The sequence below is a fragment of the Streptomyces sp. NPDC051018 genome (assembly GCF_044456085.1).
Taxonomy (GTDB): domain Bacteria; phylum Actinomycetota; class Actinomycetes; order Streptomycetales; family Streptomycetaceae; genus Streptomyces.
The window spans coordinates 57,672-115,342 of the sequence record NZ_JBITFN010000022.1 but is presented as its reverse complement, the minus strand read 5'-3'; the positions used below and the strand labels follow the sequence as shown (position 1 = coordinate 115,342).

Annotated in this window: 49 protein-coding genes, 2 pseudogenes and 1 riboswitch (2 of these 52 cut by a window edge); of the genes and pseudogenes, 40 read left to right on the top strand and 11 right to left on the bottom strand. The window is 71.2% G+C overall.

Annotation, left to right across the window (positions count from 1 at the left end; translation table 11 throughout):
- The 14 genes from rimM to ACIBCM_RS29385 form a co-directional block, all read left to right on the top strand.
- Nucleotides 1-6, top strand: the end of a protein-coding gene (rimM, locus tag ACIBCM_RS29450; RefSeq protein WP_399248432.1) for a ribosome maturation factor RimM. 633 nt of this gene lie to the left of the window's left edge; the window shows 6 of its 639 coding nt (coding positions 634-639); its start codon lies beyond the left edge, outside the window; the stop codon is at nt 4-6.
- Entirely contained in the window at nt 6-827 is an 822-nt protein-coding gene (gene trmD, locus ACIBCM_RS29445; RefSeq protein WP_399248430.1) for a tRNA (guanosine(37)-N1)-methyltransferase TrmD, read from the top strand. The genes rimM and trmD overlap by 1 nt, the downstream gene beginning before the upstream one ends.
- A gap of 131 nt (nt 828-958) precedes the next feature.
- Nucleotides 959-1,309, top strand: a complete 351-nt coding sequence (gene rplS / locus ACIBCM_RS29440) for a 50S ribosomal protein L19 (RefSeq protein ID WP_399248428.1) — start codon at nt 959-961, stop codon at nt 1,307-1,309.
- A gap of 99 nt (nt 1,310-1,408) precedes the next feature.
- On the top strand, nt 1,409-2,239 hold the full coding sequence (gene lepB, locus ACIBCM_RS29435) for a signal peptidase I (protein WP_399248426.1): 831 nt from the start codon (nt 1,409-1,411) through the stop codon (nt 2,237-2,239).
- A complete protein-coding gene (gene lepB / locus ACIBCM_RS29430) occupies nt 2,232-3,212 on the top strand; it encodes a signal peptidase I (RefSeq protein WP_399248424.1) in 981 nt (326 codons plus the stop codon). Before lepB (ACIBCM_RS29435) ends, lepB (ACIBCM_RS29430) begins: the two co-directional genes overlap by 8 nt.
- Nucleotides 3,213-3,221: 9 nt before the next feature.
- Nucleotides 3,222-4,229 (top strand): signal peptidase I, encoded by a 1,008-nt coding sequence (gene lepB / locus ACIBCM_RS29425; protein ID WP_399248422.1) that lies wholly within the window; start codon nt 3,222-3,224, stop codon nt 4,227-4,229.
- Nucleotides 4,230-4,301: 72 nt separating this feature from the next.
- Entirely contained in the window at nt 4,302-5,045 is a 744-nt protein-coding gene (gene lepB, locus ACIBCM_RS29420; protein WP_399248420.1) for a signal peptidase I, read from the top strand.
- Nucleotides 5,035-5,652 (top strand): NUDIX hydrolase, encoded by a 618-nt coding sequence (locus ACIBCM_RS29415; protein WP_399248418.1) that lies wholly within the window; start codon nt 5,035-5,037, stop codon nt 5,650-5,652. The genes lepB (ACIBCM_RS29420) and ACIBCM_RS29415 overlap by 11 nt, the downstream gene beginning before the upstream one ends.
- 55 nt (nt 5,653-5,707) lie before the next feature.
- A complete protein-coding gene (locus ACIBCM_RS29410) occupies nt 5,708-6,016 on the top strand; it encodes a DUF2469 domain-containing protein (RefSeq protein ID WP_003965949.1) in 309 nt (102 codons plus the stop codon).
- An 85-nt stretch (nt 6,017-6,101) separates the two neighbouring features.
- Complete coding sequence (locus ACIBCM_RS29405) at nt 6,102-6,464, top strand: YraN family protein (protein ID WP_399248416.1); 363 nt, start codon at nt 6,102-6,104, stop codon at nt 6,462-6,464.
- A complete protein-coding gene (locus tag ACIBCM_RS29400) occupies nt 6,464-8,095 on the top strand; it encodes a YifB family Mg chelatase-like AAA ATPase (RefSeq protein ID WP_399248414.1) in 1,632 nt (543 codons plus the stop codon). The genes ACIBCM_RS29405 and ACIBCM_RS29400 overlap by 1 nt, the downstream gene beginning before the upstream one ends.
- Nucleotides 8,088-9,299, top strand: coding sequence for a DNA-processing protein DprA (gene dprA, locus ACIBCM_RS29395; RefSeq protein ID WP_399248412.1), 1,212 nt, complete (start codon nt 8,088-8,090; stop codon nt 9,297-9,299). Before ACIBCM_RS29400 ends, dprA begins: the two co-directional genes overlap by 8 nt.
- 264 nt (nt 9,300-9,563) lie before the next feature.
- Nucleotides 9,564-10,400 carry an RNA polymerase sigma factor WhiG gene (whiG, locus tag ACIBCM_RS29390; RefSeq protein WP_399248410.1) on the top strand — a complete coding sequence of 279 codons (837 nt, stop codon included), beginning with the start codon at nt 9,564-9,566 and terminating at the stop codon, nt 10,398-10,400.
- A 70-nt stretch (nt 10,401-10,470) separates the two neighbouring features.
- Nucleotides 10,471-11,028 carry a TetR/AcrR family transcriptional regulator gene (locus tag ACIBCM_RS29385; RefSeq protein WP_399248461.1) on the top strand — a complete coding sequence of 186 codons (558 nt, stop codon included), beginning with the start codon at nt 10,471-10,473 and terminating at the stop codon, nt 11,026-11,028.
- Between the two features lie 328 nt (nt 11,029-11,356).
- Here the strand turns inward: ACIBCM_RS29385 and ACIBCM_RS29380 are convergent.
- A pseudogene (locus ACIBCM_RS29380) lies at nt 11,357-11,872 on the bottom strand (peptidoglycan DD-metalloendopeptidase family protein); the annotation flags it as partial.
- A 1,160-nt stretch (nt 11,873-13,032) separates the two neighbouring features.
- On the opposite strand from ACIBCM_RS29380, the gene rpsB reads away from it, so the two are divergent.
- The 9 genes from rpsB (at nt 13,033) to ACIBCM_RS29335 (ending at nt 23,409) form a co-directional block, all read left to right on the top strand.
- Entirely contained in the window at nt 13,033-13,950 is a 918-nt protein-coding gene (gene rpsB, locus ACIBCM_RS29375; RefSeq protein WP_399248408.1) for a 30S ribosomal protein S2, read from the top strand.
- A 136-nt stretch (nt 13,951-14,086) separates the two neighbouring features.
- Complete coding sequence (gene tsf / locus ACIBCM_RS29370; RefSeq protein ID WP_399248406.1) at nt 14,087-14,932, top strand: translation elongation factor Ts; 846 nt, start codon at nt 14,087-14,089, stop codon at nt 14,930-14,932.
- Between the two features lie 268 nt (nt 14,933-15,200).
- Complete coding sequence (gene pyrH, locus ACIBCM_RS29365; protein WP_399248404.1) at nt 15,201-15,995, top strand: UMP kinase; 795 nt, start codon at nt 15,201-15,203, stop codon at nt 15,993-15,995.
- Between the two features lie 161 nt (nt 15,996-16,156).
- Nucleotides 16,157-16,714: a ribosome recycling factor gene (gene frr, locus ACIBCM_RS29360; protein ID WP_399248402.1), complete on the top strand. Its 558-nt coding sequence runs from the start codon at nt 16,157-16,159 to the stop codon at nt 16,712-16,714.
- Complete coding sequence (locus tag ACIBCM_RS29355) at nt 16,714-17,895, top strand: phosphatidate cytidylyltransferase (protein ID WP_399248400.1); 1,182 nt, start codon at nt 16,714-16,716, stop codon at nt 17,893-17,895. Before frr ends, ACIBCM_RS29355 begins: the two co-directional genes overlap by 1 nt.
- 173 nt (nt 17,896-18,068) lie before the next feature.
- Nucleotides 18,069-19,178, top strand: coding sequence for a 23S rRNA (adenine(2503)-C(2))-methyltransferase RlmN (gene rlmN / locus ACIBCM_RS29350; RefSeq protein WP_399248398.1), 1,110 nt, complete (start codon nt 18,069-18,071; stop codon nt 19,176-19,178).
- A 236-nt stretch (nt 19,179-19,414) separates the two neighbouring features.
- Nucleotides 19,415-19,525, top strand: a riboswitch (TPP riboswitch).
- Nucleotides 19,526-19,607: 82 nt separating this feature from the next.
- Complete coding sequence (locus ACIBCM_RS29345) at nt 19,608-20,708, top strand: thiamine ABC transporter substrate binding subunit (protein ID WP_399248396.1); 1,101 nt, start codon at nt 19,608-19,610, stop codon at nt 20,706-20,708.
- A 44-nt stretch (nt 20,709-20,752) separates the two neighbouring features.
- On the top strand, nt 20,753-22,387 hold the full coding sequence (locus tag ACIBCM_RS29340; RefSeq protein ID WP_399248460.1) for an ABC transporter permease: 1,635 nt from the start codon (nt 20,753-20,755) through the stop codon (nt 22,385-22,387).
- The gene (locus ACIBCM_RS29335) at nt 22,387-23,409 is read left to right on the top strand and encodes an ABC transporter ATP-binding protein (protein ID WP_399248394.1); all 1,023 of its coding nucleotides are present in this window, start codon (nt 22,387-22,389) and stop codon (nt 23,407-23,409) included. Before ACIBCM_RS29340 ends, ACIBCM_RS29335 begins: the two co-directional genes overlap by 1 nt.
- Before the next feature lie 191 nt (nt 23,410-23,600).
- Here ACIBCM_RS29335 and ACIBCM_RS29330 read toward each other — a convergent pair whose 3' ends face one another.
- The 5 genes from ACIBCM_RS29330 to ACIBCM_RS29310 form a co-directional block, all read right to left on the bottom strand.
- Entirely contained in the window at nt 23,601-24,101 is a 501-nt protein-coding gene (locus ACIBCM_RS29330) for a nuclear transport factor 2 family protein (protein ID WP_399248392.1), read from the bottom strand.
- A gap of 101 nt (nt 24,102-24,202) precedes the next feature.
- Nucleotides 24,203-25,363 carry a hypothetical protein gene (locus ACIBCM_RS29325; RefSeq protein WP_399248390.1) on the bottom strand — a complete coding sequence of 387 codons (1,161 nt, stop codon included), beginning with the start codon at nt 25,361-25,363 and terminating at the stop codon, nt 24,203-24,205.
- Nucleotides 25,345-26,073, bottom strand: a complete 729-nt coding sequence (locus ACIBCM_RS29320) for an ABC transporter ATP-binding protein (RefSeq protein ID WP_399248388.1) — start codon at nt 26,071-26,073, stop codon at nt 25,345-25,347. The genes ACIBCM_RS29325 and ACIBCM_RS29320 overlap by 19 nt, the downstream gene beginning before the upstream one ends.
- A gap of 241 nt (nt 26,074-26,314) precedes the next feature.
- Nucleotides 26,315-27,703 (bottom strand): aspartate aminotransferase family protein, encoded by a 1,389-nt coding sequence (locus tag ACIBCM_RS29315; RefSeq protein WP_399248386.1) that lies wholly within the window; start codon nt 27,701-27,703, stop codon nt 26,315-26,317.
- Nucleotides 27,688-28,203, bottom strand: a complete 516-nt coding sequence (locus tag ACIBCM_RS29310; protein WP_399248384.1) for an Lrp/AsnC family transcriptional regulator — start codon at nt 28,201-28,203, stop codon at nt 27,688-27,690. Before ACIBCM_RS29310 ends, ACIBCM_RS29315 begins: the two co-directional genes overlap by 16 nt.
- Before the next feature lie 175 nt (nt 28,204-28,378).
- Here ACIBCM_RS29310 and ACIBCM_RS29305 point away from each other — a divergent pair, with 175 nt between their 5' ends.
- Nucleotides 28,379-29,818 (top strand): gamma-aminobutyraldehyde dehydrogenase, encoded by a 1,440-nt coding sequence (locus ACIBCM_RS29305; RefSeq protein ID WP_399248382.1) that lies wholly within the window; start codon nt 28,379-28,381, stop codon nt 29,816-29,818.
- 191 nt (nt 29,819-30,009) lie between these two features.
- Here ACIBCM_RS29305 and ACIBCM_RS29300 read toward each other — a convergent pair whose 3' ends face one another.
- The gene (locus ACIBCM_RS29300; protein WP_399248380.1) at nt 30,010-30,735 is read right to left on the bottom strand and encodes a glycerophosphodiester phosphodiesterase; all 726 of its coding nucleotides are present in this window, start codon (nt 30,733-30,735) and stop codon (nt 30,010-30,012) included.
- 95 nt (nt 30,736-30,830) lie between these two features.
- A complete protein-coding gene (locus ACIBCM_RS29295) occupies nt 30,831-31,856 on the bottom strand; it encodes an adenosine deaminase (RefSeq protein ID WP_399248458.1) in 1,026 nt (341 codons plus the stop codon).
- Nucleotides 31,857-31,965: 109 nt separating this feature from the next.
- Here ACIBCM_RS29295 and ACIBCM_RS29290 point away from each other — a divergent pair, with 109 nt between their 5' ends.
- Entirely contained in the window at nt 31,966-32,754 is a 789-nt protein-coding gene (locus tag ACIBCM_RS29290; protein ID WP_399248377.1) for a hypothetical protein, read from the top strand.
- A 182-nt stretch (nt 32,755-32,936) separates the two neighbouring features.
- Here the strand turns inward: ACIBCM_RS29290 and ACIBCM_RS29285 are convergent.
- Nucleotides 32,937-33,499, bottom strand: a pseudogene (locus tag ACIBCM_RS29285) (NADAR family protein).
- Between the two features lie 222 nt (nt 33,500-33,721).
- Between ACIBCM_RS29285 and ACIBCM_RS29280 the strand changes: the two are divergent.
- From ACIBCM_RS29280 to ACIBCM_RS29245, 8 genes are all read left to right on the top strand, one after another.
- Nucleotides 33,722-35,227, top strand: a complete 1,506-nt coding sequence (locus ACIBCM_RS29280) for a gamma-aminobutyraldehyde dehydrogenase (RefSeq protein WP_399248374.1) — start codon at nt 33,722-33,724, stop codon at nt 35,225-35,227.
- 42 nt (nt 35,228-35,269) lie between these two features.
- Nucleotides 35,270-36,517, top strand: coding sequence for a spermidine/putrescine ABC transporter substrate-binding protein (locus ACIBCM_RS29275; RefSeq protein ID WP_399248372.1), 1,248 nt, complete (start codon nt 35,270-35,272; stop codon nt 36,515-36,517).
- A 104-nt stretch (nt 36,518-36,621) separates the two neighbouring features.
- Nucleotides 36,622-37,791, top strand: coding sequence for an ABC transporter ATP-binding protein (locus ACIBCM_RS29270; RefSeq protein ID WP_399248370.1), 1,170 nt, complete (start codon nt 36,622-36,624; stop codon nt 37,789-37,791).
- Complete coding sequence (locus tag ACIBCM_RS29265) at nt 37,788-38,717, top strand: ABC transporter permease (protein ID WP_399248367.1); 930 nt, start codon at nt 37,788-37,790, stop codon at nt 38,715-38,717. Before ACIBCM_RS29270 ends, ACIBCM_RS29265 begins: the two co-directional genes overlap by 4 nt.
- On the top strand, nt 38,717-39,523 hold the full coding sequence (locus tag ACIBCM_RS29260; protein ID WP_399248365.1) for an ABC transporter permease: 807 nt from the start codon (nt 38,717-38,719) through the stop codon (nt 39,521-39,523). Before ACIBCM_RS29265 ends, ACIBCM_RS29260 begins: the two co-directional genes overlap by 1 nt.
- 44 nt (nt 39,524-39,567) lie before the next feature.
- Nucleotides 39,568-40,980, top strand: coding sequence for an NAD(P)/FAD-dependent oxidoreductase (locus ACIBCM_RS29255; protein WP_399248363.1), 1,413 nt, complete (start codon nt 39,568-39,570; stop codon nt 40,978-40,980).
- 316 nt (nt 40,981-41,296) lie between these two features.
- Nucleotides 41,297-41,758, top strand: coding sequence for a hypothetical protein (locus ACIBCM_RS29250; RefSeq protein ID WP_399248361.1), 462 nt, complete (start codon nt 41,297-41,299; stop codon nt 41,756-41,758).
- Nucleotides 41,759-41,884: 126 nt separating this feature from the next.
- Nucleotides 41,885-43,720, top strand: coding sequence for a chitinase (locus tag ACIBCM_RS29245; RefSeq protein ID WP_399248359.1), 1,836 nt, complete (start codon nt 41,885-41,887; stop codon nt 43,718-43,720).
- Here the strand turns inward: ACIBCM_RS29245 and ACIBCM_RS29240 are convergent.
- Both ACIBCM_RS29240 and gabT read right to left on the bottom strand, forming a co-directional pair.
- Complete coding sequence (locus ACIBCM_RS29240; protein ID WP_399248357.1) at nt 43,656-44,318, bottom strand: phosphatase PAP2 family protein; 663 nt, start codon at nt 44,316-44,318, stop codon at nt 43,656-43,658. The genes ACIBCM_RS29245 and ACIBCM_RS29240 overlap by 65 nt on opposite strands.
- Before the next feature lie 639 nt (nt 44,319-44,957).
- Entirely contained in the window at nt 44,958-46,292 is a 1,335-nt protein-coding gene (gene gabT / locus ACIBCM_RS29235; RefSeq protein ID WP_399248355.1) for a 4-aminobutyrate--2-oxoglutarate transaminase, read from the bottom strand.
- 410 nt (nt 46,293-46,702) lie between these two features.
- On the opposite strand from gabT, the gene ACIBCM_RS29230 reads away from it, so the two are divergent.
- The 7 genes from ACIBCM_RS29230 to ACIBCM_RS29200 form a co-directional block, all read left to right on the top strand.
- Nucleotides 46,703-49,036: an ATP/GTP-binding protein gene (locus tag ACIBCM_RS29230; RefSeq protein WP_399248353.1), complete on the top strand. Its 2,334-nt coding sequence runs from the start codon at nt 46,703-46,705 to the stop codon at nt 49,034-49,036.
- Nucleotides 49,037-49,250: 214 nt separating this feature from the next.
- On the top strand, nt 49,251-50,813 hold the full coding sequence (locus tag ACIBCM_RS29225) for a PucR family transcriptional regulator (protein WP_399248351.1): 1,563 nt from the start codon (nt 49,251-49,253) through the stop codon (nt 50,811-50,813).
- A gap of 150 nt (nt 50,814-50,963) precedes the next feature.
- Nucleotides 50,964-52,079: an EamA family transporter gene (locus ACIBCM_RS29220; protein WP_399248349.1), complete on the top strand. Its 1,116-nt coding sequence runs from the start codon at nt 50,964-50,966 to the stop codon at nt 52,077-52,079.
- A gap of 213 nt (nt 52,080-52,292) precedes the next feature.
- A complete protein-coding gene (locus ACIBCM_RS29215; RefSeq protein WP_399248347.1) occupies nt 52,293-53,741 on the top strand; it encodes an aldehyde dehydrogenase family protein in 1,449 nt (482 codons plus the stop codon).
- A gap of 245 nt (nt 53,742-53,986) precedes the next feature.
- Nucleotides 53,987-55,936 carry an acyl-CoA dehydrogenase family protein gene (locus tag ACIBCM_RS29210; protein ID WP_399248345.1) on the top strand — a complete coding sequence of 650 codons (1,950 nt, stop codon included), beginning with the start codon at nt 53,987-53,989 and terminating at the stop codon, nt 55,934-55,936.
- A gap of 43 nt (nt 55,937-55,979) precedes the next feature.
- Complete coding sequence (gene dxr, locus ACIBCM_RS29205) at nt 55,980-57,236, top strand: 1-deoxy-D-xylulose-5-phosphate reductoisomerase (RefSeq protein WP_399248343.1); 1,257 nt, start codon at nt 55,980-55,982, stop codon at nt 57,234-57,236.
- On the top strand, nt 57,233-57,671 hold the start of the coding sequence (locus ACIBCM_RS29200; RefSeq protein WP_399248341.1) for a M50 family metallopeptidase. The gene runs 863 nt beyond the window's last position; 439 of the gene's 1,302 nt are visible here — the first part of the coding sequence; it begins with the start codon at nt 57,233-57,235; its stop codon lies off the right edge, out of view. Before dxr ends, ACIBCM_RS29200 begins: the two co-directional genes overlap by 4 nt.

Here is a 57,671-nt window from a genome sequence, read left to right as displayed (position 1 = left end):
GCCTGATGCGGCTCGACGTCGTCACGATCTTCCCCGAGTATCTGGAACCGCTGAACGTCTCCCTCGTCGGCAAGGCCCGGGCCCATGGCACGCTCGATGTCCATGTCCATGACCTGCGGCACTGGACGTACGACCGTCACCACACGGTCGACGACACCCCTTACGGCGGCGGCCCCGGCATGGTCATGAAGACCGAGCCCTGGGGGGAGGCGCTCGACGACGCCCTCGCGAGCGGTTACGAGGCCGGGACCCATGACCCCGTCCTGGTCGTGCCGACGCCCAGCGGCCGCCCCTTCACCCAGGAGATCGCCGTCGAACTGTCCCGGCGCCCCTGGCTGATCTTCACCCCCGCCCGCTACGAGGGCATCGACCGCCGTGTCATGGACGAGTACGCGACGCGGATGCCGGTGTACGAGGTGTCCATCGGCGACTACGTCCTGGCCGGCGGCGAGGCGGCCGTCCTGGTGATCACCGAGGCCGTGGCCCGGCTGCTGCCCGGCGTCCTCGGCAACGCCGAGTCGCACCGTGACGACTCCTTCGCGCCCGGCGCGATGGAGAACCTGCTGGAAGGCCCCGTCTACACCAAGCCCCCGGCATGGCGGGGACGTGCCGTTCCGGAGGTGCTGACCAGCGGGCACCACGGGAAGGTGGCCCGGTGGCGCAGGGACGAGGCCCTGCGGCGTACGGCCCTCAACCGGCCCGACCTGATAGAGCGGTGCGATCCCGCCGCCTTCGACAAGAAGGACCGGGAGGTCCTGTCCATCCTGGGCTGGGCGCCCGAGCCCGGGGGCCGATTTTGGCGCAGGCCCGGGGACGTGGAAGAATAGGCCGCTGCCGTCCGTCCGGCGTGCGCCCCTGCCACAGGGGGACACGACGCCCGCTCCGATGCGGCGGCCTCCTGAATCTCATCCACGCTCCCGCGGATGACCTGTGGCATCCGCGAAGAAAGCAGACACACATGTCGCACGTGCTCGACGCCGTCAACGCCGCCTCGCTGCGGTCCGACGTTCCCTCGTTCCGTCCCGGTGACACCGTGAACGTCCACGTTCGCGTCATCGAGGGCAACCGCTCCCGTATCCAGCAGTTCAAGGGCGTCGTCATCCGCCGCCAGGGCGCCGGCGTGAGCGAGACGTTCACGGTCCGCAAGGTCTCCTTCTCCGTCGGCGTCGAGCGCACCTTCCCGGTGCACAGCCCGATCTTCGAGAAGATCGAGCTGGTCACCCGTGGTGACGTCCGCCGTGCGAAGCTGTACTACCTCCGTGACCTGCGCGGCAAGGCCGCGAAGATCAAGGAGAAGCGCGACAACTGAGCCCACGGCGCCTTCGGGACGCTCCGGGCGAGTGCGCCGGTGAGCTCCGGCTCACACGGCGCCCGGGTCCACGGCGACGCCGGATAGGCTTCGCTTCCGATGGACACGACAGCCGGAAACACCGAGCGCGACCGCTCTTCCACCCCCGGACCGGGGGTCCCCGGAGCAGGGGAGACGGGAGAGGGGTCGCGTTCCGTGCGTTCCGGGGACTCCTCGGGGGTATCGATTCTCCTGGGAGCCCTGCGCCCCTCCGGGTTGTCCTGGCGGCGGGTGCTGCTCCTGGGCGTGGTCTGCACGGGCCTCGTCCTGCTGTTCAGCCGGTTTGTGGTGCAGCCGTTCCAGATCCCCAGCGGCTCCATGGAGCCCACGCTGCGTATCGGGGACCGGGTGCTGGTGAACAAGCTGGCGTACCGTTTCGGTGAGGAGCCCGCACGGGGGGATCTGATCGTCTTCGACGGCGCGGGATCCTTTGTGCCCGAGGGGGCGGAGGGGAATCCGGTCGGAGCGGCGGCACGGGGAGTGCTCGCGGCACTGGGGCTGGCCGAGCCCGCGGAGACGGACTTCGTGAAGCGGGTGGTGGGCGTGGGCGGTGACCGGGTGGTCTGCTGTGACAAGGGGGGCAGGATCGCTGTGAACGGTGTAGCGGTCGACGAGGGATATCTGCATCCCGGTGATGAGCCGTCCGAGGTGCCCTTCGACATCGTCGTTCCCGACGGCACCCTGTGGGTGCTGGGGGACCACCGGAGCAATTCGCGCGACTCCCGCGACCACCTCGGCTCGCCCGGCGGGGGCATGGTCCCCGTGGAGCGGGTCATCGGTCGAGCGGACTGGATCGGCTGGCCCCTCGGCCGCTGGGCCTCTCTGGAGCGTACGGACGCCTTCTCCCGCGTCCCGCAAGCGCCGTCGGCGGCGGGCGGGCCGCATGGGTAACCGCGGGCGTCACGCGAGCCACCGGGGCGGCGACACCCGGCTGCCCACCGGCACCAGGCCGACGGACGGCGGCCGGCTGCTGCCGGGCCGGGCCGAACGGCGCAGACTCGCCAAGAAGGTCAAACGCAAACGGCGCAGGTCCGCCATCAAGGAGATCCCCCTCCTGATCACGGTGGCCCTGCTGATCGCCCTCGTCCTCAAGACCTTCCTCGTACAGGCGTTCGTCATCCCGTCCGGTTCGATGGAGCAGACCATCCGGATCCAGGACCGGGTGCTGGTGGACAAGCTCACACCGTGGTTCGGCTCGACGCCGGAGCGCGGTGACGTGGTCGTCTTCAAGGACCCCGGCGGCTGGCTCCAGGACGAGCCCACCGAGCAGAAGGACGACCCGGTCGTCGTCAAGCAGATCAAACAGGGCCTGACGTTCATCGGGCTGCTGCCGTCGGCCGACGAGCAGGACCTGATCAAACGCGTGGTCGCGGTGGGCGGCGACAAGGTGAAGTGCTGCGACCAGGACGGCCGTATCACCGTCAACGGTGTCCCGCTCATCGAGTCCTATCTCAACCCCGGAAACGTTCCTTCTGCCCAGCGGTTCGAGGTCGACGTCCCGCCGGGCCGGATCTTCGTCCTCGGTGATCACCGGGCGAATTCGGCTGATTCCCGTTCCCATCTCGACGAGGAGGGCCAGGGCACGGTCTCCGTCGACGAGGTGGTGGGGCGGGCCGTGGTGATCGCCTGGCCGGTCAAGCACTGGAGCGGGCTGGGTGAGCGTGAGACGTTCGCATCTGTCCCGAACCCGCGTGCCGGGTCGACCACCCCGGTGGACTCGTCGAATAGGCTGTCCTCCCAGGACCAGAAGGGAATGGTCCTCCTCCCGAGTCCTGCGGAACTCCCGCTCGTTATGGGAGTGGTGGGTCTGCTCGTCGTCCGGGGTATCCGGAGATCGAGGAGCGGACGTTTTCGCACGGAGTGAGGAGTGGATGTGGGGGACGTGGCGGTCGGCGCGCGGTCCGGGCACGAGCAGCCGGAGGACAGGCCGGAGGGTCCGACCGGGGCCGAGCCATCCTCCGCGTCCATGACGGGCGGTCCGGGACGGCCCGCGGGAGAGGACGACGGCCGGTCCGGCGCCTCCGGGCCCGCCGCCGGTGACGGCGACGCCTCGGCGGGGTCCGGGGAGGGTGACGTGACGCCCGGTGACGACGACGCAGCACGGCGCAAGAAAAGCCAGCGGTCGTTCTGGAAGGAACTGCCGATTCTGGTCGGAATCGCCCTGATCCTCGCCCTGCTGATCAAGACCTTCCTGGTGCAGGCGTTTTCCATCCCCTCGGACTCGATGCAGAACACCCTGCAGCGCGGGGACCGGGTGCTGGTCGACAAGCTCACTCCCTGGTTCGGCTCCGAACCCGAGCGCGGCGAGGTCGTCGTCTTCCACGATCCGGGCGGCTGGCTCGCGGGCGAGCCCACGCCCGAGCCGAATATCGCGCAGAAGTTCCTCAGCTTCATCGGCCTGATGCCCTCCGCGGAGGAGAAGGACCTGATCAAGCGGACGATCGCGGTCGGCGGGGACACGGTGGAGTGCAAGGCGGGCGGCCCGGTCAAGGTCAACGGGAAGGCGCTCGACGAGCCGTACATCTTCCCCGGCAACACTCCCTGCGACGACCGGCCCTTCACCGCGCGCAAGGTGCCCGAGGGCAAGATCTGGGTGATGGGCGACCACCGGCAGAACTCTCGTGACTCCCGGTATCACACCAGGGACGTGAACCAGGGGTTCGTCCCGGTCGACAAGGTCGTCGGGCGGGCCGTCGTGGTCGCGTGGCCGGTCAACCGCTGGTCGACCCTGCCGGTGCCCTCGACCTTCGACCAGCCCGGCATCAACACCGCGGCCGCTCTCGTCACCTCCGCCGCTCCGCCGGCGATGGGGGTCACGGGCGCGCTGGCCATCGTGCTGTGGCGGCGGAAGAGGCTGACCACCGGGGATACCGCCCGGTAGGGTGCCGTCCCAGATCGCGGATTCGCGGATCGCCGCTGATGGGCGGCGATCCCCGGGGCAGGGGGCGCTGGGATGGCAACAGGACGTACGGGCGACGGCCGCGGCCGGCTCGGCAGCGCGCTGTCGGGTCTGGCCGTGGCCGCCGGCTGTGTGCTCTTCCTCGGTGGCTTCGTCTGGGGCGCGGCGGTCTACCGGCCGTACACGGTGCCGACCGACTCCATGTCGCCCACCGTGGCCGCGGGCGACCGGGTCCTGGGTGAGCGCATCGACGGCGACGAGGTGCGGCGCGGGGACATCGTGGTGTTCCGGGAGTCGCAGTGGGGCGATCTTCCGATGGTCAAGCGGGTGGTCGGCGTCGGCGGTGACACGATCGCCTGCTGCGGCGACGGCGGACGGCTCACGGTCAACGGTACGGAGGTGGAAGAACCGTATCTGCGCGGCGCCGGGGGACCGGCCTCGCCGAACACCTTCACGGCCACCGTGCCGCGAGGGCAGCTCTTCCTTCTCGGCGACGAGCGGATGGGCTCCCTGGACTCCCGTACGCGTCTCCAGGACCCGGGACAGGGCTCGGTGCCCCGCTCGGCCGTGGAGGCGCGTCTGGATGCCGTGGCCTGGCCGCTGAGCGGCGGTCTGCTGGAGCGGCCCGGGGGGTTCGCGGAGCTTCCCGGTGGCATCTCCCGGCTCGGACCGGTCAAGCTGATCCTCGGGGTGGTGGCGGCGGGCGCGCTGCTGATCTTCGGCGGGGCGGCGTACGGGCCGGTGGCGCGGCGGCTGTCGCGCGGGAGCCGAGGGAAGGTGACGGCGGATGCCGGATGAGGAGCGGGTGGTGGGTGCTGGGGGCGGGTTCGGCGGAGGTCCGGATGCCGGTCCGGGCGGTGCCCCCGAGGGGCGCGGGAGTGATTCCGGAGACCTCGGCGGGCGTTCCGGGAGCGGCCCCGGGGGCGGGCTGAGGAAGGTCGCGCGGGTCGTGCTGCTCGATCCGCGGGACCGCATCCTGCTGATGCACGGGTACGAGCCGGCGAATCCCGCCGACTCCTGGTGGTTCACCCCCGGGGGCGGCCTGGAGGGCGCCGAGACCCGCGAGGAGGCCGCGCTGCGGGAGCTGGCCGAGGAGACCGGTATCACCGATGTCGAGCTGGGGCCGGTCCTCTGGCGGCGGACCTGCTCCTTTCCCTTCGACGGGCGCCGCTGGGAGCAGGACGAGTGGTACTTCCTCGCCCGTACCGAGCAGACCGGAACGGCTCCGCTCGGGCTGACGGAACTGGAGCGGCGCAGTATCACGGGCCTGAGGTGGTGGACCTCCGCCGAACTCTCCTCGGCGCGTGAGACGGTGTACCCGACCAGGCTCGCCGAGCTGCTGCGCACATTGCTCGACGAGGGTCCCCCGCCTGCGCCGGTGGTCCTGGCCCCGGAAATCGCCTAGGGGCCGGAGAGCCTGGCGCACAATGGGGGGACGCACGGCTGAAGGGGAACATGCCATGAGCGCCGAGGACCTCGAGAAGTACGAGACCGAGATGGAGCTGAAGCTCTACCGGGAGTATCGGGACGTCGTCGGGCTGTTCAAATACGTGATCGAGACCGAGCGCCGCTTCTATCTCACCAATGACTACGAGATGCAGGTCCACTCGGTCCAGGGCGAGGTCTTCTTCGAGGTGTCGATGGCGGACGCCTGGGTCTGGGACATGTACCGGCCGGCCAGGTTCGTCAAGCAGGTGCGCGTACTCACATTCAAGGACGTGAACATCGAGGAGCTGAACAAGAGCGATCTCGAACTTCCGGGTGGCTGAGTTATCCACAACGGACGGGTTGTCCACCAAGATCCACAGGTGAGCGGGGGACGCGTCAGAGTCGGTGCCAGGAGGTGGTGCCGATATGAACGCGACGGGGGCACTGGGGCGGTACGGCGAGGAGTTGGCGGCGCGGCTGCTGACCGAGGCCGGAATGACGGTTCTCGCGAGGAACTGGCGCTACGGACGGGCCGGTGAGATCGACATCGTCGCCCGCGACGGCGACACGGTGGTGATCTGCGAGGTCAAGACCCGCAGGGCGGGCACGTTCGAGCACCCGATGGAGGCGGTCACCCCGGCCAAGGCCGAGCGGCTGAGACACCTCGCCGGGGGCTGGCTGGAGCGGCACGGCGGGGTGCCGTCCGGCGGGGTGCGCATCGATCTGGTGGGCGTCGTGGTTCCCGCGCGGGGCGCGCCCCTGGTCGAGCATGTGCGGGGGGTGGCGTGATGGGGTTCGCGCGGGCCTGCTCGGTGGCGCTGGTGGGTGTCGAGGGCGTGGTGGTGGAGGTCCAGGCGGACCTGGAGCCCGGAGTGGCGGCGTTCACCCTGGTGGGGCTGCCCGACAAGAGCCTGGTCGAGAGCCGTGACCGGGTCAGGGCGGCGGTGGTGAACTCGGGGGCGGAGTGGCCGCAGAAGAAGCTCACGGTGGGGCTGAGCCCGGCGTCCGTGCCGAAGGGCGGAAGCGGTTTCGATCTGGCCGTGGCGAGCGCCGTGCTCGGGGCGTCCGAGCGCATCGATCCCCGGGCCATCGCCGATCTGGTGCTGATCGGGGAGCTGGGGCTGGACGGCAGGGTACGGCCGGTGCGCGGGGTGCTCCCCGCCGTGCTCGCGGCGGCCGAGGCCGGGTACCGGCAGGTGGTCGTCCCCGAGCAGTGCGCCGGTGAGGCTTCCCTCGTACCGGGAGTCTCGGTGCTCGGTGTACGGAGCCTGCGGCAGCTGATTGCCGTGCTCAGCGATGAGCCGGTCCCGCATGAGGAGCCGGTCTCCGGCGGGCCGGACCCCATGCTGGCCGGGCTGATGGTGCCGGGGGCCGGAGTGGGTACGGGGCTGGCGACGGCGGCGGGGGACGGGCCCGATCTCGCCGATGTGGCGGGGCAGTATCTGGCGCGCCGGGCGCTGGAGGTCGCCGCCGCCGGAGGACACCATCTGATGCTCTCCGGGCCACCGGGTGCGGGGAAGACCATGCTGGCGGAACGGCTGCCCGGGGTGCTGCCGCCCCTCAGCCGCAAGGAGTCCCTGGAGGTCACGGCCGTGCACTCGGTGGCGGGCATCCTGCCGCCCGGCGAGCCTCTGGTGCGTACGCCGCCCTACTGCGCGCCGCACCACTCGGCCACCATGCCCTCGCTCGTCGGCGGCGGGAACGGGCTGCCGAGACCGGGAGCGGTGTCCCTGGCCCACCGTGGAGTGCTCTTTCTGGACGAGGCGCCGGAATTCTCGGGCAAGGTCCTGGACTCCCTGAGGCAGCCGCTGGAGTCGGGATATGTGGTGGTCGCGCGGAGCGGAGGCGTGGTCCGGCTGCCGGCGCGCTTTCTGATGGTGCTCGCGGCGAATCCCTGCCCCTGCGGTCGGCACACGCTGCACGGCGCGGGATGCGAGTGCCCGCCGTCGGTGATCCGGCGCTACCAGGCGCGGCTGTCCGGGCCCCTGCGCGACCGGGTCGATCTGCGGGTGCAGGTGGAGCCGGTCAACAGGGGTGATCTGCTCAGCACGGGCGGCCGGGGCGAGACGACCGCCGTGGTCGCGGCCCGTGTCCAGGAGGCCCGGCAGCGCGCGGCGGCCCGGCTCCAGGACACGCCGTGGAACCTCAACAGCGCAGTGCCGGGCCATGAACTGCGTACGCGCTGGCCCGTCGCCCCGGGGGCCCTCGCGGCGGCGGAGCGGGACATGGAACGGGGGCTCCTCACGGCACGCGGCCTTGACCGGGTGCTGAGGGTGGCCTGGACCGTCGCCGACCTCGCCGGACGGGACCGGCCCGGGGAGTGTGATGTGGAGATGGCCCTGGAGCTGCGCACCGGCGTATCGCGCGGTGCGCCCGCGACGGTCGGCAGCGCCGCGGGCGGGGAGGCGACCGATGGGTGACGGGCCGGGACAGCGGGACACGGCCGGTGCCCCGGGCCGGAGTGCGACGGTCGGTGAGGCGGAGCGTTTCGCCCGAGCGGCGCTCACGAGGGTGCTGGAGCCGGGTGACGAGCGGGGCGGACGATGGCTCGGTGAGTTCGGGGCCCAGGAGCTGCTGGCGCGCCTCACCGCACCCGACCCCGACGCCACCGGCCTCCCCGGAGCCGGCCCACGGCGGTTCGAGAGCTACCGGACACGGGCAGCCGCCGCCGACCCCCACCGCGATCTGACCGCGATCGCGGCCGCCGGAGGCCGCTTCATCTGCCCGGGGGACGGTGAGTGGCCCACCCAGCTCGATGACCTCGGAGCCGCCAGACCTGTCGGGCTGTGGGTCAGAGGCCGATCGGACCTGCGGAAGTGGGCACTGCGTTCCGTGGCCGTCGTCGGCGCGCGGGCATGTACCCCGTACGGAGCGCATATGGCGGCCGCTCTCGGCAGCGGCCTCGCCGAGCGGGGGTGGGTGGTGGTCTCCGGGGCCGCCTTCGGCATCGACGGGGCGGTGCACCGGGGCGCGCTCGCCGCGGGTGGTGCCACCGTCGCCGTGCTCGCCTGCGGTGTGGATGTCGTCTATCCCCGCGGTCATGCGGAGTTGATCGGACGCATCGTGGAACAGGGACTGGTCATCGGGGAGTTGCCGCCGGGCGACCACCCCACACGCAGCAGATTCGTCCTCAGGAACCGGGTGATCGCCGCCCTCACCAGGGGCACGGTGGTCGTCGAGGCCGAATACCGCAGTGGGTCACTGGTCACCGCGCGGGCCGCGCTCAGGCTGGGCCGGTACACCATGGGGGTGCCCGGACCGGCGACCAGCGGGCTCTCGGCGGGCGTACACGAACTGCTCCGGGGCGAGGGGGTGCTGGTCACCGATGCCGACGAAGTGGCGGAACTGATCGGGGAGATCGGCGACCTGGCACCGGCCCGCCGGGGCCCCGTCCTGCCACGGGACCTCCTGGACCCCGTCAGCAAACTGCTCCTCGAAGCGCTCCCGGCACGCGGGGCGGTCGACAGCGGGCACCTCGCCCGCGGCGCGGGAACCACCACCGACGAGGCTCTCGGCAGGCTCTATGAACTGCACGCGCTGGGGTTCGTCGAACGGTTGGGGGACGGTTGGCAGCTGACGCGTCAAGCGAATCGCGGGACGAAGGCACGGCGAGGCGGTTCTTGATTTGGAGCATTCGGGTGAAAAAGTGATGGGGGTGACCTTTGCGGTGCTGCCGGAGACACCGGGAGGGCCGGTGTGTGCCGTGTCGGCGCCGGTTCACAGGACCGGCCGACGACCGGAATCCCACACGGGGTCACCGCCCGTCCTTCGCACACCGCATCCACGCAGTCACGCTACGCTCACCACTTCCGGCCACGATGCTCGCCAGCTTCCCCGAGTTCCTCCCGCACCGAGTACCCCTCACAGCAGAACGGCTCAAGGCAACGCATGCCCCAGCACACCTCCGGGTCTGATCGCGCGGCAGTGCCCCCCGCTGCCCGTGGCGCCGCGCGGCCCCCCGCTCCCTCGTCGCTAGAGGAGTTGTGGCAGTCGTACAAGACCACGGGGGACGAGCGGCTGCGTGAGCAGCTGATCCTGCACTACTCACCACTGGTGAAGTATGTGGCCGGCCGGGTCAGTGTCGGGCTGCCGTCCAATGTGGAGCAGGCGGACTTCGTCTCGTCCGGGGTGTTCGGACTCATCGACGCCATCGAGAAGTTCGACATCGAGCGCTCCATCAAGTTCGAGACCTATGCCATCACCCGGATCCGCGGGGCGATGATCGACGAACTGCGCGCGCTCGACTGGATCCCGCGCTCCGTCCGCCAGAAGGCCAGGAATGTGGAGCGCGCCTACGCCACACTCGAAGCCAAGTTGCGGCGTACCCCCTCCGAAGGGGAGGTGGCCTCCGAGATGGGCATCGGGATCGACGAACTGCATGCGGTCTTCAGCCAGTTGTCCCTGGCGAACGTTGTCGCGCTGGAGGAACTGCTCCATGTCGGGGGTGAGGGCGGCGACCGGCTCAGCCTGATGGACACCCTGGAGGACACCGCCGCCGACAACCCGGTCGAGGTCGCCGAGGACCGGGAGCTGCGGCGGTTGCTCGCCCGTGCGATCAACACTCTCCCGGAGCGTGAGAAGACCGTCGTCACCCTCTACTACTACGAGGGGCTGACCCTCGCGGAGATCGGGAACGTCCTCGGGGTCACGGAGAGCCGGGTCAGCCAGATCCACACGAAATCGGTGCTCCAGCTGCGGGCGAAGCTCGCCGACGTGGGCCGCTGACCTCCGTTCCGGCCTGCCTCTTGCGCGGCATCCGTAAAGTGGAGACGTGCCCAGGATTCGAGCGGCCTCCGTGGCCGAGCACCGGACCATGCAGCGCGACGCCCTGCTCGACGCCGCGCGTTCCCTCCTGTCCGAGGGCGGTACGGAGGCGCTGACCTTCCCCGCCCTCGCCGAGCGCACGGGCCTGGCCAGGTCCTCCGTATACGAGTACTTCCGTTCCCGGGCGGCGGTCGTCGAGGAACTGTGCGCCGTCGACTTCCCCGTCTGGGCGGCGGAGGTCGAGGCCGCGATGGAGCCCGCCACGACGCCCGAGGGCAAGGTCGAAGCGTATGTGCGCCGGCAGCTGGACCTCGTGGGTGACCGGCGGCACCGGGCCGTCGTAGCCATCTCCGCCGGTGAGCTGGACGACCGGGCGAGGGAGAAGATCCGTGCCGCGCACGGCGGGCTCATTGCCATGATCGTCGAGGCGCTTGGCGAGCTGGGTCATGAGCAGCCCCGTCTGGCGGCGATGCTCCTCCAGGGAGTGGTGGACGCCGCGGTGCGCCGTATCGAACTCGGCGCGGCGGAGGAGCCGGATGTGATCGCGGAGGCGGCCGTCGCCATGGCCCTCCGGGGCGTCGGCTCCTGATTCCGGGCCCGGCGCCCATGGGGGCGGGGCCTCCGGGCGCGTCCGGGGCCATGGCTGCCCGGGACGCCCGCCGCACGCCGGAACGGGTCACCCAGGCCGCCGTCAGCAGCAGGGCCGTATGGAGCGCGTGGGGCGTTGCCGCCCGGCCGGAGGCGGAGGCGGCGGGCCGTAGATCGCCGCGCGAGCCGTCCTGGAGCGGGGGAGTGCCCGTCACCGGAAGCAGCCGGGACGGCGGACGGCGCAGGAGCACCGGTGGCAGCAGCGACAGCGGGTCCAGATACTCGGTGCCGCGCAGCAGTCCCCAGTGCAGACAGCCCCTGGCGCAGTGCGACGGCCCGCGCTCGACGCGGGCCACCGGCCGGCCCGCCTCCACGTCCGTACCCACCGGGAGCAGTGCCACGACCGGTTCATAGGTGACGCGCAACGGCGGGTCACCCGGGCCGGTGAGCGCGATCGTGAGCACCCCTCGCCCCCCGACCGGGCCGGCGAACACGATCCGGCCCGCCGCCACCGCGCGCACGTCCGTGCCCGGTGGCGCCGCCAGGTCCACACCCCGGTGCCCGGGGCCGTACGGCGACGAGGGAGCCTCCCAGCCGCGCACGATGGCAGGGCGTGGCGGGCCCACGGGCCAGCTCCGTCCCCCGGTGGTGCCGTCCCCCGAGGCGGGATCCTCGCGTCCCCGGGTGTCCGCGCGTGGAGTCTGACTCTCCCGTACCGCTGCTTCTTGCCGCGTTGCAGGATCCTTCTGGCCCGCCTCGTCCCGCCTTGCCGCAGGATCCACCCGTGGTGTGTGATCCTCCCGCGTCAACGGGGGGCCGTCAGCTCCGCCGCCCACCCGGTCCATGCCGCGATGCCCGGCAGACCGGTCCCAGGGGCCCGACCCGGGCGGGCCGTGGGAGGCCGCTGCGGGCCCGGGCGCGGCCGGTGATCCGGCCACAGCGCCCGCCACGCCCAGCAGGACGACCAGGACTCCCGCCAGGACAGCGCTCAGAAGCCTGCCCGGGGTGACGGCCCTGTGCACGGCCGGGTACGTGGGTGGGGTGGGCACCTTCCGTACCGCCGGGCCCCTGCGCACTTCCCGGCTCCTGCGACCGGCGGGGTCCCTGTGTACGGCCAGGCTCCTGCGCGGGACCGGGGTCCTGCGCGTGGCGGCGTCCCTGCGCGGCTCCGGGATCCCGCACCCGGCCGAGAACGGGCGGGCCGGGGCCCTGCGCGCTGCGGGGACCTTCCGCACCTCCGTGATCCCGCACACCGCGGGGAGCTCCCGAGCTTCCGGGACCCCTTGCCGGGCCGGGAGCCTGTGCCTCATCGGCGGGGTCCGGCGCAGGGGCCGTACCGTGCCCGGGGTGACGGGCCCGCGAGGCGGCGACGCCCGGACCGGGACCGTGTCCATGACCTGGCTCCTGCGCTCGGCTGGGTCCCCTTGCCTGGCGGGGACCTGCCGCACCTCCGGGATCTCGCACACCGCGGGGAGCTCCCGAGCTTTCGGGACCCTTTGCCGGGCCCGGAGTCTGTGCCTCATCGGGGCGGTTCGGCGCAGGGGCCGTACCGTGCCCGCGGTGACGGGCCCGCACGGCGACGCCCGGACCGGGACCGGGATCCCCCACCCCAACGGGACCCCCCACCCCAACAGGATCCCGCACCCAGGCGGGGCCCCGCACTCCGGCGGGGGTGGGCCCGGGGGCTCGCAGGCGAGCTGGGGCCGGGAGGGGAGCGGGGCGGGTGGGAGTCGGAGAGCGTTGCGGTACATGCACCGACCGTCCCGCAGGGCGGCGAACCGAGTGGATCATGCTCCGGATCTGTGGAGTACCCACCGGTTGTGGACAACGCCGTCACCCGCCGCCGCCAGGGTCCCGTACACTTCTTCTGGCGATCCGGGTCACCGGGTCGACTTCGCACGCCCCGCCACCGCACACCTCTCAGGTCGGTGGCCGCGCCCCTCGGTCCCTTGTGGCAGGCGCGTCGGGGCGTCAGGACAAACCGAGAATCCAAGGAGATACGGCCATGGCCGTCGTCACGATGCGGGAGCTGCTGGAAAGCGGCGTCCACTTCGGTCACCAGACCCGTCGTTGGAACCCGAAGATGAAGCGCTTCATCTTCACGGAGCGCAACGGCATCTACATCATCGACCTGCTCCAGTCGCTGTCGTACATCGACCGCGCCTACGAGTTCGTCAAGGAGACCGTCGCCCACGGCGGTTCCATCATGTTCGTCGGCACCAAGAAGCAGGCCCAGGAGGCGATCGCCGAGCAGGCGACCCGCGTGGGCATGCCGTATGTCAACCAGCGCTGGCTCGGCGGCATGCTGACCAACTTCTCCACCGTCTACAAGCGTCTGCAGCGCCTCAAGGAGCTTGAGCAGATCGACTTCGAGGATGTGGCCGCCTCCGGCCTCACCAAGAAGGAGCTGCTCGTCCTCTCCCGCGAGAAGGCCAAGCTGGAGAAGACCCTCGGCGGTATCCGCGAGATGCAGAAGGTGCCGAGCGCCGTCTGGATCGTGGACACCAAGAAGGAGCACATCGCCGTCGGTGAGGCGCGCAAGCTCCACATCCCGGTCGTCGCGATCCTCGACACCAACTGCGACCCCGACGAGGTCGACTACAAGATCCCCGGCAACGACGACGCGATCCGCTCCGTCACCCTGCTCACCCGGGTGATCGCCGACGCCGTCGCCGAGGGCCTGATCGCCCGTTCCGGCGTCGCCACCGGCGACTCCAAGCCGGGCGAGAAGGCGGCCGGTGAGCCGCTCGCCGAGTGGGAGCGCGACCTCCTCGAGGGCGACAAGAAGGCGGACACCGAGAAGGCTGAGAACGCCGCGGAGGCCGCGCCGGCCGCCGAGAAGCCGGCCGAGGCCCCGGCCGCCGAGGCGCCCGCTGCCGAGGCCGAGGCGGAGAAGCCCGCCGCGGACGCCGAGCAGGGCTGAGGCCGTACAGCTCCGGTAGGTGAGGACGGCGGGGGACGGTGCCACGAGCACCGGCCCCCGCCGCTCACCCGTAGGTCGGCCAAGGATCTCCGGCGGACCTTCGACTTTCGACCGTTTCGAGAAGAGACTCAAGGACATGGCGAACTACACCGCCGCTGACGTCAAGAAGCTCCGTGAGCTGACCGGCGCCGGCATGATGGACTGCAAGAAGGCGCTGGACGAGGCCGACGGGAATGTCGACAAGGCCGTCGAGCTGCTGCGCGTCAAGGGCCAGAAGGGCGTGGCCAAGCGCGAGGGCCGCAACGCCGAGAACGGCGCCGTCATCTCCCTCATCGCCGAGGACAAGACCTCCGGCGTACTGCTGGAGCTGAAGTGCGAGACGGACTTCGTCGCCAAGGGCGAGAAGTTCCAGGCCGTCGCCAGCACGCTCGCCCAGCACGTCGCCGCGACCTCCCCGGCCGACCTCGACGCCCTGCTCGCCTCGGAGATCGAGGCCGGGAAGACCGTACAGGCGTACGTCGACGAGGCCAACGCCAACCTCGGCGAGAAGATCGTCCTCGACCGCTTCGCGCAGTTCTCCGGCGCGTACGTCGGCGTCTACATGCACCGCACCATGCCCGACCTCCCGCCGCAGGTCGGCGTTCTGGTCGAGCTGGACAAGGGCGGCGACGAGGCCGCCGCCATCGCCAAGGACGTCGCCCAGCACATCGCCGCCTTCGCGCCGAAGTACCTCACCCGTGAGGACGTCCCGGCCGAGGTCGTCGAGCAGGAGCGCCGGGTCGCCGAGGCCACCTCCCGCGAGGAGGGCAAGCCCGAGGCCGCCCTCCCGAAGATCGTCGAGGGTCGCGTCAACGGCTTCTTCAAGGAGGTCACCCTCCTCGACCAGCCGTTCGCCAAGGACAACAAGAAGTCCGTCAAGAAGGTCCTGGACGAGGCCGGTGTCACGCTGAAGCGCTTCGCGCGCATCCGCGTCGGCGCCTGAGCGGACGCGCCAGGTACGCGTAGAACACCGGAAAGCGACGTGCCGGGTACACGGAGTACCCGGGCGGGGGCGCGAGTACGGCGAGTACGCGATCGATCCGGGAGCCCGATAGGGTTTCTCACGCAGTCATCGGCCGCGTGAGCCCCAAGGCGGCACAACTGCCTTGAAGCGCCGGACGACCGCAGATCTGACGAGGAGGCCATTGCCGACAGGGACACCAGCACCCAACCGGCAATGGCCTTCCTCGTATGTGCACGAGGAGATCTCCATGAACAAGGGCGCGGACGCCAACCAGGCTGCCGGCGACAACAGCGACCACGACGGGAAGCACGACGTGAAGAGTGCCGGACGCTTCATGCTGAAGCTCTCCGGTGAGGCGTTCTCCGGAGGCGGGGGACTGGGTGTCGACCCCGATGTCGTCCACGCCATCGCCCGTGAGATCGCGGCGGTCGTACGCAGCGGCGCCCAGATCGCGGTCGTCATCGGTGGCGGCAACTTCTTCCGCGGCGCGGAGCTCCAGGTGCGCGGAATGGACCGGGCCCGGTCCGACTACATGGGCATGCTCGGCACCGTCATGAACTGCCTCGCCCTCCAGGACTTCCTGGAGAAGGAGGGCATCGACTCCCGCGTCCAGACGGCCATCACCATGGGCCAGGTCGCGGAGCCGTACATTCCGTTGCGGGCCGTGCGCCATCTGGAGAAGGGCCGTGTGGTCATCTTCGGCGCCGGAATGGGCATGCCCTACTTCTCCACCGACACCACCGCCGCCCAGCGGGCCCTGGAGATCGACGCCGAGGCGCTGCTGATGGGCAAGAACGGTGTCGACGGGGTCTACGACTCCGACCCCAAGACCAACCCCGACGCGGTGAAGTTCGACGCCCTGGAGTACGGCGAGGTACTGGCCAGGGACCTCAAGGTCGCCGACGCCACCGCGATCACCCTCTGCCGTGACAACGCCCTCCCGATCCTTGTCTTCGAACTCCTCACCGAGGGCAATATCGCGCGAGCGGTACGGGGTGAGAAGATCGGCACGCTCGTGAGCGACCAGGGCACCCGGGCCTGAACTCCGGGGGGTGTCCGAGGGCGTCCGGGGACGGACGCGCGAGGATGTCCGGGATAGACAAAGTCCTGCCGGTCGGACACCGTGCAGGAAAGACGCGACACAGGTTCCGCCCGACCGGATAGTTGCATGCCGGGCCTACTCAAGACACGCAGGAGCAAGTGGTGATCGAAGAGACCCTCCTCGAGGCCGAGGAGAAAATGGAGAAGGCCGTCCTGGTCGCCAAGGATGATTTCGCCGCGATCCGCACCGGACGTGCGCACCCGGCGATGTTCAACAAGATCGTGGCCGACTACTACGGTGCGCTGACCCCGATCAACCAGCTGGCCTCGTTCTCGGTGCCGGAGCCGCGCATGGCGGTGGTGACCCCGTTCGACAAGACCGCGCTGCGCAATATCGAGCAGGCGATCCGCGACTCGGACCTCGGCGTCAACCCGAGCAACGACGGCAACATCATCCGGGTGGTGTTCCCCGAACTGACCGAGGAGCGCCGCCGGGAGTACATCAAGGTCGCCAAGGGCAAGGCCGAGGACTCGAAGATCTCGATCCGCGCCGTGCGCCGCAAGGCCAAGGAGACCATCGACAAGTTCATCAAGGACGGCGAGGTCGGCGAGGACGAGGGCCGCCGTGCGGAGAAGGAGCTCGACGACACCACCGCGAAGTACGTGGCTCAGGTCGACGAGCTGCTCAAGCACAAGGAAGCCGAGCTGCTCGAAGTCTGATGAACGACTCTTCCTGGGGGGCCCCGAGGAGGGCCGACTACGTCGGAGGCGGGGGCCCGCCGGAGCAGAGCCTCCTTTCGGCGGGTCCCGCGTACGATCAGCATGACGCACAGCAGACTCGGCCCATGCCCATCGTGCCGGACTTCCCCGACGCAGGTAGAGACGCCGAAGACCATGGGGGCCGCGACCAGCGCGGCCGCCGTCAGGTCCGTGACGATCGTGACAGCGACCAGGGGGCCGCTCGGCTGAGCGGCCCCCTGTTCCGCGACGAGAATCCGCAGGAGCCCATGCCCAGCCCGCAGCCGGCCCCCGAGCCGGAGCCGCCGAAGAGGAAGCGGGCCGGCGGTGGGACCGGCCATGACAGAAAGCGGGCAGGCCGTGATCTGCGGGCGGCCATAGGGGTCGGCGCCGGTCTCGGCGTGGTGATCATCGCCTCGCTCTTCGTCGTCAAGGCACTGTTCGTGGGCGTCATAGCGGTCGCCGTTGTCGTCGGGCTGTGGGAACTCACCTCACGGCTCCAGGAGCGCAAGCAGATCAAGGCCCCTCTGGTGCCGCTCGCCGTGGGCGGCGCGGCGATGGTGGTGGCCGGGTACGCGCGCGGGGCGGAGGGCGCGTGGGTCGCCATGGCCCTGACGTCGCTCGCCGTGCTGATCTGGCGGATGACCGAACCGCCCGAGGGCTATCTCAAGGACGTCACCGCGGGGATCTTCGCCGCGTTCTACGTACCCTTCCTCGCGACCTTCGTCGCGATGATGCTCACGGCGGACGACGGCCCGCAGCGGGTGCTCACCTTCCTGCTGCTCACCGTGGTCAGCGACACGGGCGCGTACGCGGTGGGCTGGCGCTTCGGCAAGCGGAAGCTCGCACCCCGTATCAGCCCCGGGAAGACCCGGGAGGGGCTGCTCGGTGCCGTCGGCTTCGCGATGGCCGTGGGCGCGCTGTGTATGCAGTTCCTCATCGACGACGGCACCTGGTGGCAGGGACTGCTGCTCGGTCTCGCGGTCGCGGCCAGCGCCACCCTCGGCGACCTCGGTGAGTCGATGATCAAGCGGGACCTCGGGATCAAGGACATGGGCACGCTGCTGCCCGGCCACGGCGGCATCATGGACCGGCTGGACTCGCTGCTGCCGACCGCCCCGGTGGTCTGGCTGCTGCTGGTGATCTTCGTCGGAAGCGGCTGACCGGGCCGCCGCGCGGACCCGGTACTCTGGAAGGGCGTGTCGCCGGACGGCGGCGCGCCCTTTCCGACCCGCGGCCGCGGGGGTGGTCCGGTGAGTTTCCCGGGCTTCGGCAGTACACCGGGTGTTCCGCGTCGGCGCGGGGCGCCGGCACCGTTCACGAGGAGTTTTGGCTCATGGCCCCCGCCCCGGGAGAGCTCACGTTCATCGCGCCCCGCGGAGCGAAGAAGCCACCGCGTCACCTCGCCGATCTCACCCCCGCCGAGCGCAGGGAAGCCGTCGCGGCGATCGGCGAGAAGCCCTTCCGGGCGAAGCAGCTCTCCCAGCACTACTTCGCGCGGTACGCGCACGACCCCGAGCAGTGGACGGACATCCCGGCCGCCGCCCGGCACAGGCTCGCCTCCGAGCTGCTGCCGGACCTGATGTCGGTCGTACGCCATATCTCCTGCGACGACGACACCACCCGTAAGACGCTGTGGCGGCTGCACGACGGCACCCTCGTCGAGTCCGTGCTGATGCGGTACCCGGACCGGGTCACGATGTGTATCTCGTCCCAGGCGGGCTGCGGGATGAACTGCCCGTTCTGCGCCACGGGACAGGCGGGCCTCGACCGCAATCTGTCCACCGCCGAGATCGTGCACCAGATCGTCGACGGGATGCGCGCGCTGCGTGACGGCGAGGTCCCCGGCGGCCCGGCGCGGCTGTCGAACATCGTGTTCATGGGGATGGGCGAGCCCCTCGCCAACTACAAGCGGGTCGTGGGCGCGATCCGGCGGCTCACCGATCCAGAGCCGGACGGGCTCGGTATCTCACAGCGCGGGATCACCGTCTCGACGGTCGGTCTGGTGCCCGCGATGCTGCGCTTCGCCGACGAGGGCTTCAAGTGCCGGCTCGCCGTGTCGCTGCACGCGCCGGACGACGAGCTGCGCGACACCCTCGTCCCGGTCAACACCCGCTGGAAGGTACGGGAGGTCCTGGACGCGGCCTGGGAGTACGCGGAGAAGTCCGGCCGCCGGGTCTCCATCGAGTACGCGCTGATCCGCGACATCAACGATCAGGCCTGGCGCGGTGATCTGCTGGGCCGGCTGCTCAAGGGCAAGCGGGTCCATGTCAATCTGATCCCGCTCAATCCGACGCCCGGCTCCAAGTGGACGGCGTCGCGGCCCGAGGACGAGAAGGCGTTCGTCGAGGCGATCGCGGCCCATGGGGTACCGGTGACCGTGCGGGACACCCGGGGGCAGGAGATCGACGGGGCGTGCGGACAGCTCGCCGCGACGGAGCGCTGAGCCCGGCCCGGGGCCGGGAGAACCGGCTCGTACCGGGCGCGGGAACGACCCGTACCGACTGGACGTAAGGGCCGTACCGACCGGCCGCAGGTGCGCTCCGCACCACCGTCCATACGACCCGTACCCGCGGACGGCCCGCAACCACCATCCGTGGCCGTCCCCTCCCGGACGGGACGAATGACCCGCACCTGACATCCCACGCGTCCGACCTTGTACTCTGGGCTCGAACACATGCATACATCCGACAGGGGAGCGCCACAGCGCTGAGAGTGCGGTACCCATCAGACCGCAGACCCTCTGAACCTCGCCCAGGTCATTCTGGGTAGGAAGTTCGGTCGTAACTCAAGCTGTTGCGCCCTGCCCGGATCCTTCGCTGAGGACCGGGCAGGGCCGCGTCTCTTCCTGGCCACCCCCAGGAGGAATGATCCAGTGAGCACCACCAGGAAGATCACGGTCGCCGCGCTGGCCGCCGCGCTCGGAGTCGGTACCCTCGCCGCCTGCGGCGGGGAGACGGACGACTCGCCGTCCGGCGGCGCCGGCGGATCGAAGCCGAAGACCGTCACGCTGGTGACGCACGACTCGTTCGCCGCGTCCGCATCCGTGCTCAAGGAGTTCACCGAGGAGACCGGCTACACCGTCAAGGTGCTCAAGAGTGGTGACGCCGGAGAGGCCCTCAACAAGGAGATCCTCACCAAGGGCTCCCCGCAGGGCGATGTCTTTTTCGGCGTCGACAACACCCTCCTCTCGCGCGCCCTCGACAGCGGCCTGTTCACCCCGTACGAGGCCAAGGGGCTGGCGGCGATTCCGCAGGCGGTGAAACTCGACGGCGACAAGCACCGGGTGACGCCCGTCGACACCGGCGACATCTGCGTCAACTACGACAAGAAGTACTTCGCCGACCGGAAACTGGCGCCGCCTCAGACCTTCGACGATCTGCTCAAGCCCGCGTACAAGAACCTGCTCGTCACCGAGAACGCCGCCACCTCGTCCCCCGGACTCGGCTTTGTACTCGGCACGGTGGCGCGGTACGGCGACGAGGGCTGGCAGGACTACTGGAAGAAGCTCAAGGCGAACGGCGTCAAGGTCGTCAGCGGCTGGGAGCAGGCGTACAACGAGGAGTTCTCCGGCTCTGCGGGCGGCAGGAAGGCCGACGGCGACCGCCCGCTGGTCGTCTCGTACGCCTCCAGCCCGCCGGTGGAGGTCCTCTTCTCGGAGCCGCGGCCCGCCGAGGCGCCGACCGGGGTCGCCACCGGCACCTGCTTCCGTCAGATCGAGTTCGCCGGACTGCTGAAGGGCGCGAAGAACGAGGGCGGCGGCAAGGCGCTGCTGGACTTCCTGGTCTCGGAGAAGTTCCAGGAGGACATGCCGCTGAACATGTTCGTCAACCCGGTGGTGGAGGGGGCGAAGCTGCCCGAGCTGTTCACCCGCTTCGGGGCCGTGGCCGACAAGCCCGGCACCCTCGCACCCGACCGGATCGCCGACAACCGGGAGCAGTGGATTCAGTCGTGGTCCTCGCTCGTCGTGAAGTAGCGGCGGCGGAGCCCGGCCCCGTCCGGGACATCCGCGGCGGCGCGGTGCGGCTCGGCCTGATGGCCGTGCCCGCCGTGTTCTTCGCCGTGTTCTTCGCCTACCCCGTCGTCTCCATCGTCGGCCGCGGCCTGGAGACCGGCGGGGGCTCGCGGTTCGGCCGGATCGGCGAGGTGCTCGGCCGCGCCGACATCCAGGGCGTGCTCTGGTTCACCACCTGGCAGGCGCTCGCCTCGACCGTGCTCACCCTGCTGATCGCGCTGCCCGGCGCCTATGTGTTCGCCCGTTACGAGTTCCCCGGCAAGAAGCTGCTGCGGGCGGCGCTGACGGTGCCGTTCGTCCTGCCGACCGTCGTCGTCGGCACCGCGTTCCTGGCCCTGCTGGGGCGCGGCGGACTGCTCGACGACCTGTGGGGCGTCCGTCTCGACACCACCGTGTGGGCGATCCTGCTCGCGCACGTCTTCTTCAACTACGCCGTCGTCGTACGGACCGTGGGCGGACTGTGGTCCCAGCTCGACCCGCGGCAGGAGGAGGCCGCGCGGGTCCTCGGCGCCGGGCGGTTCACGGCCTGGCGGAAGGTCATCCTTCCGGCGCTCGCGCCCTCTGTGGCGGCGGCCGCGCTGATGGTCTTCCTGTTCACCTTCACCTCCTTCGGGGTCGTGCAGATCCTCGGCGGGCCCTCGTACGCCACGCTGGAGGTGGAGATCTACCGGCAGACCGCGCAGTTGCTGGATCTGCCGACGGCCGCCGTCCTGACCATGGTCCAGTTCGCGGCCGTCGGGGGCGTACTCGCGGTGCACGCGTGGACCGTACGGCGACGGGAGACCGCGCTGAGACTGGTGGACCCGGCGGGAACCTCCCGGCGGCCGCGCGGTGGGCGCCAGTGGGCCCTGCTCGGCGCGGTGCTCGGCACGATCGCGCTGCTGCTGCTGGTCCCGCTCGGCGTCCTGGCCGAACGGTCGCTCAGCACCTCCGGCGGCTACGGGTTCGACCACTACCGTGCCCTCGCCACGATCGACGAGGGCGGCGGAGTCTTTCTCGTACCGCCCCTGGACGCCGTCGGGAACTCCTTGCGGTACGCGCTCGTCGCGACGCTCATCGCGCTGGTCGTGGGCGGGCTGGCCGCGGCCGCCCTGACCCGTCGCGCCGGGCGGCTGGTGAGGGGCTTCGACGCGCTGCTGATGCTGCCGCTCGGAGTGTCGGCCGTCACGGTCGGGTTCGGCTTTCTGATCACCCTGGACAAGCCCCCGCTGGATCTGCGGTCGTCCTGGATCCTGGTGCCGCTCGCCCAGGCCCTGGTCGGGGTGCCCTTCGTGATACGGACGATGCTGCCCGTCCTGCGGGCGGTGGACGGACGGCTGCGCGAGGCCGCGGCCGTGCTCGGGGCCTCACCGCTGCGCGTATGGCGGGAGGTCGATCTGCCGCTGGTGCGGCGGGCGCTGCTGATCGCCGCGGGCTTCGCGTTCGCCGTGTCGCTCGGTGAGTTCGGCGCGACCGTGTTCATCGCCCGCCCCGACCATCCGACGCTCCCGGTGGCGGTGGCACGGCTGCTGGGACGGCCGGGGGAACTCAACTACGGGCAGGCGATGGCCCTGAGCACGATACTGATGGCGGTGTGCGCGGGGGCGCTGCTGCTGCTGGAGAGAGTCCGCGTCCGCACCACCTCAGCCGGGGAGTTCTGATGGCCCTGCTCCAACTCGACGATGTGACCGTACGGTTCGGGGCGCGGACGGCGCTCGACGGGGTCGATCTGGAGGTCGCCGAGCACGAGATCGTCTGTGTGCTGGGGCCCAGCGGCAGCGGCAAGTCCACCCTGCTGCGGGTCGTGGCCGGGCTCCGGCGCGCGGACCGGGGCCGGGTGCTGCTCGCGGGGGCCGACCAGTCGGGGGTGCCGGTGCACCGGCGGGGTGTCGGACTGATGTTCCAGGACCATCAGCTCTTCCCGCAGCACGACGTCGGCGGCAATGTCGGCTTCGGGCTGCGTATGCGCGGTACGGGGCGGGCCGAACGGGAGCGCCGTGTCGCCGATGTACTGGAACTGGTGGGGCTGCCGGGCGCCGGACGACGCGCGGTCGCCGCACTCTCGGGCGGGGAGCAGCAGCGGGTGGCGCTGGCGCGGGCGCTCGCTCCACAGCCCCGGCTGCTGATGCTGGACGAGCCGCTCGGCCAGCTGGACCGGGGCCTGCGGGAGCGGCTGGTCGTCGAACTGCGGGACCTGTTCGGCCGGCTGGGCACGACCGTGCTCGCCGTCACCCACGACCAGGGCGAGGCCTTCGCGCTCGCCGACCGGGTCGTCGTGATGCGGGACGGCCGGATCGCCCAGGCGGGCGCGCCCCTGGAGGTCTGGCAGCGGCCCGCCGACGAGTTCGTGGCGCGTTTCCTCGGTTTCGACAATGTGGTGGCCGCGACGGTCAGCGGGACGGCCGCGGACACGGTGTGGGGGAAGATCCCCGTACCGGACGGCACCCCTGACGGGGAGTGCCGGCTGCTGGTCCGGCCCGCGGGCGTGGGGCTGACGGAGGTGTCGGAGGGGCTGCGCTGCACGGTCGAGGGGCGTACGTTCCGGGGGCACCACGTGGCCCTGCGGCTCAGGCCCTCCGGCGGGCCGCCCCTGGAGGCGGCGGCCGGGCTGCGGGACGCGCCCGAGGAGGGGGCCGAGGTGGGGGTGGTCTTCGCCGCGGAGGACGTGGTGGTGCTGGGCTGACGACGGTGCCGGGCGGTGCCGGTCCCGGTGCAGGGTCGGTCCGGCGCCACGCCCGGGCCCGGCGCCACGCTCCGGTCCTGCGCCGGGGATCCCCGGTCGGGCGCCGGGGGTCCGGTCCGGCACCCGGGAACGGGATGTGTGAACCCGGGGGCTCCGGACGGCGGGGGACCGTGCCAAGAGGACGGCGTACCTCAGTCCCTCGTGCACGCCGCCGCGATCGCCAGGCTGTCCTCGACGATCAGATAGCGGGTGATCAGACCGCCCCGGACTGTCACCCACATCACGAACGGCGAGCGGAAGACCTTGCCCGTCGTGGTGACCGTGCCCATGAGCCATCCGCTGATCATCGCGTCCTCGCCGTCCACGACGACCGCGTCGACCGAGCACCCCTCCGGGACGGGCACCTGGCCCTCGGCCAGCTCGCGGAAGTGGGCGGCGACATCGGCCCGGGCCGAGCGCGGGCGGATCCAGGGGACGGCCGGGTTCTCGGCGATGTGCCAGTCGACCTTCTCCGCGAACAGGTCGGCCACACGCTCGGGCGAGCCCTCCTGGAGCCGGGCCAGCAGCTCCTCGACGGTGGCACGGGTGGACGCGGTGGCGGTGGCCGCGTGCGCCGTGGTGCGGCTGTCCGCGGTGATCCGGCCGGGGCGGGTGGTCCCGGCGGTGGGCGTGGTGTCCGGTGCGGTGGTCATCGTCTCGTCCCCTTCGAGCGGCGGCTACGGGGACGATCCTGCGCCCGCAGGGGTACGGCGGTCGATTACCCACGGGGTAATCGACCGCCGTACCGGACTCCTCAGCCCTTCAGCGGGACCGCCGCCAGCGTCGCCACCCCCCAGGTCAGCGGGGTGAGGACCAGCAGCAGGACCCCCGCCCGCAGCGCGGCGGCCGAGCGCAGCGTTCCGGCGGAGGCACCGAGGCGCCGCAGGTCCTGGACGGTGGCCGCCCTGGCCGCCCGGGCCTCCAGCGCGGAGGTCAGCAGCGTGGCCGTCGTACACGCGACGACCAGGGACGCGCCCAGGCCGGTCAGCGGGCCGAAGGGGCGGGGGCCCTCGTCGTACAGCGTCCAGGCCGCGATCAGGGCGGAGGCGACCGCGCACACCACGCCCAGCGGGCGGCCGATCCTGCGGGACTCCTCCATCAGGATGCGTCCCGCCAGCAGCCGGAGGGCGCCGGGCCGGAACATCTGGAGGAGCCGGCCGCAGAAGTGCGTCAGCGCGGGGCCCGCGATCGCGAGGCCCACGGCGGTGAGTGCCCAGCCGACCAGGACGCCCACGGGGTTCCCGTCGATCTCACCCGGCAGGGGCAGCGGGTCGCCGGCGTGGCTGCGGCCCGCGTACGTACCGACCGCCAGGCCCGCCGCCGTCAGCGCGCATCCCCACGGCAGGCCCCCGGGCGCGCGCCGGGGTCCGGCCGGTCCGCCGGGGGCGGCGGGCTCCGGCTCGACGGGACGCGGGCGCAGGGTGAGCGCCGCCGCCACCGTCGCGGCGAGCGGCACCAGCGCCAGCAGGGTCAGCGCGGCGGCGAGCGGGAGGGGCTCGTCGGCGGCCAGGAGCTCCGCCGCCGCGCCGTCGAAGGGGAGACCCGCCAGATCGCCGCGCAGATGGAGGAAGAACAGCAGGGCGACCATACTGCCGAGGGTGCCGGACACGGCCGTGGAGGACGCCGCCAGCAGCGCGAGACGCCCGGGGCCAAGACCGACCGCCGACAGACCGGAACGCGGTCGGGTGCTCGGATCCGTGCGCGCCACGGCGACGGCGAAGTGCACCGTCGCGGCGAGAGGGATCAGACACCACGACAGCCGCAGCAGCGAGGCGGAGGACTCACCGGGGTGGGCGAGTGCGTAGGTGAGCGCGCTCAGCAGGAGAAAGCCGACACCCGCCGATGCCGCCGCGACCATCAGCCGGCGCGCCAGGATCAGGGGGTGGGCCCCACGGGCTAGACGGAGAGCGAGCACTCGGCCCGGCCTTCCGCGTCGGCAGCGGCCAGCGAGCTGACGCGGCGGCCGTCCACCAGGGTCACCGTGCGGTCGGCGAGCGCCGCCACCTCCGGGTCATGGGTGGCGAGCACCACCGTGATCCGGTGCGAGCGGGCCGCGGCCAGCAGCGTACGCAGCACCTGTGCGCGGTCCGCGCGGTGCAGGGACGCCGTGGGCTCGTCCGCGAACAGCACGGCGGGTTCGGCGAGCAGTGCCCGTGCCGTGGCGGTCCGCTGGCGCTGTGCCTGGGTCAGGGCGTACGGGCGCTGCCGGGCACAGGCGCCGACGTCGAGGCGCTCCAGCCACTCCATGGCGGTGGCCTTGGCCCGCCGCCGGGGGGTGCCGCGCAGCAGCAGCGGCAGGGCCGCGTTCTCCCACGTGGACAGCTCCGGTACGAGACAGGGCTCGGGACCGATCCAGCCGAAGCGCTCCCGGCGCAGCCGCTCGCGGTGGAGCGGGGGCAGGGTGTGCACGGGGGAGCCGTTGAAGCGCACCTCGCCCTCGTCGGCGACGAACTGCCCGGACAGGCAGCGCAGCAGTGTGGTCTTCCCGCTGCCGCGGGGGCCGGTCACGGCGAGGATCTCGCCCTCGCGCACACCGAGCGAGACACCCGCGAGCACGGGTGAGCCGCTGAGGGTGTGGTGGAGCGAGCGTGCCCAGATCACATCGTTGTCCGGTGGGGCCACCATGGCGTACACCTCGGTTCTGATCAGATCGGTCGTCCCCCGTACGGGGGAACGAGGTCAGGGCTGATCGGTCACTGGGGGTCCCCCCGCCCCCGCGAGGGGGCAGGGGGAACGCTAGGCAGCCGGATGCGGGGTCCGGGGAAGCACACGGCCCGGGTGCGCTCCATCCACTCGGATGGGTGCACCCGGGCCGTCGGCCGGGCTGGGGGCGGGGCTCCACTCGGGCCCCGCGGCCCCACGAGCTCTAGAGCTTGGTCCACGCCTCGGTGAGGACGCCCCGCAGCACCTGCTCGATCTCGTCGAACGTCGACTGGTCGGCGACCAGCGGCGGCGCGAGCTGGATGACCGGGTCGCCGCGGTCGTCGGCCCGGCAGTACAGGCCGTTGTCGTAGAGCGCCTTGGAGAGGAAGCCGTAGAGCACGCGCTCGGTCTCCTCGTCGGTGAAGGTCTCCTTGGTGGCCTTGTCCTTCACCATCTCGATGCCGTAGAAGAAGCCGTTGCCGCGGACGTCGCCGACGATCGGCAGGTCGTGGAGCTTGTCCAGGGTGGCCTTGAAGTTCGCCTCGTTGTCCAGCACGTGCTGGTTGAGGCCCTCGCGCTCGAAGATGTCGAGGTTGGCGATGCCGACGGCCGCGGAGACCGGGTGGCCGCCGAAGGTGTAGCCGTGCAGGAAGGTGTTGTCGCCCTTGTAGAACGGCTCGGCGATCCGGTCGGAGACGATGCACGCGCCGATGGGGGAGTAGCCGGAGGTCATGCCCTTGGCGCAGGTGATCATGTCCGGGACGTAGCCGAACTTGTCACAGGCGAACGTCGTGCCGAGACGGCCGAAGGCGCAGATGACCTCGTCGGAGACGAGCAGCACGTCGTACTGGTCGCAGATCTCCCGCACGCGCTGGAAGTAGCCGGGCGGCGGCGGGAAGCAGCCGCCGGCGTTCTGCACCGGCTCCAGGAAGACCGCGGCGACGGTCTCGGGGCCCTCGAAGAGGATCTGCTGCTCGATCTGGTCGGCGGCCCAGCGGCCGAACGCCTCGGGGTCGTCGCCGTGGATCGGGGCACGGTAGATGTTGGTGTTCGGCACCTTGTGCGCGCCGGGTACCAGCGGCTCGAAGGGGGCCTTGAGCGCCGGGAGGCCGGTGATGGACAGGGCGCCCTGCGGGGTGCCGTGGTAGGCGACCGCGCGCGAGATGACCTTGTACTTGGTGTGCTGGCCCTTGAGCTTGAAGTACTGCTTGGCGAGCTTCCAGGCGGTCTCGACCGCCTCGCCGCCGCCGGTGGTGAAGAACACCTTGTTGAGGTCGCCGGGGGCCTCGTTCGCCAGCCGCTCGGCCAGTTCGACGGCCTTGGGGTGGGCGTACGACCACACGGGGAAGAAGGCCAGCTCCTGGGCCTGCTTGTACGCGGTCTCGGCCAGCTCGGTGCGGCCGTGTCCGGCGTTCACCACGAAGAGGCCGGCGAGGCCGTCGATGTAGCGCTTGCCCTTGTCGTCGTAGATGTACGTGCCCTCACCCCGGACGATGGTGGGGACGGGGGCGTTCTCGTACGACGACATCCGGGTGAAGTGCATCCACAGATGGTCGTAGGCGGTCTTTGACAAGTCGCTGCGGTCCTGGCTCACGGCTATCGGGTTCCCCACATGTAGGTCTGCTTCTTGAGCTTGAGGTACACGAAGCTCTCGGTGGACCGCACACCGGGGAGTGCGCGCATCCGCTTGTTGATCACTTCGAGCAGGTGGTCGTCGTCCTCGCAGACGATCTCCACCATCAGGTCGAAGGAGCCCGCGGTCATCACCACGTACTCGCATTCGGGCATGGCGGTCAGCGCTTCGGCGACCGGATCGAGGTCGCCCTCGACACGGATGCCGACCATCGCCTGGCGGCGGAAGCCCACGGTGAGCGGGTCCGTCACGGCGACGATCTGCATGACGCCCTGGTCGAGCAGCTTCTGGACGCGCTGCCGTACGGCCGCTTCCGACAGGCCCACGGCCTTGCCGATGGCGGCGTACGGACGGCGACCGTCCTCCTGGAGCTGCTCGATGATCGCGAGGGAAACGGAGTCGATCGTCGGGGGCTGTGAAGTCCCGGCGTTCCCGTTCCTGGAGTCTGCGCTTCGGCTGGCCACACACTCACTGTGCACCGGTCGCGTCCGTCTTGCAAGCCCCAGGCGATGAAATTCGTTGTTGAGACCATCGAATATCACTGAATCCGAAGATGACGTGGGTCGGGGCTGTCGAAAGCGTCACTCGTGTGTTTAGGCTGGGTGCACCTGGGTGGACCCACCCATTCGGAGATCAGACAGGAGGGTGGCAACAGTGACCACCGAGCTGCGTCGTCTGCGCAACTACATCAACGGGGAGTTCCGGGACGCCGCCGACGGGCGGACGATCGATGTCATCAACCCGGCGACCGGCGAGGCGTACGCCACCTCCCCGCTCTCCGGGCAGTCGGACGTCGACGCGGCGATGGACGCTGCCGGGGCTGCCTTCCCCGCCTGGCGCGACGCCACCCCCGCCGAGCGCCAGAAGGTCCTGCTCAAGATCGCGGACGCGTTCGAGGAGCGGGCCGACGATCTGATCGCCGCCGAGTCCGAGAACACGGGCAAGCCGCTGGAGCTGGTCCGCAGCGAAGAGATCCCGCCGATGGTGGACCAGATCCGCTTCTTCGCGGGCGCGGCGCGGATGCTGGAGGGCCGCTCGGCCGGTGAGTACATGGAGGGGATGACCTCCATCATCCGCCGTGAGCCGGTCGGCGTCTGCGCGCAGGTCGCGCCGTGGAACTACCCGATGATGATGGCCGTGTGGAAGTTCGCCCCGGCGCTCGCCGCGGGCAACACCGTGGTGCTGAAGCCCTCGGACACCACCCCCGCGTCCACGGTGCTGATCGCCGAGATCATCGGCGCGATCGTGCCGAAGGGCGTCTTCAACGTCATCTGCGGTGACCGTGACACCGGCCGCGCGATGGTCGAGCACCCCACCCCGGCGATGGCCTCCATCACCGGTTCCGTACGCGCGGGCATGCAGGTCGCGGCCTCCGCGGCCAAGGACGTCAAGCGCGTCCACCTGGAGCTGGGCGGCAAGGCGCCCGTCGTCGTCTTCGAGGACACCGACATCGCCAAGGCCGTCGAGGACATCGCGGTCGCCGGCTACTTCAACGCGGGCCAGGACTGTACGGCCGCCACCCGTGTCCTCGTCCAGGAGTCCATCCACGACGAGTTCGTCGCGGCGCTGGCGAAGGCCGCCTCCGAGACGAAGACCGGCCAGCCGGACGACGAGGACGTGCTCTTCGGCCCGCTCAACAACGCCAACCAGCTCGCCCAGGTCTCCGGTTTCATCGACCGGCTCCCGGCGCACGCCAAGGTCGAGGCGGGCGGTCAGCGCGTCGGCGACAAGGGCTACTTCTACGCCCCGACCGTCGTCTCGGGCCTCAAGCAGGACGACGAGATCATCCAGAACGAGGTCTTCGGCCCGGTCATCACCGTCCAGTCCTTCACGGACGAGGCCCAGGCCCTGGAGTGGGCCAACGGCGTCGAATACGCGCTGGCGTCCTCGGTCTGGACGAAGGACCACGGCCGGGCGATGCGGATGTCCAAGGCCCTGGACTTCGGCTGTGTCTGGATCAACACCCACATCCCGCTGGTCGCGGAGATGCCGCACGGCGGCTTCAAGAAGTCCGGCTACGGCAAGGACCTGTCGGCGTACGGCTTCGACGACTACACGCGTATCAAGCACGTGATGACGTCGCTGGACGCGTAGTGCCGTGTGTGGGGGCGGGGGCCGGTGCCCCCGCCCCCACGCGTTCGCGGAACGCGCGGCCCGCGCGTCCGGCCCGCGGCACCGGACGTCTTCCCGTCCGGCTGCCCGCACCGGTGCTCATCGGGCTGTCCGGCCGGGTGCCGCGGGTCCGGTGTCCCATGTGCCGGTGATCCGGCGGCGCCCCCGCGGCCTCAGGGGGACCCCGGGCCTCCAGAGGCCCCGGCTGCGGGGGAGCCGGGGCCGGTGAGCAGGGAGCGCAGGGTGTGGACACGGTTGGTCGTGATCGAGTCGACACCCGCGCCGATCAGCCTCCGCATGGTCCGCCGGGTGTCGGCGGTCCAGGCGGAGACCAGCATGCCGTCCTGGTGGACGCGGTCGGTGAGCTGCCGGCTGATCAGGCCGAAGCTGTAGTTGAGGGTGCGCGGCCGGACCGCGTCGATGAGCGCGGGACGCGGCGGCGCCAGCGAGGTCCAGGTCAGCGCGATCTCGGCGGACGGATCGGTGGTGCGTACCGCGAGCATGGTCACCGGGCCAGCGCAGTAGTACGCCCGCTCGGCCGCGCCGCACTCGTGGACCGTGCCGACGACCGTGCGGACGGACTCCCCGGTGGCCCCGGGCAGATCGATCATCACCCGGTGCGCGCCCAGCGCCTCCAGGGCCTGTGCCAGCGTCGGCACACCGCCCCGCGTCAGCTCGCGCACCTGCTCGTACGTCAGTTCCGCCAGCGGGCGGTCGTGTCCCCACAGCCGCTTCAGCGTGGCGTCGTGCAGCAGCACGGGCACCCCGTCCCGGGTGAGCCGTACATCGATCTCCACGGCGTCGGCGCCCCGTCCGACGGCCGACCGGAGGGAGGGGAGGGTGTTCTCGCGGACGAGGTAGGGATCGCCCCGGTGCCCTACGGCGGTGACGGCACGCATGGGCCCAGTGTCGCCGGTCGGCCCGGTCCGCCGACCCGCCCGGGGGCCGGTCCCCGGAGTCGCCGCACGGGCGGTCCCGGGGCCGTCGCCACCGGTCAGCGCGCGAGCCACTGCGCCGTGTACGTGTCGATCTCCCCGGCGATCCGCGCCTTGCCCGCGGGGTCGAGGAACGACGCCTCCACCGCGTTCTTGGCCAGCTCGGCGACACCGCCCTCGTCGAGGCCGAGGAGGCGGGCGGCGACCCCGTACTCGTTGTTGAGGTCGGTGCCGAACATCGGCGGGTCGTCGCTGTTCACCGTGACCAGTACGCCGGCCTCGACCATCCGCCGGATCGGGTGGAGTTCGAGATCGGTGACGGCCCGGGTGGCGACGTTGGAGGTCGGGCAGACCTCCAGCGGGATGCGGTGCTCGGCGAGGTGGGCCAGCAGCCGGGGGTCCTCGGCGGCGCTGGTGCCGTGGCCGATGCGCTCGGCCCGCAGTTCGGTGAGCGCGTCCCAGACGGTCCCCGGGCCCGTCGTCTCACCGGCGTGTGGCACGGACCGCAGACCGGCCGCGATCGCACGGTCGAAGTACGGCTTGAACTGCGGCCGGGCCACCCCGATCTCGGGACCGCCGAGGCCGAAGGAGACCAGTCCCTCGGGACGCAGGTCCACCGCGAGCCGGGTGGTCTCCTCGGCGGCTTCGAGCCCCGCCTCGCCCGGGATGTCGAAGCACCAGCGCAGCAGCACCCCCCACTCGGCCTCGGCGGCCTTGCGGGCGTCCTCGATGGCGTCCATGAACGCCTTCTCGTCGATGCCCCGCCGGGTCGAGCTGAAGGGGGTGACGGTCAGCTCGGCGTAGCGGATGTTCTGCCGGGCCATGTCACGGGCGATCTCGTAGGTGAGCAGCCGGACGTCCTCCGGGGTGCGGATCAGGTCCACGACCGAGAGGTAGATCTCGACGAAGTGCGCGAAGTCGGTGAAGGTGAAGAAGTCGGCGATCGCCTCCGGGTCGCTGGGGACCCTGGAGTCGGGGTGGCGGGCGGCCAGTTCGGCCACGATGCGGGGGGAGGCGGATCCGACGTGGTGGACATGGAGTTCGGCTTTGGGGAGTCCTGCGATGAACGTGTGCAGGTCGGTCATCTGGGTCCTCCGGGTGTGATCGGCCACATGGGTCGAGATCATGGTAGGCGGACGGTCCCCCGGGTGGGCGTACGCCGTAGCATGACAAGACGACGATCGGGGGAGTGCCATGGCAGATCATCAGGGCGGACACGAGCCGCGCGACCGGGATCCCTGGGCGCCGCCGGACAGCAGTCAGGCGCGGAGCGAGAGCGCCGGCACACCTTCCGCGGGGGCCGGGGTGCCGCTGGACAAGCCCGGCGCGGGAACGGACCCGGCACCGGCCCCTGGTGCCGCTGCGGGCGCGGGCGGGGGTCTGCCGTCGTACCCGGGCCCCTCCCCCTCCGGTGACAGCCCGCATGTGCACGATCTGCCGACGATGACCTCGATGCCCGGTGCCGGCACGGGCGCGGTACCGCCGCCGCCGATCGCGCCGGGCGGGCCCGCGGGGCCCTATGGCTATCCGGGTGTCCCGGGCGGTGCCCCGACCGTTCCGGGCACGGGTGATCCTTACGGTGCGTACACCCCGTATCCCGGGTACCAGAGCTATCCCCAGAGCGGCTGGGCGCCCGGCGGGGGCGCGCAGAACAACATGGGCGTCGCCGCGATGGTGCTGGGCATCCTCTCGGTGGCGCTGTTCTGTCTCTACGGGATCGTCGGGCTCGTTCTCGGGGTGCTCGCGCTGATCTTCGGGATCATCGGCAGAAAGCGCGCGAACCGGGGTGAGGCGACCAATCCCGGTCAGGCATTGGCGGGCATCATCCTCGGCTCGATCGGCGCGGTCATCGGGCTGGCCTTCCTCGTGGTGGTGGTGTGGGCGCTGGTCTCGTCGGGCATCGACGAGGGCGACGGGGTGTCGGAGTACGACGATCCGTATGCGAACACGCTGGTGATCGACGGTTCGGGCGGCCCGCGCTGAGTGCTCCACCGACGCCTGCCCGGCGCCCTGCCCCCGGGCGCCGGACCGGCCTGGTCCGGTGGTCGGCCGTACGGACCCCGTAGCGCCGCTCCCGTACGCGGGCGGAGCCGGCCGTACGGACCGGGTGGGCCGTACGGGCTGGTCAGGCGGGCCGGGTGGGCCGCTTTCGTACGCCGGCCCGGTCAGGTGCCGGAGCCATGAGCCTCCCGGAGTGAGGTGCGGGCCTCCATCAGGGCGAAGCCCAGAAGGTTGGGACCGCGCCACTGGGCCGGGTCATGGGCCCGGGGATTGCCCGCCGAGAGGCCGATGCCCCACACACGGTCCCGGGGGCTCTCGCCTCCACCAGCACGCGCTCGCCCGTGGCGAGCAGAAAGTCCCGCAGGCCGGCGTCCTGGCCGAACTTGTGCTCACTGCCCGAGCGGACGATGCCGAAGCGCTCGCGGCGCCAGACCTCCTCGTCGAATCCGCGCACCAGCCGTCCGGCCGTCTTCGCCTCGGCCGGGCTCGCCGCGCCGATCGCCTGCCGCTCCGCCTCGGGGTCCCCGAACAGCCGAGCCTTGGCCGCCATCATCCAGTGCTCCGCGGTGGCGTAACGCACGCCTTCGACCACGAAGGGTGACGGCCACCACTGGCTGAGGCAGCTCGGGCCGAGGCGTCCGTCGGGGCGCGGCGCATGCCCCCAGAAGTGCAGGTACTTCACTCGTTCACCGCTGCTGACCTGCTGGATCAGCTCATTGATCCCCATGCACGCGAGTCTCGCATCCACCACTGACACTCCGTACGGGTATTTCGGCCCGGACGCGACACATGGTCGACCGATTCCGTCGCGTAACCAAAAGGCAACTACGGAATCACTTGTTGACGAACGGTTGCTCTGTCAGGATCGGCACTCAATTCATGCTAGTTCGACATTCAAACGGCGAGAACAGAGCGACGGCCCACGGGCCGGGACAACGGAGAGCGTCAAATGGGTGACCGGTTCCCAGTGCTGGACCGCTTCGCGGACGGCGCGCAGCACATCGGCGGGCGGCTGCGGCCCGGCACCTCGGGGCGCACCCAGGAGATCACCGACCCGGCGACCGGGGACACCGTCCACCGCTATGAGCTGGCGGGCACCGAGGACGTCGACGCGGCGGTCGCCGCCGCCCGTGAGGCTTTCCCCCAGTGGTCCGGGGCCACCCCCGGGGAGCGCTCCGACGCGCTGCACCGCTTCGCGGCCGTGCTGGCCGAGCGTGCGGGCGATTTCGCACGGGTGGAGTCCCTCCAGTGCGGCAAGCCGATCAAGCTCTCCACCGAGTTCGACGTCCCCGGCACGGTCGACAACACCGCCTTCTTCGCCGGGGCGGCCCGCCATCTCCAGGGGCAGTCGGCCGGGGAGTACAGCGGCGACCACACCTCGTACGTACGCCGTGAGCCGATCGGTGTCGTCGGCTCCATCGCGCCCTGGAACTACCCGCTCCAGATGGCGGCCTGGAAGGTCCTCCCGGCGATCGCCGCGGGCAACACCATCGTGCTCAAGCCCGCCGAGATCACCCCGCTGACCTCGCTGATGTTCGCGCAGGCGGCCACGGACGCGGGCATCCCCGAGGGGGTCGTCAACGTCGTCTCCGGCGCGGGACGGGACGCCGGTGAGCATCTGGTGGGCCACCCGGACGTCGCCATGACCTCCTTCACCGGATCCACCGCGATCGGCAAGCGGGTCGCCGGGATCGCCACCTCCACCGTCAAGCGGCTCCACCTCGAACTGGGCGGCAAGGCCCCCTTCGTCGTCTTCGACGACGCCGATCCCGAGGCGGCGGTCCAGGGCGCGGTCGCCGGATCGCTCATCAACTCGGGCCAGGACTGCACCGCCGCCACCCGGGTCTACGTCCAGCGGCCGCTCTACGAGCGGCTGCGGGAGGGCATCGCCGATGTGATGGCGTCCGTCCGGCTCGGCGACCCCTTCGACCCCGCCACCGACCTCGGCCCGCTCGTCTCGCACGCCCAGCGCGACCGGGTCGCCGCCTTCGTCGACCGGGCCCGGGCGTACGCCACCGTCGTCACCGGCGGTAAGGCACCCGGGAACGGCGGCGCGTACTATCTGCCCACCCTCATCGCCGACGCGGCCCAGGACAGCGAGATCGTCCAGTCCGAGATCTTCGGCCCGGTCCTGGTGATCCTGCCCTTCGACTCCGACGACGAGGGCATCGCGCTCGCCAACGACACCCCCTACGGCCTCGCCGCCTCCGCCTGGACCAGGGACGTCTACCGCGCCGGACGCGCCACCCGGGAGATCAAGGCGGGCTGCGTCTGGATCAACGACCACATCCCGATCATCAGCGAGATGCCGCACGGCGGCCTTCGGGCATCCGGCTTCGGAAAGGACATGTCGGCGTACTCGTTCGAGGAGTACACGCAGGTCAAGCATGTGATGTCCGACAACACCGCCGAAGTCCGCAAGGACTGGCACCGCACCGTCTTCGGGGACAGATAGCCGGTCCGCTCACAGCGGCCTCCATCCGAAAGGGCACAGCGCATGGATCACAACGAGCCCGGCGGCCTGTCGGCGCCACAGCTGGCGGCGATGCGGCGCAGTCTCACGAACGGCCGGGGTGCCCTCTCCCGCCGTTCCGTACTGCGCGCCTCCGGCATCGGCGCGCTCACCGTCGGCGGCCTGGGCGCCCTGAGCGCCTGCGGCATCCCGCCCGCCAAGCGGGAAGGAGGCGCCACCGCCTCCGACGACCACTCGGACAAGGAGAAGGTGGTCAACTTCTCCAACTGGACCGAGTACATGGACGTCGACGAGGACGGCAAGACCCGGCCGACCCTGACCGAGTTCACCAAGCGGACCGGGATCAGGGTCAAGTACACCGAGGACATCAACGACAACGTCGAGTTCTTCGGCAAGATCCAGCCGCAGCTCGCGGCGGGCCAGGACACCGGCCGCGATCTGATCAACGTCACGGACTGGCTCGCCGCCCGGATGATCCGGCTCGGGTGGGTGCAGCCGCTCGACGCTTCGCTGCTGCCCCACGCGTTCGCCAATCTCTCGCCCCAGTTCCGGGGCCCCGACTGGGACCCGGGCCGCGCCCACTCCTACCCCTGGGCCGGTATCTCGACCGTCATCGCCTACAACACCAAGGCGACCGGCGGGAAGAAGGTCGACTCGGTCACCCAGCTGCTGGACGACCCCAGCCTCAAGGGACGCGTCGGCTTCCTCACGGAGATGCGCGACACCGTCGGCATGACCCTGCTCGACCTCGGCAAGTCACCGGAGAAGTTCACCGACGCCGACTTCGACGAGGCCATCGGCCGGCTTCAGAAGGGCGTCGACAAGAAGCAGATCCGCCGCTTCACCGGCAACGACTACACCTCGGACCTCGACAAGGGCGATCTGGCTGCCTGTCTCGCCTGGGCCGGTGACGTCATCCAGCTCCAGACCGACAACCCGGACATCCAGTACGCGATCCCCGCGCCCGGATACATCACCTCCAGCGACAACCTGATGGTCCCCGCCGGGGCCCGGCACCAGCGGAACGCCACCCGGCTCATCGACTACTACTACGAGCCCCCGGTGGCCGCCCGGCTCGCCGCGTACATCAACTTCGTCTGCCCGGTCGACGGGGTCAGGGCGGAACTGGCCAAGATCGATCCCGAGCTGGCCGGCAACACGCTGATCGTCCCGGACCGGGCCATGGCCGCCAAGTCCCATGCCTTCCGCTCCCTGACCACCGAGGAAGAGACGTCGTACGAAGAGAAGTTCGCCAAGCTCATCGGCGCCTGAACTCCCCTCCAGGCCCCCAGAGCCCGATCCCCCACGGCTCCCCGAGCCTCGTGCCCCTGAGCCCACCGAGCCCCCTGCTCTCGACACCCCTGGGACCGCGACCCATGACTGACACAACAGCGGGCGGCGATGTCCGCCTCTCCGGGATCAGCAAGACCTACGGCTCCTTCACCGCCGTCCACCCCCTGGACCTGACCGTCCCGCAGGGCTCCTTCTTCGCCCTCCTCGGCGCGTCCGGCTGCGGAAAGACCACCACGCTCCGGATGATCGCCGGACTGGAGGACCCCACCACGGGGACCGTCTTCCTCGGCGAACAGGACGTCACCGCGCTCCCGCCGTACAAACGCCCGGTCAACACCGTCTTCCAGAGCTACGCCCTCTTCCCGCATCTGACCATTTACGAGAACGTCGCCTTCGGTCTGCGCCGCCGCGGTATCCGGTCGGTGAAGAAGCAGGTCGGCGAGATGCTCGACCTCGTACAGCTCGGGGACAAGGCCCAGCGCAAGCCGCACCAGCTCTCCGGAGGCCAGCAGCAGCGCGTCGCCGTCGCCCGCGCGCTCATCAACCACCCCAAGGTGCTGCTGCTCGACGAACCGCTGGGCGCGCTCGACCTCAAGCTGCGCCGCCAGATGCAGCTGGAACTCAAGCGCATCCAGACCGAGGTCGGCATCACCTTCGTCCATGTCACCCACGACCAGGAGGAGGCCATGACCATGGCCGACACCGTCGCGGTGATGAACGGCGGACGCGTCGAGCAGCTCGGGCCGCCCGCCGAACTCTACGAGCGGCCGCAGAGCACCTTCGTCGCCAACTTCCTCGGCACCTCGAACCTGATCGAGGCCGAGGTCGTCACCAACAGCGGCGGCGAGGTCGTCGTCACCGCCGCGGACGCGAAACTGCGGCTGCCCGCCGGGCGCTGCGCGACCTCACCGGACGCCGGCGGCCGGCTGCTCATCGGCGTACGCCCGGAGAAGATCTCCCTGGTCCACGCGGACGACGCCGGGAGCGTCCCGGAAGGGCGGAATCGTTTCACCGGCACCATCGCCGACTCCAGCTTCATCGGTGTCTCCACCCAGTACCGCATCGACAGCGCCGTCTCGCCGGAGCTGGAGGTGTACGTACAGAACGTCGAGCGGGACACCCGCCTCGTACCCGGCGCCCAGGTCGTCCTGCACTGGAACCCGGAGCACACCTTCGGCCTCGACGCGGCCCAGTCCGTGCTGGCCGGGACCGTGGGCTCCGCGGGTGTGGCCACAGACACGGAGGCGGCATGAGCACCGTCGCCGAAGCACCGCCGAAGCCCCCGGCCACCGAACCCGTCGTGCACAAGCGGCCGGTGCGCCGCAGACTCGTGCCGTACTGGCTGCTGCTCCCCGGCATCCTGTGGCTGCTGGTCTTCTTCGCGCTGCCGCTGGTCTACCAGGCGTCGACCTCCGTGCAGACCGGCTCGCTGGAGGAGGGCTTCGAGGTCACCTGGCACTTCCAGACCTACTGGGACGCCCTGACCGAGTACGGGCCGCAGTTCGTGCGCTCGGTGCTGTACGCGGGCACCGCCACGATCCTGTGTCTGCTGCTGGGCTATCCGCTGGCGTATCTGATCGCGTTCAAGGCGGGCCGCTGGCGCAACCTCGTCCTGGTCCTCGTCATCGCGCCCTTCTTCACCAGCTTTCTGATCCGCACCCTCGCCTGGAAGACGATCCTCGCGGACGGCGGCCCGGTGGTGGAGGTGCTGGGCACGATCGGCTTCCTCGATGTCACCAACTGGCTGGGGATGACCGACGGGAACCGGGTCCTCGCCACCCCGCTCGCGGTGGTCACCGGTCTCACGTACAACTTCCTGCCCTTTATGATCCTGCCGCTCTACACCTCGCTGGAGCGGATCGACCCCCGGCTGCACGAGGCCGCGGGGGATCTGTACGCCACCCCGGCCACGGCCTTCCGCAAGGTGACCTTCCCGCTCTCCATGCCGGGTGTGGTCTCCGGGACGCTGCTGACCTTCATCCCGGCCAGCGGTGACTACATCAACGCCGAACTCCTCGGCTCCACCGACACCAAGATGGTCGGCAATGTCATCCAGTCGCAGTTCCTGCGGGTGCTCGACTATCCGACCGCGGCCGCGCTGTCGTTCATCCTCATGGCGATCGTGCTGATCATCGTCACCGTCTACATCCGGCGGGCCGGAACGGAGGACCTGGTCTGATGGCTCCACTTCGCTGGCTGAGGCGCAATCTCGTCGTCGTCGCGGGCCTGCTGACGCTCGCCTATCTGATCCTGCCGAACATCGTCGTGATGGTGTTCTCCTTCAACAAGCCGGCCGGGAAGTTCAACTACTCCTGGCGGGAGTTCTCCACCGACGCCTGGAAGGACCCGTGCGGGGTCCCCGACATGTGCGGCTCGCTCACGCTCTCCCTCCAGATCGCCCTCTGGGCGACGATCGGGGCCACCGTCCTCGGCTCGATGATCGCCTTCGCCCTGGTCCGCTACCGCTTCCGGGCCCGGGGCGCGATCAACTCCCTGATCTTCCTGCCGATGGCCATGCCCGAGGTCGTCATGGCCGCGTCGCTGCTCACGCTCTTCCTCAACATCGGCGCCGAGCTGGGCTTCTGGACCATCCTCATCGCCCATATGATGTTCTGCCTCAGCTTCGTGGTGGTCGCCGTCAAGGCCCGGGTGCTGTCGATGGACCCCCGGCTGGAGGAGGCGGCGCGCGATCTCTACGCGGGGCCCGTACAGACCTTCCTGCGGGTGACGCTGCCGATCGCCGCGCCCGGGATCGCGGCGGGCGCGATGCTCGCGTTCGCGCTCTCCTTCGACGACTTCATCATCACCAACTTCAACTCGGGCAACACCGTCACCTTCCCCATGTTCGTCTGGGGTTCGGCCCAGCGCGGTACACCCGTCCAGATCAACGTCATCGGCACGGCCATGTTCGCCATCGCCGTACTGATCGTCGTCGCCGGTCAGCTCGTCAGCAACCGGCGGAAGAACAGCACACTGCCGAAGTAGGCCCCCGGTCCGCCGCCGTGCGGACCCCGTGAGGAGTGGAAACCATGGCCCCAGCCGCCATGACCTTCGCATCGTCCCTGTCCGACGCCCAGCCTCTCTCCTACTGGCTGGACGACCCCGCCAGACCCGCCCCCCTGCCGGCGCTCACCGGTGACGAGCACTGCGATCTGCTGGTCGTCGGCGGCGGATACAGCGGTCTGTGGACCGCGCTGCTCGCCAAGGAGCGCGACCCCGGATGGGACGTCGTACTGATCGAGGGGCACGAAGTGGGCTGGGCCGCCTCGGGCCGTAACGGGGGCTTCTGCGCCGCCTCCCTCACCCACGGCCTCGGCAACGGCATCGCCCGCTGGCCGGGCGAGATCACCCGGCTGGAGGAACTGGGCGCCCGCAACCTCGACGCCATCGAGGAGACGGTCGCGCGATACGGCATCGACTGCGACTTCGAGCGCACCGGGAGCATCGACGTCGCCACCGAGCCCCACCAGGTTGCCGAACTGGGGGAGATGTACGAGGGGGCCGCCGGGCTCGGCTTCGACGGCCTCGAACTCCTCGACCAGGACGCCATGCGCGCCCAGGTGGACTCCCCGGTCTTCCTCGGCGGGATGTGGGACCGGCGGGGCACCGCCATGCTGCACCCGGCCAGGCTCGCCTGGGGCCTCAAGCAGGCCGCGCTCGGCCTCGGGGTGAGGATCTACGAGAACACCCGGGGGCTCGATATCGCCTCCTCCGCCTCCGGGGCGGCCGTGCGCACCCCCTACGGCCGGGTCTTCGCCCGCCGGGTCGCCCTCGGCACCAACGTCTTCCCCTCGCTGGTCAAACGGGTGCGTCCGTACACCGTCCCGGTCTACGACTACGCCCTGATGACGGAGCCGCTGAGCGAGGAGCAGCTGTCGTCGATCGGCTGGAAGGGACGGCAGGGCGTGGGCGACATGGCCAATCAGTTCCACTATTTCCGGCTGACCGCCGACCACCGCATCCTCTGGGGCGGCTACGACGCGATCTATCCGTACGGCGGCCGGGTCAGCGCCGAGATGGACCACCGGCCCGAGACCTATCTCAAGCTCGCCCGGCACTTCTTCCGCTACTTCCCCCAGCTGGAGGGGGTGCGCTTCAGCCACGCCTGGGGCGGTGCCATCGACACCTGCTCACGCTTCTCGGCCTTCTTCGGCACGGCCCACGGAGGCAAGGTCGCGTACGCGGCCGGCTATACGGGGCTGGGGGTCGGGGCCACCCGTTTCGGCGGGGAGGTCATGCTCGATCTGCTGTCCGGGCGGCGGACCGAGCGCACGGAGCTGGAGATGGTGCGGACCAAGCCGCTGCCGTTCCCGCCGGAGCCGGTCGCCTGGGCCGGGATCGGGCTCACCAAGTGGTCGCTGGCGAGGGCGGACGCGAACGGGGGACGGCGCAACGCCTGGCTGCGGACGATGGACAGGCTGGGGCTGGGCTTCGACAGCTGAACCGGGCACGGTGGCGGGAAGCGGGAAGCGGGAAGCGGGAAGCGGGAAGCGGGAAGCGGGAAGCGGGAAGCGGGACACGGGACGCCGGACACGGGTGCCGGGAGGCAGGCGGCGGCGGGTCCGTGGCCGGTCCGCCCGGGGGTTTCCGGCCCCGGCCTCCCGCACGCCCGGCGGACCCGCCACCGCCCCCTCACCGCCGGTCATGGCGTGACGCAGTTCACTACTACGGAGTAGCAGAACTCGCGTCATAGTCGGCGCCGAGCCCTCTCTCCCCTGGTGAAGGCACATTCCGTGCACACCAGAGGGAGGCATTGTGATGGCCGGCTCAGGAGCCAGGACCGCGGTGGAGTGGCTCGTATCGGTGGCCCCGGATCCGGACGCCTGCCGGTGGGAGTGGCAGCGCAACCCCCTGGGGGTCGCACTGCTGCCCGCGGGCAGGCGCTGGGACGTACTGATCCTGCCCGGCGAACTGGGCTATCCGACGCTCGATGTGCTCGGCAGGCTGGTCGACCGGCCGGGCCCCGTTCTCGCCGACTTCGGCGACTCCCGGATGGGCTTCTTCGTGCCGCCGGGCACCGCCGCCCACTGGGTCGGCACCGGAATCCGCAGCGCCGGGCAGGGGACCTGGATCGTCGTCCCGTATCCGGGCCGGACCGGCGGGGGAGGAGTCCGCTGGCTCGTCGCCCCGGACGGCTCCGGCACGCTCTGCGACCCCGCCCTGCTGGAACTGGCGATGCACGAGGCGGCGGCGGGCCTGGCCCGTCACCAAGGGGAGTGAGCGGGCCGGCCCGGGGGTCCGGAGCGGGGGAGCCGGGACGGGTGTGTGCCAGAGGTCTTGACAACCTGATTGGTCTGGACCAAATTGTGGCTCCCGCTTCCATCCCCCCATGTACTGGAGGCAGTTGTGGTACGCACCCGAAGCCGCCGTCGCAGAGAGCGCCTCAGCAGACTCCTCGCCGTCGCCTCGGCGGCACTCCTCACCATCGGCGGCCTCGTCGCCTCGACGACCACGGCGGAGGCGGCGGACAGCGAACTCGCCGTCAACGGCGGCTTCGAGGCCGGCCTCGCCGGCTGGAGCTGCTCGGCGGGCAGCGGAGCCGCCGTCGCCACCCCCGTCCACGGCGGCACCTCGGCGCTCAAGGCGACCCCGGCCGGCAGCGACAACGCCAAGTGCAGTCAGACCGTCACCGTCCAGCCCAACTCCGCCTACACCCTCAGCGGCTGGGTCCAGGGCGGCTATGTCTATCTCGGCGCCTCCGGCACCGGGACCACGGACGTCTCCACCTGGACACCGTCCGCGTCCGGCTGGCAGAAGCTCTCCACGGGCTTCCGCACCGGAGCCTCCACCACCTCGGTCACCCTCTACACCCACGGCTGGTACGGCACCCCCGCCTACCACGCGGACGACATCTCCCTGTTCGGCCCGGGCGGCGGTCCGGTCCAGATACCGGCCGCCCCCGCCGGCCTGGCCGCGGGCTCCCCCACCTCCACCTCCGTACCGCTCAACTGGAACCCCGTCGCCGGAGCCACCGGCTACAACGTCTACCAGGGCGCGTCCAAGGTCCTCTCGGTGAGCGGTCCGTCGGCCACCGTGAGCGGGCTGACGCCCTCCACCCCGTACAGCTTCCAGGTCACCGCGACCAACAGCGCGGGTGAGTCGGCGAAGTCCGCCGCCGTGAGCGCCACGACCACCAGCGGCGGAGGCGGCAACCCCGGCGGCGGCCTTCCGGCCCACGCCCTCGTCGGCTATCTGCACACCAGCTTCGCCAACGGCTCCGGCTATACGCGCATGGCGGACGTGCCCGAGTCCTGGGACGTCATCAACCTCGCCTTCGGCGAACCGACCTCGGTCACCTCCGGCGACATCCGCTTCAGTCTCTGTCCGGTCACCGAGTGCCCGAACGTCGAGTCACCGGCCGAGTTCAAGGCCGCCGTCAAGGCCAAGCAGGCCGCGGGCAAGAAGGTCCTGATCTCCATCGGCGGCCAGAACGGCCAGGTCCAGCTCGGCTCGACGGGAGCGCGGGACGCGTTCGTCAGCTCCGTATCGAAGATCATCGACGAGTACGGCCTCGACGGACTCGACATCGACTTCGAGGGCCACTCCCTGTCGCTGAACACCGGCGACACGGACTTCCGCTCACCCACCACGCCCGTGGTCGTCAATCTGATCCAGGCGGTCAAGACCCTGAAGGCGAAGTACGGCTCCGGCTTCGTCCTCACGATGGCCCCGGAGACGTTCTTCGTCCAGCTCGGCTACCAGTTCTACGGCTCCGGCCCCTGGGGCGGCCAGGACCCGCGCGCGGGCTCCTATCTGCCGGTCATCCACGCCCTGCGCGACGATCTGACCCTGCTCCACGTCCAGCACTACAACTCGGGTCCGATCATGGGCCTCGACAACCAGTACCACACCATGGGGAACGCGGACTTCCATATCGCCATGGCCGACATGATGCTCACCGGATTCCCGGTCGCGGGCAATCAGTCGAGGTTCTTCCCGCCGCTGCGGCCCGAGCAGATGGCCATCGGTATGCCCGCCTCCACCCAGGCGGGCAACGGGCACACCTCGCCCGCGGAGGTCACGAGGACGCTGGACTGCCTGACGAAGAAGGCCAACTGCGGTTCGTACCAGACCCATGGCACCTGGCCCGCCCTGCGCGGACTGATGACCTGGTCCATCAACTGGGACCGCTACAACCAGTGGGAGTTCTCCCGGAACTTCGACGCCTACCGATGGAGCTGATCAGCAGCACCGCCCCGCACAGGCACCAGCTGCCGATGACGTCCAGAGGCCAGTGGTAGCCGCGGAACACCAGACCGATGCCCGTCGCCAGGGTGAGGAGCAGGGCGGCGGGCATCGCCCATGTCGTGAGGGCCCGGGGGAGATACGGCCGAAGGAGCAGGGCCGCGCCGCAGTAGGCGGCCATCGCGGTGGCGGTGTGCCCGGAGGGGTAGTAGCCGGTCGCCTCCGTCAGCGGGCCCGGCCGGTCGACCAGCGCCTTCAGGGGGATCACGAGCACGGGCACGGCCGCCATGGCGAGGACGGCGGCGAGGATGTCATCACGCCTGCCGGCTCCGGTGCGCCCCCTTGGCCGTCGGCGCTGCTCGCCTCGCTCGCCTCGCTCGTGCCGTGTGTGCCGTGTGTGGCGTTCGCGCCGGACGGTGTACGCGAGGGCGGCGGCGAGCACCGGCAGCGCGACGGGCATACCGCCGAGGTCGGCGAGCAGCTCGGTGAGCGGCTCGGGTCCCCGGCCGAAGGCCCCGGTGCCCAGCCGCTCGTCGAGTGACCGCAGCGGCCCCCCGGCGGCGACCTGCCAGGTGATCAGGGAGAACCCGGCCACGCAGAGCACCAGGAGGGCGGCGAGGGCCGCACGAGGAAAGGCCGGCTGCCTCGGAACAGGGGGGGTAGTTCCGAAACAGCCGGCCGGATCGGGCTGCCGCGCGCCCCGGGGGGTTTGGGGCGGGCGGCCATCCGATCGGTGAGGAGTTCCAGAGCCAGGGGCTCCGGTGGTGTGCGCGGTGGCACGACCAAGGCAGTGCTGGGGAGGCTCCGCCTCGGAGCCGCCCGCAGTCTCCTGCGAGCGGGGTGTTTCTCTCATCTGCAGAAACCGTACGGCAGGGGCCCGGGGACCGACAGGCGGATCTCCATCCCGCCACAGCTTCTTCACAGGCCCCGACCTTTCGGCCGACCTGGGCGAGACGCTGGTGGGAGGGGGTGCGGACGTGCGTGCGAAGGCCCGGGTGACGCGGCCCGCGGGGCGCTGTCACGGCGCCCGTCCGGGGCCGGGCGCCGGGCCCGCGGGGCGCCGTCCGGGCAGGCTCCGTCCGAACGGGCTCCGGACCCGGCGCGGCGGCCGCGGGTGCGGTGCGGGCTTCGGCGGGGCGCCGGTGCCGGGTGCTCGCGGAGGGCCGGGGCCCGGTCCCGTACCGGATCCGGTACGGGACCGCCGCGCGGGCGCCGCGGGGCCGGGCCGGTCGGATCAGACTCCCGCGAACGCCTGCTCGATGATGTCCAGGCCCTCGTTGAGCAGGTCCTCGCCGATCACCAGGGGAGGCAGGAAACGGAGCACATTGCCGTAGGTGCCACAGGTCAGCACCAGCAGACCCTCAGCGTGGCACGCCTGGGCGAGCGCGCCCGCGGCGGCCGCGTTCGGCTCCTTGGTGTCGCGGTCCTTCACCAGCTCGATCGCGATCATGGCGCCCCGGCCGCGGATGTCGCCGATGATCTCGAACTTCTCCTGCATCGCGGTCAGACGGGCCTTCATGACCTCCTCGATGCGCTTCGCCTTCCCGTTGAGGTCCAGCTCCTTCATCGTCTCGATCGCGCCCAGCGCACCGGCACAGGCGACCGGGTTGCCGCCGTAGGTACCCCCGAGGCCGCCGGCGTGCGGAGCGTCCATGATCTCGGCGCGTCCCGTCACGGCCGCGAGCGGCAGACCGCCCGCGATGCCCTTGGCGGTGGTGATCAGGTCCGGGACGATGCCCTCGTCCTCACAGGCGAACCACTGGCCGGTCCGGCAGAAACCGGACTGGATCTCGTCCGCGACGAAGACGATCCCGTTGTCCTTGGCGAACTGCGCGATCGCGGGCAGGAAGCCCTTCGCGGGCTCGATGAACCCGCCCTCGCCGAGCACCGGCTCGATGATGATCGCGGCGACGTTCTCGGCGCCGATCTGCTTGCTGATCTGGTCGATGGCCTGCGCGGACGCCTCGGCACCGGCGTTCTCGGCACCGGTCGGCCAGCGGTAGCCGTACGCCACCGGTACGCGGTACACCTCGGGCGCGAACGGTCCGAAGCCCTGCTTGTACGGCATGTTCTTGGCGGTCAGCGCCATCGTGAGGTTGGTGCGGCCGTGGTAGCCGTGGTCGAAGACGACGACGGCCTGGCGCTTGGTGTAGGCGCGGGCGATCTTGACCGCGTTCTCGACGGCCTCGGCGCCGGAGTTGAAGAGCGCGGACTTCTTGGCGTGGTCGCCCGGGGTCAGCTCCGCGAGGGCCTCGGCGACCTCCACGTAACCCTCGTACGGCGTGACCATGAAACAGGTGTGGGTGAAGTCCGCGAGCTGCGCGGACGCCCGGCGCACCACGGCCTCGGCGCTCGCGCCGACGCTGGTGACGGCGATGCCGGAGCCGAAGTCGATCAGCCGGTTCCCGTCGACGTCCTCGATGATCCCGCCCCCGGCACGCGCCGTGAACACGGGCAGCACGGACCCCACACCACCGGCGACCGTGGCGACCCGGCGGGCCTGCAGTTCGGTCGACTTCGGTCCGGGAATGGCGGTGACGACGCGGCGCTCCTGCGGAATTGCGGTCATGAGGGGCTCCTGGGGGTGCTCGCTGTTTGTTCGCTTGACACGTTCTCTCCTGCGCAGGCTAGGCGCGCGGGAGGGGCACGGGCATGCGCCGATCGGGAGTGTTGGGGGTGGGGTTCTTGTTCGTGCCGGACATAGGCGGGGTGGGTGGCATCCGGCGCGAGTGGGTGGGCGGCACCCGGCGCGGCACAGCGCGGCACCCGGTCCGGTGGGTGGGCCTGCCACGGACCGGTGCGGGACTGGGGGTGTGCCGGGTGGGCATCGGGTGCGCGTCGGCGTACGCGGGGGATCCGCGCGGCCCTGAGCCCGGCCGCGCGGACACCGGGCGGCGTGAATCGGTGAACTACCCGCACCGGGGCACTAGATTGACCGTGCAAGAGGCGGGCCTGGCTGGTCAGGGGGCAGCGGTTCACATGGATTCCGAAGGCACATTCGACGCACGCGGTACCCGGTCCGGTCCCGTGCCGCCGCCCCACCCGGGGGCGCCGCCGACGTCGGTGCCACGGCCCGCGAATCCCCCGGACGTCCCCCGTGTCCCGGCCCTGCCGGGGCACGCCCCCACCACCCGCCCCACCGTCGTCGACTGGCTGCGCACCCCGCGCCCTCCGGCCGGCCCCGGGGTCTGGCGACTGAACCACCGGCCGCGCCCGGACGAGGAGCCGGACCTGGTGCCGGGACGCCAACTGCTCAGCGGCGCGCTCATCGCGTTCCTGTGCGGCTGGCTGTTCTGGTCGCTGCTGTGGAACAACTACCTCGAAGGGTGGTGGATCTTCATCGACGACTGGTGGACACTGCCCATGGAGTGGCCCGTGCCGGACGCCTGGACGGATCCGCTGCACGATCAGTTCCAGGTGTACGTCGCTCTGACGTATCTCTACTACGGACTCGTGGTGGGCCTCATCTCGGTCGGCATGGGCCGGGTCGGCAACTGGGCCGAGGTCTGGCGCCGCTACGGCGTCCCCCTGTGGCCGCTGTTCATCGTGCTGCCGAGTGTGTGGCGTGACATGCCGAGGACCACCACCTGGCTGGCCTGGGCATCGAGCATCCACTACATCCTGCTGGTGGCCTCCGTCGTGGCGGTCGTCGGACGCATCGGCACATGGCCCGCCGTCCGCCGCCGTCTGCACGGCCAACCGGAGGACGAGAGCGCTCCGCAATCCGAATCCGACCCCGTCGAATGGCCCGATCTGCGGGCCGCCGGGCTCGTCGATGTCGCGGAGACGCTGACCGCGGCCGCGCGCGCGGGAAGTCTCGGGGATGTGGACTACGCGCGGATCCGGCGCGCGTGGCAGGGGGTCCACGCCAGGCCCGACCGGCTGACCGCGTTCACCGACGCGGTGCGGCGCGGCGGTCCGGCGGCCTGCGCGCACCCCTCGGGCGTACGGGATCTGCCGGTGCGCAAGGCGGTCCACGATCTGGCCACCGGGCAGGTGAGGATCGGTGTGGCGGTCGACGACCCGCGCAATCCCTACTCCCGCCGCACCACCGGTGTCGCGCTCGATCCCGGGCTGCTCGGAACCTCGCTGCTTGCGGTCGGACCGTCGGGCGCGGGCAAGAGCGTGCGGCTCGTGCGGCCGGTGGTGGAGTCGCTGTGTCTGCTGGCGCTCGCCAACCGGGCGGCCGTCGTCGCCGTCACGGCGTACGGCTCGGGCCTCGCGCCCGATGACGCGTTCGACCTGGTCATCGCCGTCGGCAGGCCCGAGTCGACGCATGACCTGGATCTGTACGGCGGCTCGGAGGACCCGGACGAGGCGGCCAGGACGCTCGCCGAGGCGCTGGTCGGGGATCTCGCAGCCACCACGCCGGGCGGGGACAGCAGGCGCGCGGCCACCGCCCTCGCGCAGCTGATCGGGCCCTACCGGAGTGTGTACGGCCGCTTCCCGGCCGTTCCCGAGCTGCGGGAGCTGCTCGGCGGCTCGCGGGCCGCGCTCGACGGGCTGCGGGCGGCCCTGGAGGCCCGGGGCGGGCCCGCCGCCGCACAGCTGCGGGAGCTGGACGCCAGGGAGCGGCAGTCGGCCCGCGCCGACGACATCGGTGTCCTGCTGGCCGAGCGGATCGCATTTCTGGACCGGCCGGCGTTCGCGGAGTTCTTCCGCACCGACGGCGGCGGGCGCCAGTTCTCCCTCCGGGCCGTGGAACACCCCCTCCGCGTCCGTATCGATCTGCCCGAGCGCGGCCATGCCGAGGCGTCCAGGATCGTCGCCCGTCTGGTGCTCGCCCAGTTCACCGAGGCCGCGCTCACCCGCTCCGACCGCTCCCTGTTCGCCGCGCTCGTCGTCGACGACGCGACCGACACGATGACCGCGGACTCGGTGCGCTCCATCCAGCGGCTGCGTTCCGCCAACGCCGGGGTCGTGCTGGCGCTGCGCACCCTGGAGGATGTTCCGGAGCCCCTGCGCGGGCCGCTCCTCGGCGCGGTCGGCTGCCGGATGGCGTTCGCCGGGCTCGCGCCCTGGGACGGCAACCGTTTCGCGGAGACCTGGGGAACGGAGTGGGTGCAGACCCGCGATGTGACCAACCGGCAGATCATCTCGGACGAGCCGCTCACCAAGGCCCTGCATCTCATGCGCCGTCTGGTCACCGGCAAGGCCGCCACCGCGGAGGCGGTCACCGTACGGGAGGTCGAGCGGGCCCGCTGGTCCTCGTCCGATCTCGCGCACGGTGTGCCGGCCGGGCATGCGGTGCTCTCCCTGACGACCGTACGGGGGGAACACGCACCGCCCCTGCTGGTGGACCTGCGCACCTGACCCGGCCGCGACGGACAACGGGACCCACGGCTGCCGCCTCCGAGGGCCGAAGCCATGGCGGCCGCGCCGAGGGCCGGAGACACGGGGCGCCCGGCGGGCGGACCGCACCCGCTGCCCGCCGGGAGAACGGGCCCGTACTGCTACGACCTGGCAGAATCGGGAGAGGCCGTTCATACGGGACGGCGAAATCCTCCGCGCCCGCCCTGAAGGTTCCATGCCGCCCACGCTCGCCTCCCTCGCCCAGCACTCGGCGCTCAAACTCAGCGTGCGCTCCGGCGAGGACCATCTGGAGCGGCCCGTTCGCTGGGCCCATGTCAGCGAGCTGGCCGACCCCGTGCCCTATCTGGAGGGCGGCGAACTCCTCCTCGTCACCGCCATCACCCTCGACGCCGAGGACCGCGACGCCATGCGCCGCTATGTGCGCCGCCTGGTCGGCGCGGGCGTCGTCGGACTCGGCTTCGCCGTCGGGGTCCACTACGAGGACGTCCCGGACGCACTGCTCGACGCCGCCCGCGAGGCGGACTTCCCGCTCCTCGTCGTGCCCCGCCGCACGCCGTTCATCGCGATCAGCAAGGCGGTCTCGGCGGCGATCGCGGCCGACCAGTACCGCGCGGTGACGGCCGGGTTCGAGGCCCAGCGCGAGCTGACCCGGGCCGCACTCGCCGATGGCCCCGGCGGGGTCGTCACACGGCTCGCCGCCTATGTCGACGGCTGGGCCGCGCTCTACGACGCCTCCGGCTCGGTCGTCGCCGCCTCGCCCGACTGGGCGGTGCGCCGGGCGGCCCGGCTCACCGCCGGGGTGAAGCGGCTGCGCGAGCGTTCCGCGCCCGCCAGCGCGGTCATGGGGGACACCGGCGACGACCGGGTGGAGCTCCAGTCCCTGGGCTCGGGCCGCCGGGTGCGGGGCGCGCTCGCCGTCGGCACGGGCGCGCCGCTGGGCACCGCCGAGCGCTATGCCGTGCACTCCGCCGTCGCCCTGCTCACGCTCTCCACCGAACGCTCCCGCTCGCTCCAGCGCGCGGAGCAGCGCCTCGGTACGGCGGTGCTGCGGATGCTGCTGTCCGGCCAGCAGGACCACGCCCGCGCGGTGGCGGGGGATCTGTACGGAGCGGTGCTCGACGCCCCCTTCCGGCTGCTGATCGCCGAGCCCGCCGCCGTGGAGGAGGAGACGGCGGGGTGGCTCCAGCCCGTCGTCGAGACCCTGGAGTCGGCGGCCTCCCGGGCCGGGGAGACGGTGCTGCTCGTACCGGAGTCGGAGCGGCGGCTCGTGGTGCTCGCGGCGGACGGCGGCGCGGTGGTGCGGGTGTGTCTGGACGCGTACGCTCCGAAGGAGGCCGAGGAGGCGGGGATCACCGTCGGGCTCTCGGCCCCGGCGGGCCCGATCGCCGCCGCGGGCGCGTACAGGCAGGCCGAGCAGGCCCTCTCCGTCGCGCGTCGGCGCGGACGCGCGCTCGTCGAGCAGGAGGAGCTGGCCGCCGGATCGATCGTGCCGCTCCTCGCGGACGACGCGGTACGGGCCTTCGCCGACGGGATGCTCCGCGCGCTGTACGAGCACGACGCGACCGGGCGCGGTGATCTGGTGGCCTCCCTGCGGGCCTGGCTCTCGCGCCACGGCCAGTGGGACGCGGCGGCGGCCGACCTCGGGGTGCACCGGCACACCCTGCGCTACCGGATGCGCCGGGTCGAGGAGATCCTGGGGCGCTCCCTCGACGATCCGGATGTCCGGATGGAGCTGTGGCTGGCCCTCAAGACGACAACGGATCCTGCCCCGGGCTGAATTCGACGGCTGATTTCCGCCAGCGCTGCCCGAAGCCGGGCAGATACTTTGGCATGCGGCCATGTAAGTACCTAAAGTCTCGTCAGTGCTGATAGCCGGTGGCCCCGGTCGTCGGCCCGGAATCGAGACCGGGGACACGAGAAGGACCGCATGACACCACGAGCCGCTTCCGCGGGCGCGCCCGACGCCGACCCGTCCGCGACGACCGACCCCCCGCCCGGCGCCGCCGCCCAGCCCGGGGACCCGGCCGCCACCCCCACGGCCCTCGGTCAACCGCTCGCGTCCCCGGGCACCACAGATCCCTCGGACCACCCAGACACCACAGCCCCCACAGCCCCCGCCGGCCCCCCGGGTTCCACGGACGCGCCCGCTCCCCGCGGCCGGATATCCGGTGCCGTGTGGGCCGCGCTCGCCATCGTGTACGTACTCTGGGGCTCGACCTACCTCGGCATCGCCGTCGCCGTCGAGACCATGCCGCCCTTCCTCTCGGCCGGAGCGCGCTTCGCCGTCGCGGGCGTCGTCCTCGCCGCCCTGGTCGCCTGGCGGCAGGGAGCCTCCGCGCTCCGGGTCACCCCCGCCCAGCTCGCCTCCGCCGCCGTGGTCGGCCTGCTGCTTCTCCTCGGCGGCAACGGCCTCGTCGTCCTCGCCGAGACCGCCATCCCCTCCGGCCTCGCCGCGCTGCTCGTCGCGATCGTCCCGGCCTGGGTCGTGGTCCTGCGCCGCATCTCCGGCGAACGGCCCGGTCCCGGCGCGTACGGCGGAGTCCTCCTCGGGCTCGGCGGGCTCGCCGTGCTCACCCTGCCCGGCCTCAGCGGCGAGATCCGGCTGTGGGGCGTTCTTACCGTGATCGCCGCCACGGTCATGTGGTCCCTCGGCTCCTTCTCCTCCTCCCGCATCCCCCTGCCGGCCAACCCGTTCGCGGCCAGCGCGTACGAGATGGTCGCGGGCGGCATCGGCTGCGCCCTCGTCGGCCTCGGCCGGGGCGAGCAGCACGGTTTCGTGTTCGCCGAGGTCTCCACGAGTTCCTGGATCGCGCTGGCCTATCTCATCGTCTTCGGCTCACTCGTGGCCTTCACGGCGTACGCCTGGCTCCTCCACACCGCCCCGCTCTCCCTGGTCGCCACCTACGCGTACGTCAATCCGGTCGTCGCGGTCCTCCTCGGCGCCCTGATCCTCGACGAGGCCGTGACCTGGCAGATCGCGGTCGGCGGGGCGATCGTCGTCGCCGCGGTCTGTCTGATCGTCAGCACGGAGCGCCGCCGCTGACCGGTGCCGGGCTCATCCGACAGCTCCGGGGCCGGGCCCGTCCCGCAGCACCCGCCCGTTGCGCGGCACCCCGGGCCGGGCCACGCTCATTCCCCCCTCCGCCAATCCGTAGGGAACGCCCCGCCGATCACTCCACCCCGGACAACCCCATGGACGCCCGACCGCCCCTACCGTGGGGGCACAGCACTCCACCTACCTCGGAAGGGCCGGGACATGACCTCCACCCCCCACGCCTTCTGGCTCGCCGGACGCCAGGCCACCGGCGAGACCTCCTTCGACGTCACCTCCTCGTGGGACGGACGTCTCGTGGGACAGGTCTCCGTCCCGACCGAGGCCCAGGTCGAGGAGGCCGTCGCCGCCGCATACGGCGCCCGGGACGAGTTCGCCGCGACCCCGGCGCATGTACGGGCCGCCGCGCTCGACCATGTGTCCCGCCGGCTCGCCGAGCGCACCGAGGAGATAGCGCGGCTGATCTCCGCCGAGAACGGCAAGCCCATCAAGTGGGCGCGCGGCGAGGTCGGCCGGGCCGTGTCCGTGTTCCGGTTCGCCGCCGAGGAGGCCCGGCGGTTCAACGGCGGCGAGGCCCAGCGCCTGGACACCGACGCCGGCGGCGTCGGCCGTCTCGCCCTCACCCGCCGTATCCCCCGGGGAGTCGTCCTCGGTATCGCGCCGTTCAACTTCCCGCTGAACCTCAGCGCCCACAAGGTCGCCCCCGCCATCGCGGTCGGCGCGCCGATCATCCTCAAGCCCGCCCCGGCGACCCCGATCTCCTCCCTCGTACTGGGCGAGCTGCTGGCCGAGACCGACCTCCCGGCCGGCTCCTGGTCCGTGCTGACCGTCCCCAACGACCGGATGCCCGCCCTCGTCCAGGACGAGCGCCTCCCGGTCATCTCCTTCACCGGCTCCGGCCCGGTCGGCTACGCGATCATGGACTCGGTCCCGCGCAAGCACACCACCCTGGAGCTGGGCGGCAACGGCGCGGCCGTCGTCCTGCCCGACTGGTCCTCCGAGCAGGACCTGGACTGGGCGGCGACCCGGATCGCCACCTTCTCCAACTACCAGGGCGGCCAGTCCTGCATCTCCGTCCAGCGGGTCATCGCCGACGCCTCCGTGTACGACCGGCTCCTGCCGAAGATCGTCGCGGCCGTCGAGGCGCAGGTCACCGGTGACCCGAACGACGACGCCACCGATGTCGGCCCGCTGGTCAGCGAGGACGCGGCCCAGCGCGTCGAGTCCTGGGTCGACGAGGCGGTCTCGGCCGGCGCGTCGCTCCTGACCGGCGGCAAGCGCGACGGCGCGAGCTACGCGCCCACCGTCCTCGCCGATGTCCCCGCGGACGTCACCATCGCCTGCGAGGAGGTCTTCGGACCGGTCCTGACCGTCACCAAGGTGAACGGCGAGGCCGAGGCGTTCGCCGCCGTCAACGACTCCAAGTACGGCCTCCAGGCGGGCGTCTTCACCCATGACGTCCAGACCGCCTTCCGCGCCCACCGAGCCCTGGAGGTCGGCGGTGTGATCATCGGGGACGTCCCGTCCTACCGCGCCGACCAGATGCCGTACGGCGGCGCCAAGCAGTCCGGCGTCGGCCGCGAGGGCGTGGCCTACGCGATGGACGACTACACCTACGAGCGCGTCCTGGTCCTCACCGGACTCGCGCTCTGAACCTCCCGGGGCGACCCGGGAGCCGTACGACACCAGCGGTACGCGAACCGGCGGCCGGAGCCCACTGTGCGGGGGCTCCGGCCGCTTTTCGCTCCAGCGCGCGCCGTGTTCCCCCCTTCGCCCCGGGAAGACTGGTGGAGCCGTCGGTCATCGGGTAGTACGGATGAGTAGCACCGGCCGGTAGGGCGATCGCGCCCCGGCCCTTCCGACGCCCGCACAACCCGACTCGCGGCGAGGTGGACCTCATGACCGCACCACTGGAGAAGAACCGGCCCCCCAAGGTCACCGAGCGAGAGGCACGGCAGGTCGCCGAGGCCGCGCGTGAACAGGACTGGCGCAAACCGAGCTTCGCCAAGGAGCTGTTCCTCGGCCGCTTCCGGCTCGACCTGATCCACCCCCACCCCCTGCCCGCGGGCGAGGACGTGCGGCGCGGCGAGGAGTTCCTCTCCCGGCTCCGCGACTTCTGCGAGACCAGGATCGACGGCGCCCTCATCGAGCGCGAGGCCCGGATCCCCGACGAGGTGATCAACGGCCTCAAGGAACTCGGCGCGCTCGGGATGAAGATCGACATCAAGTACGGCGGGCTCGGCCTCACCCAGGTCTACTACAACAAGGCCCTCGCCCTGGTCGGCTCCGCCAGCCCCGCGATCGGCGCGCTGCTCTCCGCCCATCAGTCGATCGGCGTACCGCAGCCGCTGAAGATCTTCGGCACCCAGGAGCAGAAGGACGCGTTCCTGCCGCGCCTGGCCCGCAGCGACATCTCCGCCTTTCTGCTCACCGAGCCCGATGTCGGATCCGACCCCGCGCGTCTGGCCACCACCGCCGTCCCGGACGGCGACGACGGCTACATCCTCGACGGAGTCAAGCTGTGGACGACCAACGGCGTCGTCGCCGATCTGCTCGTGGTGATGGCCCGGGTGCCGAAGTCGGAGGGCCACAAGGGCGGGATCACCGCCTTCGTCGTCGAGGCGGACAGCCCCGGGATCACCGTCGAGCACCGCAACGCCTTCATGGGCCTGCGGGGACTGGAGAACGGGGTCACCCGCTTCCACCGGGTCCGCGTCCCCGCCGCGCACCGGATCGGCCCCGAGGGCGCCGGCCTCAAGATCGCCCTCACCACGCTCAACACCGGCCGTCTGTCGCTGCCCGCGATGTGCGTCGGCGCGGGCAAATGGTGTCTGAAGATCGCCCGTGAGTGGTCGGCCGCCCGCGAGCAGTGGGGCAAACCGGTCGCCCGGCACGAGGCCGTCGGCGCCAAGATCTCCTTCATCGCCGCCACCACCTTCGCCCTCGAAGCCGTCGTCGACCTCTCCTCGCAGATGGCCGACGAGGACCGCAACGACATCCGTATCGAGGCGGCGCTCGCCAAGCTGTACGGCTCCGAGATGGGCTGGCTGATGGCGGACGAGCTGGTCCAGATCCGCGGCGGCCGGGGCTTCGAGACCGCCGACTCGCTCGCCGCCCGCGGCGAGCGGGCCGTACCGGCCGAGCAATTGCTGCGTGATCTGCGCATCAACAGGATCTTCGAGGGCTCGACGGAGATCATGCATCTGCTGATCGCCCGGGAGGCCGTCGACGCGCACCTCAAGGTCGCCGGCGATCTGATCGACCCCGACAAGTCCCTCGGCGACAAGGCCAGGGCGGGCGCCCAGGCCGGCGCCTTCTACGCCCGCTGGCTCCCGAAACTGGTCGCGGGCCCCGGCCAGCTCCCGAACACGTACAGGGAGTTCCACCCCCCGGGACACCACGACCTCTCCGTGCATCTGCGCTATGTGGAGCGCGCCTCCCGCAGGCTCGCCCGTGCGATGTTCCTGGCGATGGCGCGCTGGCAGGGCCGGATGGAGACCAAACAGGCGTTCCTGGGCCGGTTCGTCGACATCGGCGCCGAACTGTTCGCGATGAGCGCCGCCTGTGTACGGGCGGAGCTGCTGCGCACCGGGGAGGGCCGCGGCCGGGAGGCGTACCAGCTCGCGGACGTCTTCTGCCGGCAGGCGAGGATCCGGGCCGAGGAACTGTTCACCCGGCTGTGGTCCAACACCGACGACATCGACCGCAGGGTCGTCGACGGTGTTCTGTCCGGGACCTACACCTGGCTGGAGGAGGGCGTCGTCGACCCCAGCGGCGAGGGCCCCTGGATCGCGGACGCGACCCCGGGCCCCTCCGAGGGGGAGGACGTCCATCGCCGTATCCGCTGACACCGCGGTCCCGACCCGCCCGGGTTGCGGACACAATGGGGGGATGAGCGACCGCCCATCCCCCCTCGCCGACCCGCACACCCTCTTCGCCCCCGACAGGGGCGCGGAGCGCCGGGACATCGTCGTCCTCGGCTCCACCGGCTCCATCGGCACCCAGGCCATCGATCTCGTCCTGCGCAATCCCGACCGCTTCCGTGTCACCGCGCTCTCGGCCGCGGGCGGCCGGGCCGGACTCCTGGCCGAGCAGGCCAGGCGCCTTCGGGCCGGGACCGTCGCCGTGGCCCGTGAGGAGGCCGTGCCCGCGCTGCGCGAGGCCCTGGCCGCGCAGTACGGCGGCGACCCGCTGCCCGAGATCCTGGCCGGCCCCGACGCGGCCGCCCAGCTCGCCGCGTCCGACTGCCACACCGTCCTCAACGGCATCACCGGCTCCATCGGGCTCGCTCCCACCCTCGCCGCGCTCACCGCGGGCCGTACCCTCGCCCTCGCCAACAAGGAGTCGCTCATCGTCGGCGGGCCGCTGGTGAAGGCCGTCGCCAGGCCCGGCCAGATCATCCCGGTGGACTCCGAGCACGCCGCCCTCTTCCAGGCCCTCGCCGCCGGTACGCGGGCCGAGGTGCGCAAGCTCGTGGTCACCGCCTCCGGCGGCCCCTTCCGCGGCCGTACGCGGGCCCAGCTGGCGGACGTCACCCGCGAGGACGCCCTCGCGCACCCCACCTGGGCGATGGGCCCGGTGATCACCGTGAACAGCGCGACCCTGGTCAACAAGGGCCTGGAGGTCATCGAGGCACACCTCCTCTACGACATCCCCTTCGACCGCATCGAGGTCGTGGTCCACCCCCAGTCGTACGTCCACTCGATGGTGGAGTTCACGGACGGTTCGACCATCGCCCAGGCCACCCCGCCCGATATGCGCGGCCCGATCGCCATCGGCGTCGGCTGGCCCGAACGGGTGCCGGACGCGGCCCCCGCCTTCGACTGGAGCAAGGCTTCCACCTGGGAGTTCTTCCCCCTGGACACCGAGGCGTTCCCCGCCGTGGGACTCGCCCGCCGGGTGGGGGAGCTGGGCGGGACGGCGCCGGCGGTGTTCAATGCCGCGAACGAGGAGTGCGTGGAGGCGTTTCTCGCCGGGCGGCTGCCGTTCAACGGAATCATGGATACGGTCACCGAAGTCGTCACCGAGCACGGAGTGCCCACGGGCGGAACCCGGCTCACGGTCGCCGACGTCCTGGAAGCGGAGAACTGGGCCCGTGCGCGGGCCCGGGAACTGGCAGTGAAGGCCACAGCGGAGGCTCGCGCATGACGATGTTGTTGACGGCTCTCGGCATACTCATGTTCGCCGCGGGCCTGCTGTTCTCCATCGCCTGGCACGAGCTGGGGCATCTGTCGACGGCCAAGCTCTTCGGCATCCGGGTCCCGCAGTACATGGTCGGCTTCGGGCCCACCCTGTGGTCGCGCAAGAAGGGCGAGACGGAGTACGGCGTCAAGGCCATCCCCATGGGCGGCTACATCCGCATGATCGGGATGTTCCCGCCCGGCGCGGACGGCCGGATCGAGGCCCGGTCCACCTCCCCCTGGCGCGGGATGATCGAGGACGCCAGGACGGCCGCGTACGAGGAGCTGAAGCCGGGCGACGAGACCCGGCTGTTCTACACGCGCAAGCCGTGGAAGCGCGTGATCGTCATGTTCGCCGGACCGTTCATGAATCTGGTCCTCGCGGTCGCGATCTTCCTCGGTG

Bases quoted from the DNA above. Each gene is read 5' to 3' on its own strand.
- dxr (WP_399248343.1), top strand. From the start codon at position 55,980: ATGAGCGACCGCCCATCCCCCCTCGCCGACCCGCACACCCTCTTCGCC.
- lepB (WP_399248424.1), top strand. From the start codon at position 2,232: ATGGGTAACCGCGGGCGTCACGCGAGCCACCGGGGCGGCGACACCCGG.
- ACIBCM_RS29355 (WP_399248400.1), top strand. From the start codon at position 16,714: ATGAACGACTCTTCCTGGGGGGCCCCGAGGAGGGCCGACTACGTCGGA.
- ACIBCM_RS29270 (WP_399248370.1), top strand. From the start codon at position 36,622: ATGACTGACACAACAGCGGGCGGCGATGTCCGCCTCTCCGGGATCAGC.
- rlmN (WP_399248398.1), top strand. From the start codon at position 18,069: ATGGCCCCCGCCCCGGGAGAGCTCACGTTCATCGCGCCCCGCGGAGCG.
- lepB (WP_399248426.1), top strand. From the start codon at position 1,409: ATGGACACGACAGCCGGAAACACCGAGCGCGACCGCTCTTCCACCCCC.
- ACIBCM_RS29255 (WP_399248363.1), top strand. From the start codon at position 39,568: ATGGCCCCAGCCGCCATGACCTTCGCATCGTCCCTGTCCGACGCCCAG.
- gabT (WP_399248355.1), bottom strand. From the start codon at position 46,292: ATGACCGCAATTCCGCAGGAGCGCCGCGTCGTCACCGCCATTCCCGGA.
- ACIBCM_RS29335 (WP_399248394.1), top strand. From the start codon at position 22,387: ATGGCCCTGCTCCAACTCGACGATGTGACCGTACGGTTCGGGGCGCGG.
- ACIBCM_RS29290 (WP_399248377.1), top strand. From the start codon at position 31,966: ATGGCAGATCATCAGGGCGGACACGAGCCGCGCGACCGGGATCCCTGG.
- ACIBCM_RS29220 (WP_399248349.1), top strand. From the start codon at position 50,964: ATGACACCACGAGCCGCTTCCGCGGGCGCGCCCGACGCCGACCCGTCC.
- ACIBCM_RS29225 (WP_399248351.1), top strand. From the start codon at position 49,251: ATGCCGCCCACGCTCGCCTCCCTCGCCCAGCACTCGGCGCTCAAACTC.
- ACIBCM_RS29215 (WP_399248347.1), top strand. From the start codon at position 52,293: ATGACCTCCACCCCCCACGCCTTCTGGCTCGCCGGACGCCAGGCCACC.
- tsf (WP_399248406.1), top strand. From the start codon at position 14,087: ATGGCGAACTACACCGCCGCTGACGTCAAGAAGCTCCGTGAGCTGACC.
- ACIBCM_RS29410 (WP_003965949.1), top strand. From the start codon at position 5,708: ATGAGCGCCGAGGACCTCGAGAAGTACGAGACCGAGATGGAGCTGAAG.
- ACIBCM_RS29260 (WP_399248365.1), top strand. From the start codon at position 38,717: ATGGCTCCACTTCGCTGGCTGAGGCGCAATCTCGTCGTCGTCGCGGGC.
- rpsB (WP_399248408.1), top strand. From the start codon at position 13,033: ATGGCCGTCGTCACGATGCGGGAGCTGCTGGAAAGCGGCGTCCACTTC.
- ACIBCM_RS29400 (WP_399248414.1), top strand. From the start codon at position 6,464: ATGGGGTTCGCGCGGGCCTGCTCGGTGGCGCTGGTGGGTGTCGAGGGC.
- whiG (WP_399248410.1), top strand. From the start codon at position 9,564: ATGCCCCAGCACACCTCCGGGTCTGATCGCGCGGCAGTGCCCCCCGCT.
- ACIBCM_RS29275 (WP_399248372.1), top strand. From the start codon at position 35,270: ATGGATCACAACGAGCCCGGCGGCCTGTCGGCGCCACAGCTGGCGGCG.
- pyrH (WP_399248404.1), top strand. From the start codon at position 15,201: ATGAACAAGGGCGCGGACGCCAACCAGGCTGCCGGCGACAACAGCGAC.
- lepB (WP_399248420.1), top strand. From the start codon at position 4,302: ATGGCAACAGGACGTACGGGCGACGGCCGCGGCCGGCTCGGCAGCGCG.
- dprA (WP_399248412.1), top strand. From the start codon at position 8,088: ATGGGTGACGGGCCGGGACAGCGGGACACGGCCGGTGCCCCGGGCCGG.
- ACIBCM_RS29330 (WP_399248392.1), bottom strand. From the start codon at position 24,101: ATGACCACCGCACCGGACACCACGCCCACCGCCGGGACCACCCGCCCC.
- ACIBCM_RS29280 (WP_399248374.1), top strand. From the start codon at position 33,722: ATGGGTGACCGGTTCCCAGTGCTGGACCGCTTCGCGGACGGCGCGCAG.
- ACIBCM_RS29415 (WP_399248418.1), top strand. From the start codon at position 5,035: ATGCCGGATGAGGAGCGGGTGGTGGGTGCTGGGGGCGGGTTCGGCGGA.
- ACIBCM_RS29295 (WP_399248458.1), bottom strand. From the start codon at position 31,856: ATGACCGACCTGCACACGTTCATCGCAGGACTCCCCAAAGCCGAACTC.
- ACIBCM_RS29210 (WP_399248345.1), top strand. From the start codon at position 53,987: ATGACCGCACCACTGGAGAAGAACCGGCCCCCCAAGGTCACCGAGCGA.
- rplS (WP_399248428.1), top strand. From the start codon at position 959: ATGTCGCACGTGCTCGACGCCGTCAACGCCGCCTCGCTGCGGTCCGAC.
- ACIBCM_RS29320 (WP_399248388.1), bottom strand. From the start codon at position 26,073: ATGGTGGCCCCACCGGACAACGATGTGATCTGGGCACGCTCGCTCCAC.
- ACIBCM_RS29300 (WP_399248380.1), bottom strand. From the start codon at position 30,735: ATGCGTGCCGTCACCGCCGTAGGGCACCGGGGCGATCCCTACCTCGTC.
- trmD (WP_399248430.1), top strand. From the start codon at position 6: ATGCGGCTCGACGTCGTCACGATCTTCCCCGAGTATCTGGAACCGCTG.
- ACIBCM_RS29230 (WP_399248353.1), top strand. From the start codon at position 46,703: ATGGATTCCGAAGGCACATTCGACGCACGCGGTACCCGGTCCGGTCCC.
- ACIBCM_RS29265 (WP_399248367.1), top strand. From the start codon at position 37,788: ATGAGCACCGTCGCCGAAGCACCGCCGAAGCCCCCGGCCACCGAACCC.
- ACIBCM_RS29250 (WP_399248361.1), top strand. From the start codon at position 41,297: ATGGCCGGCTCAGGAGCCAGGACCGCGGTGGAGTGGCTCGTATCGGTG.
- ACIBCM_RS29405 (WP_399248416.1), top strand. From the start codon at position 6,102: ATGAACGCGACGGGGGCACTGGGGCGGTACGGCGAGGAGTTGGCGGCG.